The organism is Amycolatopsis sp. M39, assembly GCF_001651785.1.
In the GTDB taxonomy this organism is placed as follows: domain Bacteria; phylum Actinomycetota; class Actinomycetes; order Mycobacteriales; family Pseudonocardiaceae; genus Amycolatopsis; species Amycolatopsis rubida.
In genome coordinates this window covers 1-57671 of the sequence record NZ_LWSF01000007.1, presented here as the reverse complement: position 1 = coordinate 57671, position 57671 = coordinate 1, and the positions used below count along the sequence as shown (strand labels likewise).

General features: G+C 66.0%; 53 protein-coding genes and 3 pseudogenes (1 of these 56 running past the window's edge). 26 read left to right on the top strand and 30 right to left on the bottom strand.

What is annotated here, in order from left to right; genetic code table 11:
• From A4R44_RS19635 to A4R44_RS45905, 6 genes are all read right to left on the bottom strand, one after another.
• A protein-coding gene (locus tag A4R44_RS19635) for a type II secretion system F family protein (protein WP_067582549.1) crosses the window boundary here: on the bottom strand, positions 1 to 759 show its 5' portion. 135 nt of this gene lie to the left of the window's left edge; only the first 759 of its 894 coding nucleotides appear in the window; the start codon lies at positions 757 to 759; its stop codon lies beyond the left edge, outside the window.
• Positions 756 to 1661 carry a type II secretion system F family protein gene (locus A4R44_RS19630; protein WP_232791679.1) on the bottom strand — a complete coding sequence of 302 codons (906 nt, stop codon included), beginning with the start codon at positions 1659 to 1661 and terminating at the stop codon, positions 756 to 758. The genes A4R44_RS19635 and A4R44_RS19630 overlap by 4 nt, the downstream gene beginning before the upstream one ends.
• Complete coding sequence (locus tag A4R44_RS19625; RefSeq protein ID WP_095213463.1) at positions 1658 to 3103, bottom strand: CpaF family protein; 1446 nt, start codon at positions 3101 to 3103, stop codon at positions 1658 to 1660. Before A4R44_RS19625 ends, A4R44_RS19630 begins: the two co-directional genes overlap by 4 nt.
• Before the next feature lie 847 nt (positions 3104 to 3950).
• Positions 3951 to 4679: an SAF domain-containing protein gene (locus A4R44_RS19620; protein ID WP_067582541.1), complete on the bottom strand. Its 729-nt coding sequence runs from the start codon at positions 4677 to 4679 to the stop codon at positions 3951 to 3953.
• Between the two features lie 117 nt (positions 4680 to 4796).
• Positions 4797 to 5186 carry a hypothetical protein gene (locus tag A4R44_RS50500; protein ID WP_232791678.1) on the bottom strand — a complete coding sequence of 130 codons (390 nt, stop codon included), beginning with the start codon at positions 5184 to 5186 and terminating at the stop codon, positions 4797 to 4799.
• A 659-nt stretch (positions 5187 to 5845) separates the two neighbouring features.
• The gene (locus A4R44_RS45905; RefSeq protein WP_232791677.1) at positions 5846 to 6226 is read right to left on the bottom strand and encodes a hypothetical protein; all 381 of its coding nucleotides are present in this window, start codon (positions 6224 to 6226) and stop codon (positions 5846 to 5848) included.
• Between the two features lie 486 nt (positions 6227 to 6712).
• Between A4R44_RS45905 and A4R44_RS19610 the strand changes: the two genes are divergently transcribed.
• The 3 genes from A4R44_RS19610 (at position 6713) to A4R44_RS19605 (ending at position 7913) form a co-directional block, all read left to right on the top strand.
• Positions 6713 to 7363: a prepilin peptidase gene (locus A4R44_RS19610; RefSeq protein WP_067582534.1), complete on the top strand. Its 651-nt coding sequence runs from the start codon at positions 6713 to 6715 to the stop codon at positions 7361 to 7363.
• A 76-nt stretch (positions 7364 to 7439) separates the two neighbouring features.
• Positions 7440 to 7583: a hypothetical protein gene (locus tag A4R44_RS48100; protein ID WP_157904938.1), complete on the top strand. Its 144-nt coding sequence runs from the start codon at positions 7440 to 7442 to the stop codon at positions 7581 to 7583.
• A 66-nt stretch (positions 7584 to 7649) separates the two neighbouring features.
• Positions 7650 to 7913, top strand: coding sequence for a DUF397 domain-containing protein (locus A4R44_RS19605; RefSeq protein ID WP_067582528.1), 264 nt, complete (start codon positions 7650 to 7652; stop codon positions 7911 to 7913).
• 121 nt (positions 7914 to 8034) lie between these two features.
• Here the strand turns inward: A4R44_RS19605 and A4R44_RS19600 are convergent, their stop codons facing one another.
• Together A4R44_RS19600 and A4R44_RS48095 are read right to left on the bottom strand one after the other, a co-directional pair.
• Positions 8035 to 8268, bottom strand: a complete 234-nt coding sequence (locus A4R44_RS19600; RefSeq protein ID WP_232791676.1) for a DUF397 domain-containing protein — start codon at positions 8266 to 8268, stop codon at positions 8035 to 8037.
• The gene (locus tag A4R44_RS48095) at positions 8265 to 9122 is read right to left on the bottom strand and encodes a helix-turn-helix transcriptional regulator (RefSeq protein WP_157904937.1); all 858 of its coding nucleotides are present in this window, start codon (positions 9120 to 9122) and stop codon (positions 8265 to 8267) included. The genes A4R44_RS19600 and A4R44_RS48095 overlap by 4 nt, the downstream gene beginning before the upstream one ends.
• Positions 9123 to 9380: 258 nt before the next feature.
• On the opposite strand from A4R44_RS48095, the gene A4R44_RS48090 reads away from it, so the two are divergent.
• The 8 genes from A4R44_RS48090 to A4R44_RS19560 all read left to right on the top strand — a co-directional run bounded on the left by A4R44_RS48090 (position 9381) and on the right by A4R44_RS19560 (position 16925).
• Positions 9381 to 9788, top strand: a complete 408-nt coding sequence (locus A4R44_RS48090) for a hypothetical protein (RefSeq protein ID WP_157904936.1) — start codon at positions 9381 to 9383, stop codon at positions 9786 to 9788.
• A gap of 1281 nt (positions 9789 to 11069) precedes the next feature.
• Positions 11070 to 11399, top strand: coding sequence for a helix-turn-helix domain-containing protein (locus tag A4R44_RS48085; RefSeq protein ID WP_157904935.1), 330 nt, complete (start codon positions 11070 to 11072; stop codon positions 11397 to 11399).
• A 64-nt stretch (positions 11400 to 11463) separates the two neighbouring features.
• Entirely contained in the window at positions 11464 to 12318 is an 855-nt protein-coding gene (locus A4R44_RS19590; protein ID WP_157904934.1) for a trypsin-like serine protease, read from the top strand.
• 218 nt (positions 12319 to 12536) lie between these two features.
• Complete coding sequence (locus tag A4R44_RS19585; RefSeq protein ID WP_255366147.1) at positions 12537 to 12848, top strand: helix-turn-helix domain-containing protein; 312 nt, start codon at positions 12537 to 12539, stop codon at positions 12846 to 12848.
• On the top strand, positions 12845 to 13282 hold the full coding sequence (locus tag A4R44_RS19580) for an NUDIX domain-containing protein (RefSeq protein WP_067582524.1): 438 nt from the start codon (positions 12845 to 12847) through the stop codon (positions 13280 to 13282). The genes A4R44_RS19585 and A4R44_RS19580 overlap by 4 nt, the downstream gene beginning before the upstream one ends.
• Positions 13270 to 14277: a hypothetical protein gene (locus A4R44_RS19575; protein ID WP_161269358.1), complete on the top strand. Its 1008-nt coding sequence runs from the start codon at positions 13270 to 13272 to the stop codon at positions 14275 to 14277. The genes A4R44_RS19580 and A4R44_RS19575 overlap by 13 nt, the downstream gene beginning before the upstream one ends.
• A gap of 615 nt (positions 14278 to 14892) precedes the next feature.
• Complete coding sequence (locus A4R44_RS19565; protein ID WP_067582515.1) at positions 14893 to 15840, top strand: hypothetical protein; 948 nt, start codon at positions 14893 to 14895, stop codon at positions 15838 to 15840.
• Between the two features lie 161 nt (positions 15841 to 16001).
• On the top strand, positions 16002 to 16925 hold the full coding sequence (locus tag A4R44_RS19560; RefSeq protein WP_067582512.1) for a Scr1 family TA system antitoxin-like transcriptional regulator: 924 nt from the start codon (positions 16002 to 16004) through the stop codon (positions 16923 to 16925).
• Between the two features lie 410 nt (positions 16926 to 17335).
• Here the strand turns inward: A4R44_RS19560 and A4R44_RS19555 are convergent, their stop codons facing one another.
• The gene (locus A4R44_RS19555; RefSeq protein ID WP_232791675.1) at positions 17336 to 17701 is read right to left on the bottom strand and encodes a helix-turn-helix domain-containing protein; all 366 of its coding nucleotides are present in this window, start codon (positions 17699 to 17701) and stop codon (positions 17336 to 17338) included.
• A gap of 343 nt (positions 17702 to 18044) precedes the next feature.
• Positions 18045 to 18587 (bottom strand): GGDEF domain-containing protein, encoded by a 543-nt coding sequence (locus A4R44_RS19550; protein ID WP_067582506.1) that lies wholly within the window; start codon positions 18585 to 18587, stop codon positions 18045 to 18047.
• Positions 18588 to 18851: 264 nt separating this feature from the next.
• Between A4R44_RS19550 and A4R44_RS19545 the strand changes: the two genes are divergently transcribed.
• From A4R44_RS19545 to A4R44_RS48080, 5 genes are all read left to right on the top strand, one after another.
• Positions 18852 to 19340: a helix-turn-helix domain-containing protein gene (locus A4R44_RS19545; RefSeq protein WP_232791674.1), complete on the top strand. Its 489-nt coding sequence runs from the start codon at positions 18852 to 18854 to the stop codon at positions 19338 to 19340.
• Positions 19341 to 19419: 79 nt separating this feature from the next.
• Positions 19420 to 20043: a hypothetical protein gene (locus tag A4R44_RS19540; RefSeq protein ID WP_232791673.1), complete on the top strand. Its 624-nt coding sequence runs from the start codon at positions 19420 to 19422 to the stop codon at positions 20041 to 20043.
• Positions 19980 to 21083: an MAB_1171c family putative transporter gene (locus A4R44_RS19535; protein WP_369805912.1), complete on the top strand. Its 1104-nt coding sequence runs from the start codon at positions 19980 to 19982 to the stop codon at positions 21081 to 21083. Before A4R44_RS19540 ends, A4R44_RS19535 begins: the two co-directional genes overlap by 64 nt.
• Positions 21080 to 22303, top strand: coding sequence for an NAD(P)/FAD-dependent oxidoreductase (locus A4R44_RS19530; protein ID WP_067582502.1), 1224 nt, complete (start codon positions 21080 to 21082; stop codon positions 22301 to 22303). The genes A4R44_RS19535 and A4R44_RS19530 overlap by 4 nt, the downstream gene beginning before the upstream one ends.
• Before the next feature lie 318 nt (positions 22304 to 22621).
• On the top strand, positions 22622 to 23059 hold the full coding sequence (locus A4R44_RS48080; RefSeq protein WP_157904932.1) for a hypothetical protein: 438 nt from the start codon (positions 22622 to 22624) through the stop codon (positions 23057 to 23059).
• 313 nt (positions 23060 to 23372) lie between these two features.
• Here the strand turns inward: A4R44_RS48080 and A4R44_RS50495 are convergent.
• Positions 23373 to 24538, bottom strand: a protein-coding gene (locus A4R44_RS50495) for an IS3 family transposase (protein WP_369805911.1) whose coding sequence is annotated in 2 segments (ribosomal slippage) — positions 23373 to 24269 and positions 24272 to 24538 — 1164 coding nt in all. Because the reading frame shifts where the segments join, the coding sequence is not laid out codon by codon here.
• Positions 24539 to 24854: 316 nt separating this feature from the next.
• On the opposite strand from A4R44_RS50495, the gene A4R44_RS50485 reads away from it, so the two are divergent.
• Positions 24855 to 25094 carry a hypothetical protein gene (locus tag A4R44_RS50485; protein WP_232791671.1) on the top strand — a complete coding sequence of 80 codons (240 nt, stop codon included), beginning with the start codon at positions 24855 to 24857 and terminating at the stop codon, positions 25092 to 25094.
• 51 nt (positions 25095 to 25145) lie between these two features.
• On the opposite strand, the pseudogene A4R44_RS52445 reads toward A4R44_RS50485, so the two are convergent.
• Positions 25146 to 25634, bottom strand: a pseudogene (locus tag A4R44_RS52445) (SIR2 family protein); the annotation flags it as partial.
• 703 nt (positions 25635 to 26337) lie between these two features.
• Here A4R44_RS52445 and A4R44_RS19510 point away from each other — a divergent pair.
• Positions 26338 to 26667: a hypothetical protein gene (locus tag A4R44_RS19510; protein ID WP_067582488.1), complete on the top strand. Its 330-nt coding sequence runs from the start codon at positions 26338 to 26340 to the stop codon at positions 26665 to 26667.
• A gap of 81 nt (positions 26668 to 26748) precedes the next feature.
• Here A4R44_RS19510 and A4R44_RS19505 read toward each other — a convergent pair whose 3' ends face one another.
• Positions 26749 to 27798: a LysR family transcriptional regulator gene (locus A4R44_RS19505; protein WP_095213479.1), complete on the bottom strand. Its 1050-nt coding sequence runs from the start codon at positions 27796 to 27798 to the stop codon at positions 26749 to 26751.
• A 235-nt stretch (positions 27799 to 28033) separates the two neighbouring features.
• Here A4R44_RS19505 and A4R44_RS45890 point away from each other — a divergent pair, with 235 nt between their 5' ends.
• The 5 genes from A4R44_RS45890 (at position 28034) to A4R44_RS19480 (ending at position 32231) form a co-directional block, all read left to right on the top strand.
• The gene (locus A4R44_RS45890) at positions 28034 to 29152 is read left to right on the top strand and encodes a radical SAM protein (protein ID WP_095213457.1); all 1119 of its coding nucleotides are present in this window, start codon (positions 28034 to 28036) and stop codon (positions 29150 to 29152) included.
• Complete coding sequence (gene tmk, locus A4R44_RS19495) at positions 29149 to 29805, top strand: dTMP kinase (protein ID WP_067582484.1); 657 nt, start codon at positions 29149 to 29151, stop codon at positions 29803 to 29805. The genes A4R44_RS45890 and tmk overlap by 4 nt, the downstream gene beginning before the upstream one ends.
• Positions 29796 to 30635, top strand: a complete 840-nt coding sequence (locus A4R44_RS19490) for an endonuclease/exonuclease/phosphatase family protein (protein ID WP_067582481.1) — start codon at positions 29796 to 29798, stop codon at positions 30633 to 30635. The genes tmk and A4R44_RS19490 overlap by 10 nt, the downstream gene beginning before the upstream one ends.
• A 76-nt stretch (positions 30636 to 30711) precedes the next feature.
• Entirely contained in the window at positions 30712 to 31209 is a 498-nt protein-coding gene (locus tag A4R44_RS19485) for an NUDIX hydrolase (protein ID WP_067582478.1), read from the top strand.
• 218 nt (positions 31210 to 31427) lie between these two features.
• Entirely contained in the window at positions 31428 to 32231 is an 804-nt protein-coding gene (locus A4R44_RS19480; protein ID WP_067582475.1) for an NYN domain-containing protein, read from the top strand.
• 54 nt (positions 32232 to 32285) lie between these two features.
• On the opposite strand, the gene A4R44_RS19475 is transcribed toward A4R44_RS19480, so the two are convergent.
• The 3 genes from A4R44_RS19475 to A4R44_RS19465 all read right to left on the bottom strand — a co-directional run bounded on the left by A4R44_RS19475 (position 32286) and on the right by A4R44_RS19465 (position 35336).
• The gene (locus A4R44_RS19475; protein WP_157904931.1) at positions 32286 to 33602 is read right to left on the bottom strand and encodes a hypothetical protein; all 1317 of its coding nucleotides are present in this window, start codon (positions 33600 to 33602) and stop codon (positions 32286 to 32288) included.
• Between the two features lie 36 nt (positions 33603 to 33638).
• Positions 33639 to 34676: a 3'-5' exonuclease gene (locus A4R44_RS19470; protein ID WP_067582469.1), complete on the bottom strand. Its 1038-nt coding sequence runs from the start codon at positions 34674 to 34676 to the stop codon at positions 33639 to 33641.
• Between the two features lie 330 nt (positions 34677 to 35006).
• Positions 35007 to 35336 (bottom strand): DUF6401 family natural product biosynthesis protein, encoded by a 330-nt coding sequence (locus A4R44_RS19465; RefSeq protein ID WP_067582465.1) that lies wholly within the window; start codon positions 35334 to 35336, stop codon positions 35007 to 35009.
• An 809-nt stretch (positions 35337 to 36145) separates the two neighbouring features.
• On the opposite strand from A4R44_RS19465, the gene A4R44_RS19460 reads away from it, so the two are divergent.
• Positions 36146 to 36481, top strand: coding sequence for a helix-turn-helix domain-containing protein (locus A4R44_RS19460; RefSeq protein WP_067582462.1), 336 nt, complete (start codon positions 36146 to 36148; stop codon positions 36479 to 36481).
• A gap of 155 nt (positions 36482 to 36636) precedes the next feature.
• Here the strand turns inward: A4R44_RS19460 and A4R44_RS19455 are convergent, their stop codons facing one another.
• Positions 36637 to 37647: an acyl-CoA desaturase gene (locus tag A4R44_RS19455; RefSeq protein WP_067582459.1), complete on the bottom strand. Its 1011-nt coding sequence runs from the start codon at positions 37645 to 37647 to the stop codon at positions 36637 to 36639.
• Positions 37648 to 38246: 599 nt separating this feature from the next.
• On the opposite strand from A4R44_RS19455, the gene A4R44_RS19450 reads away from it, so the two are divergent.
• Both A4R44_RS19450 and A4R44_RS19445 read left to right on the top strand, forming a co-directional pair.
• The gene (locus A4R44_RS19450) at positions 38247 to 38450 is read left to right on the top strand and encodes a cold-shock protein (RefSeq protein WP_067576327.1); all 204 of its coding nucleotides are present in this window, start codon (positions 38247 to 38249) and stop codon (positions 38448 to 38450) included.
• Between the two features lie 109 nt (positions 38451 to 38559).
• Positions 38560 to 39237, top strand: coding sequence for a DUF6292 family protein (locus A4R44_RS19445; RefSeq protein WP_198545362.1), 678 nt, complete (start codon positions 38560 to 38562; stop codon positions 39235 to 39237).
• Here the strand turns inward: A4R44_RS19445 and A4R44_RS48075 are convergent.
• From A4R44_RS48075 to A4R44_RS48070, 13 genes and pseudogenes are all read right to left on the bottom strand, one after another.
• Positions 39214 to 39426: a hypothetical protein gene (locus A4R44_RS48075; protein ID WP_157904929.1), complete on the bottom strand. Its 213-nt coding sequence runs from the start codon at positions 39424 to 39426 to the stop codon at positions 39214 to 39216. The genes A4R44_RS19445 and A4R44_RS48075 overlap by 24 nt on opposite strands.
• A 446-nt stretch (positions 39427 to 39872) precedes the next feature.
• On the bottom strand, positions 39873 to 41069 hold the full coding sequence (locus tag A4R44_RS19440; protein WP_157904928.1) for a hypothetical protein: 1197 nt from the start codon (positions 41067 to 41069) through the stop codon (positions 39873 to 39875).
• A 33-nt stretch (positions 41070 to 41102) separates the two neighbouring features.
• The gene (locus tag A4R44_RS19435; RefSeq protein ID WP_067582453.1) at positions 41103 to 42344 is read right to left on the bottom strand and encodes a hypothetical protein; all 1242 of its coding nucleotides are present in this window, start codon (positions 42342 to 42344) and stop codon (positions 41103 to 41105) included.
• A 262-nt stretch (positions 42345 to 42606) separates the two neighbouring features.
• Positions 42607 to 43344, bottom strand: coding sequence for a hypothetical protein (locus A4R44_RS19430; RefSeq protein WP_067582449.1), 738 nt, complete (start codon positions 43342 to 43344; stop codon positions 42607 to 42609).
• Between the two features lie 1354 nt (positions 43345 to 44698).
• Positions 44699 to 45656, bottom strand: a pseudogene (locus tag A4R44_RS19425) (IS256 family transposase); the annotation flags it as partial.
• Between the two features lie 16 nt (positions 45657 to 45672).
• Positions 45673 to 47136 (bottom strand): group II intron reverse transcriptase/maturase, encoded by a 1464-nt coding sequence (gene ltrA, locus A4R44_RS19420; protein WP_067582446.1) that lies wholly within the window; start codon positions 47134 to 47136, stop codon positions 45673 to 45675.
• Positions 47137 to 47725: 589 nt separating this feature from the next.
• A pseudogene (locus A4R44_RS19415) lies at positions 47726 to 48145 on the bottom strand (transposase); the annotation flags it as partial.
• Between the two features lie 892 nt (positions 48146 to 49037).
• Positions 49038 to 49847: a phytanoyl-CoA dioxygenase family protein gene (locus tag A4R44_RS19405; RefSeq protein ID WP_095213455.1), complete on the bottom strand. Its 810-nt coding sequence runs from the start codon at positions 49845 to 49847 to the stop codon at positions 49038 to 49040.
• A gap of 50 nt (positions 49848 to 49897) precedes the next feature.
• Positions 49898 to 50113, bottom strand: a complete 216-nt coding sequence (locus tag A4R44_RS45885) for an MbtH family protein (protein ID WP_095213454.1) — start codon at positions 50111 to 50113, stop codon at positions 49898 to 49900.
• A gap of 82 nt (positions 50114 to 50195) precedes the next feature.
• Complete coding sequence (locus A4R44_RS19400; protein WP_067582441.1) at positions 50196 to 52031, bottom strand: amino acid adenylation domain-containing protein; 1836 nt, start codon at positions 52029 to 52031, stop codon at positions 50196 to 50198.
• Positions 52032 to 52036: 5 nt separating this feature from the next.
• The gene (locus A4R44_RS19395) at positions 52037 to 53710 is read right to left on the bottom strand and encodes a carbamoyltransferase N-terminal domain-containing protein (protein WP_067582438.1); all 1674 of its coding nucleotides are present in this window, start codon (positions 53708 to 53710) and stop codon (positions 52037 to 52039) included.
• An 84-nt stretch (positions 53711 to 53794) separates the two neighbouring features.
• Positions 53795 to 55042: an MFS transporter gene (locus tag A4R44_RS19390; protein ID WP_067582434.1), complete on the bottom strand. Its 1248-nt coding sequence runs from the start codon at positions 55040 to 55042 to the stop codon at positions 53795 to 53797.
• A gap of 50 nt (positions 55043 to 55092) precedes the next feature.
• Positions 55093 to 57651, bottom strand: coding sequence for an amino acid adenylation domain-containing protein (locus A4R44_RS48070; protein WP_157904927.1), 2559 nt, complete (start codon positions 57649 to 57651; stop codon positions 55093 to 55095).
• Between the last annotated feature and the right edge of the window lie 20 nt (positions 57652 to 57671).

Sequence of the window (57671 nt, the reverse complement as noted above, 5' to 3'; positions counted from 1 at the left end):
TGTCCGCAGTGCGGATGCCTTGGCTTGCAAAGACGCGCGGACGTGTGCGCCCTCAGTGCCGGCAAGGCTGACTGAGGCTGACAGTTCGGCGAGTTCGCGGACGTCAAGTTCGTCGCCGAGCGTGCGAAGGGTGGCCCACGGGGTGACGCGTGTGATTTTCGCGATCGTTAGCGCACGTCGGATCTGGTTGAACGAGCGGCCACGGCCGACGGTGGCGGCGTCGGTGAGAGCACCTTCCACTCCGGCACCCCCAGCGAGAGTGACCCGAATCAGATTGAGATAGGCGCTCAGCGCGAGGCGGAAATCAGCGCGGCGGCGCGCGGCGGCGCGCCGAACCGTGATGTCGGGCAGCAAGAAGCCGATGAACCCGGTGAGCAGGCTCGCGATCAGCGATACCTCCCAAGCCAGGGGCGTGCTCAGCAGAGCAAGCGCGACTGAGACGAGAGTCGGCAGCATGAGCCCGGCAATAGCGAGCGCCGCTTTGTCGGCCAGGTGAGCGGAGACAGGCCTGCCGGTGATGGCGAGGTCTTTGCGCACGGTGGGGCTGGGCAGCCCGACTGCGGTCAGCAGCCTGACGAACGGCTTGCCCAGCGCGGTCGCCCAGCCAGGACGTTCCAGCGGCGTGATCGGGGGTGGCGTAGGCGTGCTGTCGAGTTGCCGCAGCAGCGAGGCCAGACCTGGGCGCGGCGGCACTGCCCACACCAGGATGGCCCAAATGCCGAGCCCGAGCCCAGCTCCGATTACCAGTGCGGTGATCATGCTTGCGCCTCCTCCGCGGACGCTGTCGCACCGTCGCGGCTGCGCAGTGCGTCAAGGTCGGTCAGGAATCGGTCTGGTGTCTGGTAACGGGCCATGCGTGCGAGCCACAGAAACGACAACGTGAAGAGCGCGCCGACGACTGCGAGCATGATCTGTCCGAAGGCTGAGTCGAAGGGATCGAGGTAACCGCGGTTGAACGCGGTCAGCCCCGCAGCGAACGCCAACGTGACTCCGACGATCATCCGGACGCTGGTCCGGGTGCGAGCACGGCCGGCTTCGACTCGCAGCCGCATAGACACCTGCTCACGAGTCTCCGTCGCGAGTTCGCCGAGCAATTCGGCCAGCTGACGAGCTTGCTTCTCCGAGGCCAGCACCAGCGCGCTGATGAGCAGGTCGGCCGTCGGATCAGCGAGCTGGTCGGCCAGGTGCCGCAGGCTGGGAGCTAGCCGGTCGCCGCGTTCGAGGCGGAACGTCAACCCGTGAATCTCCGGGCGAATCGCCTCGGGCACGGTCTCCGCAGTGGCAACGATGGATTGCTCCAACCCTGCCGCCGCGGCGAGTGTGTCGCGCAGCATCTCGCTCCACGACGCGATCGCCTCGATGCGGGCCACGGTTCGGGCGTGCTGTTTGTCCGAGCCGAGCACCCGCGGCAAGCCCCAGGTCGCCATCGCTGCTAGGACACCTCCGACAAGCCATCCCGTGGCGATGGCGACCACGATGCCCACCGCCCCGGCCGCCAGCAGCCACCGAGCCCGGAGCGGATCGCGTCCGGCCTCTCCGCTGTTATGCCGGCTCCAACGAGGCCAGCGCACAGTGATGCCTCGCCAGCCGGCCACAATCAGCAGCAGGCCAAGTCCGGCACCAATTCCGAGCAATCCCATCAGCGCGGTGGTGGTGCTCACGGCTTCCACCACCCTTCCGCCCGGTCTAACAGATCCGGGTCGAAGCCTGCGTCGACAAGGTCGTCCACGGTTGCCGTGCGCAGCGGGACGCCGGGGACAGCACGGAGGTCAGCTGCTGGACGCCACACCTCGTTCGAAATCACCTGAGTGCCGTCCGCGCCGATGACTTCGCGGATCGAGGACACGACTCGCTTGTTGTCCTCGCCCCGCGGCTTCTCCAGGTGGACCACGAAATGCAGCGCGGAGGCGACCAACAGGTTCGTGGCCTCCAGCGAAAGGCGTTCAGGCCCCTGGACCGCGTAGGCGGCGAGTTTCGTGAACACACCGCTGGACAAGGACGAATGCAGCGTGCCCATCGAGCCGTCGTTGCCCATGGACATGGCGTTGGTGAGGGGGATGACGACCGGGCCGCGGACCTCGCCAACAATGACCCGGTCCGGACTCATCCGCAGGGACTGCCACACCAGCTCGGACTGTGAAATCTCGCCCTGGCCTTCGACGTTGGCTTCGCGGGCCTGCATCGCGACGACATCCGGATGGCCGGGATCGTGGTCGAGTCCCAATTCGAAGACGTCTTCGATGGTGACCAGCCGCTCGTGCGGCGGGATCGCCGAAGCCAATGCCCGCAGCAGAGTCGTCTTGCCGATCGCGACACCGCCGGTCACGAGCACATTCTTGCGTGCCCGCACCATCGCGGTGAGAAAGTTGTCCAGCGCCAGGTCGAGCGTTCCGTTCTCTCGAAGTTCCCGCAACGTCACCCGGGCGAAGCGATGGCGGCGGATCGAGAGTGACGGCCTGGCCGTCACCGCCATCACCGCCGACGCGCGCTCCCCGCCAGGCAGGGAGAAGTTGACGATCGGACTGCCGCGGTCGAAGCGCCGTTCCTCTACACCGGAGCGTGCGGCGAGATCGCGGATCAAATCCACCAATTCGGCGTCCGAGCCGATGATCGGAGGCAGGCGTTCCCGCCTGCCCGAGGCGTAGCGGACGAATACCCGGTCCCCGTTGATGTTGACGTTCTCGATATCGGGATTTGCGAGCAACGGATCGAGGCCGGCCATGCCGAACATCTCGTCCAACACAGCGGAAACGACACGTTGCTCAACGTCCTGCGGCACCACAGCCCCGCCCGTGTCGAGTTCGTGCTGCGCTTGCTTTTCTGCGGCATCAGCGAGAATCGCTTGCGCCATCCGGCGCCGTTCGCCTGGTTCCAGCGCGGGACGACCGGCATCGTCATCGGCGTGGATACGAGAGGACAACTGCTGAGACAGCTCACGGCGAAGACGAACGCGCAGCCGCTCCACAGCCGCAGCCTGGTGAGGATCGACACCAGGAACGCTCGTCGGCCCTGGAAGCGAACAGGCGGGCGGCGGCAGATCTGGCCGCACGGACGCACCATTGCGTGAAGCTCGCTGGCTGGGGTGGATGTGCGGCGAGGTCATGGGCGCGTCCCGTTCGTCGATGATTGCCGTTGAGACGGAAACAGCGGCGTGGCGGCCTGCCCACGAGACTGGTTCGCTCCGGTGTCGATGACTGGTCCTCTAACCCGAGGTGGAGCGCTCGCTGCAGAATGCGGACGTCCTGAGGAGGCAAGCCCGTGCGCTAGTCGCAACGCCGCGCGCCCCAGCGCCGAGCGGTCCGGACTCGGCCCGGTCCGGCTGTACCCGCACAGCACCGCAGCGCCCTTGGGGTCGTGGGGAAGCCTGCCCAAGACTCCGATCTGGAGTTCGTGCTCGACCTCGGCCGTGGTGTAGCCACCACCGACCAGGACAAAGCCTGGCCGCGGATTCCAGGTCGCAGCGGTCCGGATCTTGCTAGCGACATGAGATAGCTCGTCATCGCGGGCATGAGCGAAGAGCACCATCGCATCAGACGCTCGGATGATCGGCAGAGCCGGTGAATCGGGGTCTACTCGACCGCAGTCGGCCAGGACCACCACGCCAGACTGGTCACCCGCAGCGCGCAAGACTGAGGCACCCCGTGGTGCCAGAATGCCCAAGGCAGCGCGGGCTTGCTCCGCGCCAACCGGACCGGCGATCACCGTAAGGCCAGCGGGCAGGCGTTGGACGTGCTGCCACAGCACCGACGCCTCCATGCTCTTGCGTGCCGCGGCAGCCAAACTCACCAGCCCAGGTACCGAGGGCAGCCGGAACCGCGCGGCCAGGTCTCCGCCCGCGGGATCGCACTCGACCACGACCGGGGTCTGCTCGGCCGGCCATCGCGCCGCCAGCGCGAGAGCCGCAGTCGTTGCCCCCGGCGACCCCTTCAGCGAACACAGTGCAACCAACATCAGCCGCCACCCCCGCTCAACGCGACGAGGCTGATCTGCCCTGCCGGAGCAGCAGCGAGCTGGCGAGCGTTCGCCTCCGGCAGCTGCAACGACACCACCGTGCTCTGCTGATCCGGGCCTCCGCCGACATCGCTCACCGTCGCAGTCCATTGCGCGATCGGAGCTGCAACCTGTCCGGTGTTGGTACCCGGCGTCCCGGTCGCAGTTGAACCAGCAGACACCAGTACTGCGACCCGCGCACCGGGGGCGAGCGCAGGTGGGAACTGTCCGGCCTTCAATGCCACTGCGGCAACTGCCTGGCCGTCAGTCGGGATCGCGGGTGGCCCCAGCGAACCGCGGGTTAGCAGCTCGCCAGCAGGCAAGCTGAACGCCGCAGGGCGACCGACCACAGTGGACGCTTCCGCGGCCGAGACCGCGTCGAGTCCGACATCGGCGGACACGGAAACTTGCCGGAAGTCCTGCACGGACAACAGATGGCCGACAGTGACCGGGCGAGCCAACACCAGAACCGGCTGACGGTTATCGAGTTGCATGGACACGATCACCGCCGCTGCGGCGCAGGCGATCACTAACACGACACCGAGCAGCAGGTACGGAACCCGGCGTGACGGGCGAACCGTCTTCCAACGCGACGGCGGCTCCTGTTTGCCACCCCGCTGCGCCCAGGCGTCCGGTGGCGCGGTCGCCGTGTCGGCGGTGTCCGCGCGTGTTGAGACGGGGGTGCTCATAACCGGCCTCCCTTCTGGTTTCAGGCATAGCGCCACCACGCCGCGACGCCGTCTGCGGCGCGGTGGCTATTCGGACTGAGTTTTGGTTGTCAGAGCGGAACCCGTGCCCGCCGCGGATCACCGTCCGCCGGTGTTGAGCGCCTGGCTCTCCGCCACGCGGAACGCCGCGTTGCCTGTGGTCGTCATGTCGGGGAATGTTCCGGACTGCCCGGCCCCGGACCATGAGATCGCCCAGTGCACGGTGGCCGTCACCGGATACGCGTTATTCGGTTGGCCGGCCGAGGACGTCCGGTAGGTGTGCCCGCAGTCCGGCGATGCTGCCTTCGGGTCGCCATTGGCAGGGAACGGGGTCCCGCCGCTGCCGCACGTCACCATCGATCCGTCGCCCATCGACCACACGAGCGAGGTCGGCTTCGCGACCGCGGTCACCGAGACACCAGGGACGGAGGCCGTGGCCGACTGCTGATCCCAGCCGCTCGACAACCACAACCAAGTCGGCAGGGTCACCAGTTGGTCTCCGCGCGGGCTCGCCGCGATCGACGGGCTCGGCAACCGGAGCTGGCTGCGCGCCGCCCGGGCCAATTCTGAGGGCGAAGGCAACGGTGCCGGGCTAGGTGCCTGCGCGTCCGGAATCCAAATCGGCGTCCTGTACAGCGCATCCGAGAAGCCCGGGCCGGAGCACTTGTACAGGTACCACGCGCCGGGTCCCTGGCCAGGCCGTGTTTGCGCCTGCATAAGCCGCGCAGCGGTGCGCACCAACGGTGCCGTCCGCGTGCTCGCCAGGCGGAACACCGCAGGGCGAACTTCAGTGCCTTGATCCTGGGCGGATGGCCTATAGGCGGCCGTGATCGTTCCACCCTCCGGGGGCCGGTAATCCGAGCGCTGGTATCCGCAGTTGGCGCTCTTGTCGTTCGGTCCGACTACTCGATCACCGGTGTTCGGCTGGTCGTCGCCTTGGCTTCCGCCCTGATGGCTCGGATTCTTGCCGGGGCCGGACGGGACTCGCCCAGGGCTACCGTCGGTGCCGCCTTGGCCCGCGCCGAGCTGGCACGCTGGGGATGGAGTCTGCTGGCAGTCCGCCGATCCCCAAGGACCGCCCGCCAACGCCGGGGCTGCTCCTGCGAGCACCAGCGATCCGGTCGTTCCTGCGATCAGCGCGACTCTCCTCAGCATGATCCGACCTGGTGGATTCCGAAGTCGGTAACACGCCACGCGCCGTCTCCCTGCCGTTCGACAACGGCATTGATCTGCCGACGTCCGCTCGGCCCGTCGTTAGCTGGCTGTCCGTTGTCCGCTCGATAGTGCTGCCAATTGCTGTCGTCGCCGCAATCAGCGACGATCACCTTCATCGGCGCGGAGGGTGGCTCGACGGACGACACCGTAGGTGTGTTTTTGGGCCGCCCCTTGGTTACCAGGCCATTTGCCTTGTCCGCGTAGAGGCCGCGGGTGATGTTGGTCAGTGCTGTGGCAGTAGCGTGCTGTCCTAAGCGCGGGTCTTGCCAGTTTGATGTCTGCGCTGCGGCGGCCATATCTTCCCACATCCCCATGTATGCCGAGATTGCCCTCTGGCGCGCGGCGTCAGCCGGTGATGTCGATGCTGGCGGTGCGCTCGCAGACGGAGGCACTCCAGGAGAAGCCGTGGAGCCAGCGGGAGCAGGGTCGGACGGCGAGCCCGAGCTGCATCCAGCCGCCAGGGCAGCGACGATGACGCTCGAAAGCATCGCTGCTGGCCGACATGCCTTTTGGGATACCACGGACTCCACCCCTCACTCCTCACACCCGAGCTGTTACTGAGTGCTCTAGATCACGTCTACCTTGCGTACCCATACTGACTGCAAGGTGTGGAAGTACCGACTTGAAAGTCGGAATGGCACTACACCTCCGATGTTCACCCATATGAACTAATATTCTGCATGTTTCCTAACTGGTGAGTAGTAAATCTGGTAGTGCTGGTGACGGGCCGCAGAGCGCTGATAGGGGCATGTCGTGAACCAGTTGCGCCTGATCACTACGAATATTTGCGGGCCGTAACCATGCAGACCGTCGCGGTCGTGGGTTGTGCGCTCGTTGGCGCAGCGCTCGCGTTGGCGCTGCGCCCGGTCGTCATCCGATACGCCGTCGCGAACGAGCCGGCCGCAGCACCGCCGCCTCTCGGCGTGCTCGAAGTCGCGACAGCCATCGTGCTCGCCGCGCTCGCATACCGCTTCGGCTGGTCCCTGGAACTGCTCGCGTACAGCGGCATTGGCGGATTCGGCGTGTCGCTGGCAGTGATCGACCTGGTCGCACGCAAACTGCCGAATATCCTTCTAATCGCAGCATCCGCGGTTCTCGGAATCGCATTGGGGGTAGACGCCACCCTGAACAGCCATGGCGGAAACCTGGCGCGGGCGGCCATGGCTATGGCCGTCGCCTTGGCAGTCCACGGAGTCCTCTACGCCCTGGGCGCTATTGCGGGTGGCGATCTGAAGCTGGCAGGGATACTCGGAGCTGGACTCGGTTGGACCAGTTGGGAGGCTGCCTGGCTCGGCCTCGCGGCGGGCTGGCTCCTCGGCGGTGTCGTTGTTGGGGCTGCGCGAATCGGCAGGAAGCGAAGTGTAAGCCGGGATATCCCGCTGGGTCCGTTCCTGCTGGCTGGGGCACTGCTGCTCCTCCTATATTTCGGGCCCTCGACGGCTGCACGCTGACATGTCCCGGTTTTCGGCAGACTGCCTGGGGCACCCAGCGGCTTGGGCGGCTTGCGCTCGTGGAAGAAGCGACCCGTTGGCCGCACACTGCCAGGCGCTTCCAGATCTGCGGCGCCGGATCGAAGAGCGTCGATCCTCCATCGCTGATGCCGCCGATATTCACGTGGACGTCGATACGATCTTGATCAAGGACTGCGGACAGCAGGCCTGGCACGACTGAGCCTCCAGCCCGCTGCCAACTGGCCGGTGGCGCACACTTCGATGCGTGATGGCTACGGTGAAGTGCATGGGCAAGCACCGGATGGACGACAAGGCGCATATCCGGCACGACCTAAACCTCGATAAAGCCAAGTGGAACCGGATCGAGCCGAGCAACGCAGACTCGGACGACGGTGCGGAGTACGCGACGGTGCCGCACGCCGACGGCGATACATATGTCGCGCTGAGGAAAGCCAACGACTCGAACGGCGTCGTGCTGGTGTTCACGCCGAGCGAGTGGAGCGCGTTTCAGCAGGGCGTACGTGATGGCGAGTTCGACCTGCCGCAGTAGCCGCCGACGCTATTTCGACGGGGACAGCCATTCCCGCCCGCCAGCACCAGTACGCTCACGCGGCAAGGGTCGGGTTCCTGGCGCGGTGTCTGCGTCAGGAACCCGATCCCTGTCTGTCGCGCTAGCCAGCCGGGGGAACCTCGATCTTCGAGGCGGCGGTCAAGAAAGCCCGCCAGCCCTCACGGCTCAGGCGGAACATGCCGCCTTCGGGATCTTTACTGTCACGGACGAAGGCACCGTCTCCGCTGGGTGCGAAGGCGACCTCAACACAGTCGGTCTTGTCGGAGTCACCGCCCGAGTAGCTGCTTTTCTGCCAGTTCAGCGGCACTGAAGGCTCGGGCATCTTGTCAGTCATAGGTTCTCGAGTACCTCAATCTGTTGGCGGATGAATTTGATCGACTCGTCGGGTGTCGAGGCGATCCGTGCAGCGCGATCGAACATCTCGGCAAACCGCTGCACGCCTTCGGAGTCTTCCATGAGCTGCGCACCCATGATCGACTCGCTGTAAGCCCAGGTCGGCTCACCGTTGTCATAGTCGACAAGGGTCATGCCGCCCGAGCCGAACCCGTAGTCTCCGGCTTCCTTCTTGACGACCTGAACGGTCACGTTGTCCCAGTTCTCCGCCACGTCCGCGATATGGCGCAGCTGCTCAAGCAACACCGACGGACCGCCGACCTGCCGGGTCATTGCGATCTCGTCCAGAATGGCGTGATACTCGAGCGGCTTGGGATCGGCCGGCTCGATCCGCTTCTGGCGCTTCGCGCGCACGCCGAACTGCTTCACCTGCGATGCCTCCGGGCCATGGAGCGTCTCCCGCAGCGCTTGCGTGTACGACTCGATCTGAAGCAGCCCGTGCACATAGAGCCCGCCGACCTGCCGCATCCGCCACGCGACGGTGGTCTCGTACACCAGTCGTCGGAACGCCGAGGGAGCGCCGGACGGCAGTCGCACTGGCTTCGGCTCGCTCTTCGCGGCGTCGTACAGCTCGCGAATCCGTTTACCTTGCTCGTCCGTCGCGCCGTAGTGGTTGGTCATCATCACGACAGTGGGCCACTTCGGCTTAAGTCGTCCGTTCTCGTAGCGACTGACCGTTCCTGGGTTTTGGTCGAGGTGACCTGCCACCTCTTCGATCCTCAGGCCAGCCAGCTCCCGCAGCTCCTTGAGGGCAGCACCAAGTCGACGTGAGCCTTGCGTCACGAGTTCGGGCATGTTCGGCAGCATATCGCCTCCTCCATTCAACGCAGTTGCGTTGTTTGGTCTTGCCATCAGTGGCATGCGCAGTCTACTGTTGCGCGTGTTGGTTTGATGACAATGAGTAGGCGGGCGACCGGCAGACCCCGCCACCCTCGTTGGCTCCCAACCGAAGGCAGGCAGGGGTTGCTTTGCATTGAGGCACCCCTGCTCTGCCTGGCAAACAAGGACATGCCGACGACGCGACGACGCGTCCGGAACCGAGGGGTGGATCGCATGGAACCAGCAGTGACCCTCTGCGAGGCGGTTCGAGCAGGCCATCCGGCCGTGATCATCGTGTGCTGCCTGCTCGTCCTCATGGTTCTGGGTTGGATCTGGCTGCTGCGAGCACGCCGACCAATCCCTGCTCCGCGCGGTCGGCCAACCGTGGAGGACATCTATGCGCGCGTAGAACGCGAGGAAAAGGACGCAAAGGCACGTCGAGACCACGAATTGCAGGCCACGATCCAGGCGAAGCACTTGGCAGATTTCTGTAAAGACGCCGAGCGGACAGCGGCGATGCGTGCAGACGAGGTCACGGCGGAGATCCCGACAGTCGCCGACGAGATCTCGGCTCCGGGACATCGCGCATGTCGCACCCGCCCGTGCACGCGTGTGCATCCGCGGGAAAGGGCAGTGCGATGAGCCTGACGCACCCCACACTGACCTCGGTTCGGCTAGAGCGTCGCTCGCCGCGCCGTCATGCCTGCCCCAGTTCGGCGCGGTACCCCAATCCCCCGGGGCTGGGGCAGGCCCCCGCGTCTTTTCGGCACCCGAAACCACCGCCTGCCCATCAGCCACCCCGAAGGCGTTGCCTCACGGCTCGAACGTCACTTTGGGGCGGTCAGCGGCAGACGGGCGAGGTCGAGTCCGACTGCGTATGTGTTCCCGCTAGGAACGCGCGCCCCGACACCCTCGCCCGTCTGTCGCCCAATCCGCGCGATGGAGGTGTCCGACCCCCGACCGGGCACCTCCGTCGCGTTCCACTTCGAAGACCCGCCGACTTTCCCGACCTCGTCTTCTTGTCGTTCCGCAAGGGCGAGAAGTCAGTCGCCTACCGATGCCAGGCCGCTCTGGACCAGGCTTCATGGTCGACGCCACTAACAAGGTGCTGAGTCGGCCTCACGACAGCGCCGCTGCTCAGGACTCCGTTGAACCGTCACGTTGCTCAGTAACTGCTGGACAGAAATCACTGCGCCGCAGCGAGATCTCGCACCAAGGAGCCGACTTTGATTCAGGTCACGGACGAAGCCTCCCAAAAATTCGCTGAGCTTCTCGGACGATTCCCGCATGCCGGGCACAAGAGCGGGAGGCAGACCCGGAAACACGCGCTACGCGAGATTGACGCCAATCCGGTGGCTCATACTTTCGCCACCCCTGAACTTGCCGCCCGTCAGGCGACGGTCACCTAATGTCTCCCGCACCTCCAATCAAAGTGTGCCTCGCATTTCTTCCGGCTGTTCTTCGGCGCGAAGCAGTCATGCACAAGGTTCCCCTGCGATATTTGAGGCTCTTGCGCAGAGAGCGCATGTGGCTCGGGATAAGCGAATGCGGCGTCATGTGCATAGCCGATCAAGAGCCACCTGACGATCTCGAACCGATGTGGTGCATCACGTGTTTTCCGGCGGGGACTGTGCCTATCTCACGAACGAGAGGAGCCATCAGTCGTGATCGACCAGCCCCACCCCGCCCAGGGCGCGGCACGAATCCCCACAGGACGCAGGGAATCGCCAGCCGTCCAGACAGACGAGATGCACCGGCTGTCCATGCCCTGTCACCGGCCGCTGCACGACTGGATCTCTACGCGGATCGCGTGGCCGGTCGAGGATGTCGATCTCCTGTCGGCCAACCGTTAGTTTCGAGAGTTCCGGGTGGTGCAGCGTGTCAACGGCGAAGGTGACTCGGCAGTTCCCGACAGTCGGAAGCGTGATCGCCGAGGAATGCCGGCTGGCGCGTGGGCGGGCCGACCCCGCCTGGACGATGACGATGCCCGTGTCGCGCCGATTCGGTCCGTCATTCATCCGGCATCCGCACCCGTTCGCGGTGTGGGAGGTGATCGAGTGGTACGCGCACGGGCTTACGGCGACAGAGTGCGGGGAGAGGCTCGGCATATCCGAGACCACAGTGCTGCGCTGGATGAAACATGTCGGCGCGCATCGCCGCTGGCGCACCCTGAAACGGCGCGTGCGCACTAGCCGAAGAACCGTTGGCCCCGCCGAAACCCGGGCGGTCCGGCCGATTCTGCCTCGTTCCTGATCTCCGCTCCGGCACTCCGGCCGGGCGCGGTTTGTGTGCAACCACGAAGGGAATACAGCAACCAGTGCGATCCAGAACGCTGTTAGCAGCAACAAGCGCTGCCCTCGCCGCAGGCGCAGTGCTCGCCGCGCCTCCTGCCGCAGCCGATCCCGTCGGCGACGGCACTCCGGGGGCGTCGGCCAGGCTCATCGGCGGTCAACCCGCGCCGGCGTCGGTCACGTGGACGGCGGCGTTGATGTACGACGCTCCCAGCCACGGCGTGTACGACCAGACGACCTGCGCGTCCGCCGTGGTGACCGGCCGCTGGGTCATCACCGCCGCCCAGTGCGTCGCGGACCTGGGCATTCCGGGCGAGATCCCGGCCAGGGACAAGACGTTCCACGTCCGCGCCGGGCTCGACCGCACCGCGGGCGGAGCCACCGCGAACGTCACGGGAACCTACATCAATCCCCACTGGACCGGCGAAGTCCACCCGCCAGACGAAACCGGCGACATCGTCTTGCTTCGGCTCGACAAACGGCTGGACGTGCAGACCGTCCCGATCGCGCACGCGTCCCCGCAGCCGGGACAGACGGTGACGACCTACAGCTGGGGGTCGGACGAGCCCGGCCCGCGCACGAACCCCGACGACCTGCCGCGGATGCTGCAACAGCTGGACCTGACTGTCCTGCCGAAGCAGCAGTGCGCTGACGCGGGCATCTCGCGGGGCGAGTTCTGCACCAGCCACGCGCACTACACCGGCCCGGCCTACGGCGACGCGGGCGGCCCCGCCATCGCCTACGACCGCCAAGGCCGCCCCCGGCTGGTCGGGATCGACTCGCGCGGCGGCAGCTCAGTGCCGGGCGAGTCGAACTCCGCGTTCACCGACGTCCGCTACTACGAGACCTGGATTCACGAAACGATGGTCAAGAATCCCTGATCTGGGACGCGGCTCGGGGCCGCCCTAGCGCGGCCCCGAGTGCCCGCCCTTCACAGCACGACAACGCGGCAGGCCGCGGCCGGGCAAGACTTCGCCCGTCGGACCGCTGCGGTCGCTATGAGCCGAGACCGATTGCGGCTGCAGATTTCTCAGCAGGAACTCGACCCCGCATGTCCACAGTGGACGTCGATTGGCCGTTCGGCGTAGTCAGCACCTGAATCCCACCGGATCAGGCAACAAGACAGCAAGGAAGGGCGGACACCGTGAAACCGCCAGCAGTCAGCATCAAGGGGCGTCGGATCACCGGGCCCGCCCGGGACAAGGTACGCGAAATACTGAAGACGAAGTACGAGAAAGGCGCGACTGTTCGCGCGCTGGCCGCGGAATGCGGGCGCTCGTACGGCTTCGTGCACCGGGTTCTGTCCGAGTCCGGCGTCCAGATGCGCAGCCGAAGCGGCCGGGTCCGCAAGGCACGCCCGGCCGCGCCGCTCGGCTCCAGCCCGCAGCACTCGATGGGACATCCGCTGTGAACAACAACGCCCGCTACACGCCAGGGCCGCGAGTGGGGGCGTACGCCCTTGTCGGCCGCGACGAGGACATCCTGTTCATCACCGACGACACCGGCGCGTTTGTTTTGCCGGGTGGGCCGGTCCGCGACGGCGAGCCCGTCGAGCAAGCCCTCCGCCGCACCGTGCGCGATCAGATCGAGGCAACGATCACCGGGCTGTACTTCTGCTCGGTCGTCGAGCACGAAACAGGCGGAGGCCGGCGCGGGTCGTCCGAGCTGGCGTTCCTGTTCGACGTGACGCTCGCCGACACCGACCGCATCGCGGCTCGCCGGCCTCGTGCGCTCCGGTGGGCGGGCGAGACAGAGGTCACGTTGCTGCGCCCCGCGGCGATCGCGGACGCGCTCGCGGCCGGAGACCTGTCCGTCGACGTTCCGTGGCGGGCGTGGACACCATGACCTGGCCACGCTTCACCGCGATCGACGGCCGAGACCAGCCCCCGGGCAGCGACGGCGAGTTGCCGCATGCGTCACCGTCTCCTGCCTTGACTCACGACTCCAGGCAGGGCACCGGGTTGCCCGCAGCCGAGCACCCGCGGGAAGCCCGGGTGTCGTCGCCTCCGGGGGCGCAGAGCAGTCGCCGCGCTGCCGCGACCGACGTCGTTCCGGACTTCTCCGAGCTGATCGGGTGCAGTGACGAGCAGCTGGAAGAGCTGGTGCTTGCCAATCTCGACCCGGAGGCGGCCGGACTGTGGGAGGCCTTGCTCGTCCCGCCGCTGCTCGGCCGTGTCCGGACAATCTTGATCGCGACACAGCGCAGGGTCGACACCGACCTCCGCGTGCGGCGGTCGAGGCGCAACGAACGAGGCAGCAAACTGGGCTTCGACCCTGCGTCGCCCTACGAACAGCGATACGGCCAGTGGCGTGCCCGCGTCACCGTGTTCAAACGCCTCGTCGAGACCCGGCTGGCCCAGACGCGAGCCGCCGAGACCGACGACAACCGCCAAGCATCCGCCCTGAACAAGAGACACCGCAACGCTGTGCGGAGGCTCGCCCACGCCATCGACTGCCACCGCCGCGCCCTCGGCACGGCGCTCGACCCCGAGCCGGCCGATCGAGCGCTGTGGCAGATCCTCGACGACGTCACCGTTCCCCTGGGACCGCACGGGATTCCGGTCCCCGTCCGCGACATGCTCGACACGTACTGGTCGCCCGAGCAGAACCGCCCGAACCCGACCCCCAACCCGTTCTCCGCCGCGGACAGCGACCGCATTGTCCTGCAGCACAACCCGCCCGCGGAACACAGGCAGAAGGGCACAGCCATGGACACCGCCGCCACCGGGGACGACAGCCGGAACACGACGGAGCCCCCAGCGCCCTGGCCGGAAGACCTGGAGACGTTCGCCGAGGCCGTCCAGCCGACCACGAAACCGGCACAGAACACGGAGAACTAACACCCCCGCCGTCCGGATGCCGCCAGCACACGGGAGTGCCCTTCAGGAGGAAAGCAGGAGGCGAGAAACCGTTGCACACACTGGAAGAGACCGCCGGGACCCCCGTCCCGCGCGCCGAACACGATGCCCTGCCACAGGCATTACGTGCGCACCGAACGTCAACAGCTATCACCGGGATTCGCCTAGGCTCGCCGAGCGCCTGCCACTGCGGACGGCGCTCCTTGTCTCAGGAAACCAAGACGGCGACAGCGGCCGGCCGCGCTGAAACCAGGGCGGTCCAGCTCGCTTACCTCGAGGTCACGAGCGGGCACAGCTCGACCGGCTGGACGTTCAATAGTCACCACCAAGACTTCTGCACCAACAACTTCGAGGAGCCCGTGCCTTCGCTCGAGTGCGAATGCGGACTCTACGGCCTTTGCGACGCGGCACAGACGGTCACCGCCGTGTGGTCGCTCACGACCGAGACGGCGACCGGATGGAACACCACGGAACTCATCACCAGAAGGCACGGACTCCTGAACTGCCCGACCAGCACACGCCGGAGCTGCCGCTGATGCCGGACCGTGCAAGTGGCAGTCCGCCGTTGACGCAGCGCGACGACCACAGGACCCAGCAGTGAGAGACCGCACAGAACCGCCGGTATGGCGACGGCTCTACGACGCTCCCGGATTCGTCCACGAAACAGTCGACCACCGCGGACGCGCCTGGCGGATGTGGTTCGCCGACACCGACGCGCCCGGCGACCCGCATCCCCGCGGATGGCGGCTGGCACCGCTCGCCACGCTCGACCAAACCGCGTTCGTCTCGCACACCGGAGACGGCCGGGAGTTCGACGCGGCCGCCGAGCTGATCGCCGCAGACGAGGCCGCGCGCGACCTCCGCGACCACACCAGGACGCGGCGGCCTGACGGAGAACATCCCCCGGCGCAAGCACGAATCCAGCTGCTGGACGAAACCGCGCCGACCAGCCTGCACCGGCACCTCCCGGGCCAACAGCACGCCGAAGCCGTCGCAATAACGTTGAACCAGGACACGGGCGTGCTGGCCGCGCGCATCTTCGACGACACGCTGCCGGACCGGACCGTCTCGTGGGCGATCCCGTGCGTGACCACCGCCGCCGCGAACCGCGTACTCCAGGACGTCGCCAGGCTGGTACCCCCGCTGCTCGCCTCCACTCCTGCCGTGCCGTACGAGGTCCACAGCCCCGCCGAGCGCGCGCACCGCCGGATCCGCGCACACCTCGCCTCCGCGTTCTCCGACCACGACCTGGTGCTCGGCATGTACGCCGGCGAATGGTTCGAGAAAGACCCCGCATCCTCCGGGATCACCGCCCGAACCCGAGACCGCGAACTGGCCGCATGGGCGTCAACCTACGAGAACAACGTCGCATCCGGACGCTGGCGGCAGTTCTTCCCACGAGGCTTGGACATCGGGTTGTGCCGGCACGTCGTACTCCGCGGCGCCCTCCTGTGGGCCCGCACGTACCGGGACCTGCTGCGCGAGCAGCCCCATCCACCCCGACGTCCTCGCCCGCACGACCGCGCCGAGCACCGGCTGCCGTGATGCCAGCCGACATATCCCTGCTGCGCGAAACCCCGATCCAGTGAATTCCCGCGACGGACGGCCACCTGTGCGGACAATCCCGCGCCTGCCGCCGCCTCGGCCAGCAGCAAAGACCCTGACCGCAGTCCGCGCCAGCCAGACGTCGACGACAGCGCAAGAACATGGACATTTTCGTGACGAAGAACCACGACGCCCCTCAGCCCTCGCCCCGGCACCTGCTGCTCGGTGCCGTTCTGCACGCGCAACGCAGAAAAGCCGACAAGACGCTGCGCGAGGTCGCGGACCAGATCCACAAATACCACTCGCAGGTCGCGCAATGGGAACTCGGCCTGCGCAAACCCGACGCCGAACACGTAGGAGGAATCCTCTGCGCCCTGGCCGTTGCGCGGGACGACCACGCCTACATCTCCGGCCTGGCGAGGGCAACCGATCCCAGCGTGGTGATCCTCCAGCCATCCCACCACCGCCACCACGCCGAGGCACGCAACCACTTCACCCGACTCTCGAAGTCCTTTGTGGACTACCACCCGACACTGATTCCCTCCTCCGTGTGGACATCCGATTACGCGCGCGCCGTTCTCAAGGACCACGGCGCGGCACCCGGAGACGTCGGGGAATTCGTCAAGGCCCAGGCGGCACAGCGACGGCTTTTGCGGACCCCGACCGAGCAATCGCGCAAGAAACAAATCGAGATCTTCGTCACCGCCCCCGCCCTGTCCGCCCCCACCCCGGCGCCAGGCGTCACCCGCGGCCAACTCCGATTCCTGCGCGCACTGGAAAAGGCCAACCCCATGGTCCGCGTGCGCATCATTCCGTCGGAGAGCCGCGCCCGCCCCGCGCTGCCGGACCCGTTCACCTGCTACGAGACATCCACCGGCCCGGTCGCCTACTTCGCGCACCACAGCGCAGGCATCTTCGCTCCCGACCACGGAGCCTACGGGCAGCTGGCCGCGAATCTGCGCGTGCTCGCACTGTCCACGACAGAGTCCCGGCAGGTCATCGACGACCGCATCCAGGAATCCGAAGCACACTCACCAGCGGCAGAACGTCGTCAGACGCCAACGGCAAGCGAGGCACACTCGTGACACCCGAACCGGCACCCGCGTCCGCCGCCGACACCCGACCAGCGGACGCCGCCGAACCGTCCGAGACAGCAGGAGCTTTCATGCGCAGGCACCGCCAGGCGTTGCACGTGAGCATCCACGACCTGGTGGGGTGCTCCGGCATCAGCGCCTCCGCCATCGGAAACCTCTAACGGGGCCGCAGACCGCTGCGATCACTGTGGACCGCGGCCTGGACAAAGAGTGTTCCGGACTCCTTCGCGAAGCTGGCCAGCCGTGAGCGCTGTGACAAGCGTTGCTTCCCAACCTGCCCAGAACCGGATGAGAACAGCTCAGCGAGTGTCGCTGTACCGCAGCGGCGGGTTGCCTACTCATCAAGCCTACGAGCAGTCAACCGCCCTCAGCCGTGGTGCCGACTCTGCGTATCGACTCAACTATTCTGAGCCGACCGCCTGGGCGTTGCATCGTCGGTCGCGGGACCGCTGGATGAGTTCGGCATGTTTCGTTGCCCAAGTGACCATCGGCATCATCGCGTCGAGCGCTTCGGCTGTCGCCGGGCTCAGCGAATACTGCACGGAGGGCGGAAAAGCCGTGGACTGCTGGCAGCGAATGATTAATCCGTCGGCAGTCATGGTTTTGAGTGTGCGTGCCAGGACGCTTTCGTGCAGAGTGCGACGGTGCCCACGATCCTGCTCACACAGTGTCCTGATCGTGTCGAGAAGCTCTTTATAGTGTTTTGGCCCGTCGGCGAGTGCGACGATGACCGCGTGCATCCAGTCGCCGCTGAAGAGCCGCTTCACGTCCGACAATTTGCACAGCTGCTCGGCATCCCAGCCCCCGCGCCACGCACTATCGGGCCGCGAGCGAGCGGGAGCCGCCACATCACCATGAGCGGTAGGCCGACAGCGCTTGACAGACCTCACGGTTCGCTCGGGCATCAACTGGACTTGTCCAGTTCGGTTTGACAACTCGGCCATCGCATCCTCCCGGCGGCTAGGTCGCAGATTCGAAGACGTGCATGCCCGTTCGTGCAGCCGGCCGGGGAGGAGATCAAGCCGCAGAACGCGCAACGTCCATAAGCTGAGCGTAGGCCTCCTCGACTCGATCTTCAACTGTCAAAAGAGGAACAGGCCAGATGGGCTCTCATCTGAGTTTAGGTCGACACGAGGTTCGAGGCGGGCTGCCGTCGTCCTCTATCAGCACGCGATCCTTGCCGAACCGTTTCGCATTCAGCAGGTTCGCGTCGGCTCTCCGGACAAGTTCCGCGATACCGGTGCCGCCGCTGGCGCTCAGGGCGACACCGCCGACGGAAGCAGTCAGCTCAGTGATGACGACAGGGCATCCGTCGGCGGGCCGAGCCTCGACGACCGCGTTGCGTATGCGCTTGCGTATCCGTTCCGCGATCGCCTGTGCGCACGCCCGGTTCGCACCGGGAAGGAGTGCCATGAATTCGTCTCCGCCGTACCGGCCGACGATGTCCTCGCGGCGCACCGCTGCTGCGAGGGTCGCAGCGACAACGCGAAGAACGGCGTCGCCCACGGGATGGCCGTAGCGGTCGTTGACAGCCTTGAAATGATCAAGGTCGAGGACGAGCAGGGCGATCGCATGCCCCATGGACCCGTCCAGGGCCGAGGCGACTCGGGCATCCCATCCTTCCCGGTTGAGCAGTCCGGTGTACTTGTCCATGCCCCACGAGCCGAGCGGCTGCCCGCATGCAGCGCAGCATTGCCCGTCCCCGGACGGGGATGGCCAGGTAGATACCATTGTTGATCTTCCTCCGAACGAGTGGCTTTGACTGACGTGAAGGCGTCGAGTTCGCTACCGTTGGTTCAGAGTTGAAATCACGGTGGTCGCGAGTTTAGATTGGTCGCGCGCACGAGTTCAACCAGCATCAACATCATCACTCGTACGGGTGTTTACGTGAGTGGAAGCAGTCGGGGTGGAGATCGCATGGCGACACCGGCGTATCCGGAGGGGCACCTTCCGGCGAGCCTGCCGGACGGCTTCGCGGAGATCCTGGCCGCGAGGTTGAACAAGCTGTTCGCGACCGTGAAGCCGCGCAACGGCCAGGAGTACACGAACGACTTCGTCGCAGAGGCGATCACGGCCACGGGCGTGAAGATTTCCGGAAGCTACATATGGCATCTGCGCAAGGCGAGGAAGGACAACCCGACGCTGCGCCACCTGTATGCGCTGGCCGCGTTCTTCGGTGTGCCGCCGTCGTACTTCTTCGATGACGCGGTGACCGACCGGGTCGACGAACAGCTGCAGAAGCTGCAGGCTGCGCAGGAAAGTCTGACCACGAACACGAGCGACGCCCAGCTGATCGCGATGCGCGCGGATGCTCTCTCGCCCGAGCGACGACGTTTGGTGATGGACCTGCTCGACGTGGTCTATCGCGACGAACAGGCTGAGCGAGGTCCATCGCCAACGGAGTGAGCGCTGTGGCAGGCAAGGGAAAAATCCGGCACGGTGGCGTATGTGCCTGCCCGGTCCTGAGCCTGGAGGGAGGGGGCAGATGACATCCGAACGGCAGTTGCGCCGTCGCTGCCGGCAGCTTTTGACTGACCTCGACATCCACCCGCCGTTGGATGTCACCGAACTGTGCCGTCGCGTCGGGATCCAGCGTGGCAAGCCGATCAGGCTGCGTGCGCATCCCATCCCGGTCCCCGGACCCTTCGGAGCCTGGATCACGGCGGACTCGGCCGACTACATCTTCTACCAGCAGGAAACGAGCAAGCCGCACCAGGACCACATCATCCTGCACGAACTCGGCCACATGCTGGCCGGGCACGACAGCGACGCACTCGACGACACTCTGCTCGGCGAGCTGTGTCCGGAGTCCTCAACCGAGTCGCTGCGCGCCGAGTACCCCGACCTGGCACCAGACGCGGTCCGCCGCGCGCTCCGCCGCACCTCCTACGACACCGCGCAGGAATACGAAGCGGAAACCGTCGCCACCATCATTCTGGAGTGGGCCTCGGTTCTCGACCGCGTCTGGGCGCCCACCGCAGGCAGCGACGCAGCTCATCGAATGGAGACCGCGCTCAGCGACCGGCTGGGGNCGCCGCCATCGCGGTGCTGGCGTGGCTGGGCGTACGCCTTAGCAGGACACCCCAGAACCTGCCGTTGCGCGCCCTGACCGGGCTCGCGGCATGCCTGTCCCTAGCCTTCCCGTTCGGCCTCGCCGCCGACCGCGAGGCAACGGTACTCGGCCTCTCGCCGATGATGTCCCGCCTGATCCAGCACGGCATGCTGCTGATCGGGGTGACGTGCCTGGTCTTCTTCTTCCTGTTCTCAGCTCTGGAACCACGGAAGGCATGGCCGCGAGCGCGCCGATTCGCCGTGCCGCTCGCTGCGGCCGAAGCCGTCTTGATCGTCACCGCGGCGCTCGCCCCGCCCGATGTCCACAGCAGTTCCTCGCCCGCAGGTGCGGTATTCACTATCACCGCGGATCTCTATCTGGCATTCGGCTTCGCCACTGCGTTCCTCTGGGCGCGCCGCTACGCCTGCGAAGCCAACCCGCGCCTCGCGCGCGGCCTCCGGATCGCCTCCATCGGCCTCGCGGCCATCGTCCTGGCGAACTGCGTGTTCGTCCCGGAGATCATCCTGCGCTGGGCGGGTGCCTTGTCACCTTCAGCGCTCGCCGAGACCAACGGGGCCGCGGCCACCGTTCTCGGCGCGGCAGCCGCAGCCGTCTTCCTGCTTCCGGGCGTCGTTATTTTCCTCGCCGGCGTCATTTATCCCGCCGCCGCGATGCGTGTCACCGCGTTGAGGGTCTGGGCGGGCCACCGCCGCGTGTACCGCCAGCTCGATCCTTTGTGGACAGTCCTCCACGCGCATTTTCCCGACGACGAACTGCAGCGGGTCACCCCCAGCCCCTGGCACGACCTATTCCGACTCCGCGGCATGCACCGGCGCTACTACCGCCGCGTCGTGGAATGCCGCGACGGTCTCGTCCGCATCAGCCCCTACCTGCCGCCCCAAACCTCCGAGGAAAACCGCCGCTACGACGACCTCGCACGCTCGCTGAAACACGCGCTCGCCGCCAGGGCCGCAGGACAGCAGGCCCAGTCGGTCCACGCAACACGGGTCGTCGTAGCGGCCACCGACAGCCTCGACGCGGACGTCCGCGAACTCGTATCCCTCTCCCGCGCCATGAATTCGACAGGAGACGCATGACCACGGCCATGATCATCGGCGGGGGAATCGCCGGCCCCGTCACCGCGATGGCACTGCAGAAAGCCGGGATCGACTCAGCCGTCTACGAGGCCTACCCCACCAGCGCGGACGGCGTCGGCGCGTTCCTCAGCATCATGCACAACGGACTCGACGCCCTCACCGCCATCGACGCCGCCGACCTCGTACGCGAACATTCTTTCCCCGCCAGCACAGTCGAATTCTTCAACCACCGCGGCACCCGGCTCGGCCAGGCCCCCATCGGCGGCGCCACCGGAGACCGCGGCCCGCGGATGATCAAACGGTCCACGCTCTACCGCGCACTCCGCGACGAAGCCAGCCGCCGCGGCATCCCCGTCCACCACGGCAAACACCTCACCAACGCAACCACCACGCCCGAAGGCACCGTCACCGCGGAATTCGCCGACGGCACCGACGCCGCAGGCACCCTGCTGATCGGAGCGGACGGCATCCACTCCGCCACCCGCGGGCTCATCGACCCGGCCGCACCGACCCCGCGCTACACCGGTGCCATCACCGTCTGCGGCTACACCGCCCAATCACCCGTCACCACCGAACCCGGCACCTTCCGGATGATCTACGGCCGCAAGGCGTTCTTCGCCTTCCTCACCGCACCCAACGGCCAATCCTGGTGGTTCGCGAACCTCCCCAGCCCGCACGCCGAATTCACCAAAGAGCAACTCGCCAGCACCACCTCCGACGAATGGAAGCAGCGAGTCGTCGAACTCCTCGCGCGCGACCGGACACCGGCCGCCGACATCGTCCGCGCCAGCGACGACACCGTCACCGGAGCCAACGGCTACGACATCGCCACCACACCCACCTGGCACACCGACACGACCATCATCATCGGCGACGCCGCCCACGTCTCCGCACCCAACGCCGGTCATGGTGCCTCCATGGCCATCGAAGACAGCATCGTCCTCGCCCAATGCCTCCGCGATCTGCCCGCGCCCCAAGCGTTCCGCGCCTACGAAGCCATCCGGCGTCCCCGAGTCGAACGCGTCGTCGCCACCAGCGCACGCATGGGCGGCAACGCCACCCCCGGCCCCGTCAAACGAATGATCCGCGACGCCATCCTCCCCCGAAAACTGAAGAAAGGACCGCGCAACACCGCGTCTTGGCTCACCGACCACCACATCGACTGGAACCAGACCATCACACGAGCCGACGGGATCGCCTCAGCCTCCGAACTGTCCTGAAACTGGCCAGCCGACGAGACCGCGCTGTAGCGCGGCGAACTCAGCGGTCCGCGCGCGTGATCGATGAGGCGTCGGACTGCGAGCTGAACGCGCCCCAGTTCGGCCGCGTCGAGCATTCCAGCTTCCGCAGCAATGAACTCCGCGTGCCACAGCCCGACCCGGACGGTATGCAAGTCGGCGTAGTGCTGAATGTATCCCGACGAAGCAAGCAAGCGATCGCAAGCGAAAAGTCGATTCCATCTGTCATACGCTTGCAAACCGTATTGCCGTCGGCCAGACCCACTCTTCGACCGTGTCTACGGGTGGCGGACCCGGCGGATGATCGCCTACGGCCCCGCCACGCAACGGCTCGTCATGCTTAGCTTCATGCTGAGCGAGGACGCGCTGACCCGCGGGGTGACCGATGCCGAACAGTTGACGGACGACTGGCGGCCTGATGCGGGGACGCAGGGCGGGCTACCAGTGGTTCCGGTGTCGTTGAAGCGTCTCTCGGTAGGCGAGGACGCTGCTGTCGAAGTTCTCTTCACCGCCGAGGAGCGACCACCACGGCCAATCCCGCCCGGCTGTCGCCGCATGCTTGCGGAACACGACTTCGGCGTGCGGAATGCCGTCGCTGGTCCACTGTTCGAGGCAAGCGAACTCGCCTCCGGCCGCTGGGCGGCCGCCAGGTGTGTGGCGCGTGCGTTCCTGGACGAGGCCGACCCTGTACTCGTAGCTGTGCACGTTCGCTGTGTAGTCGCCGTCGTGCGGGACTAGATCCTGAAAGATCGGCCGAAGATCTTCTTTGAGCATGTGGCTCGCAGGGAAAATCCATCGCTGCCCGTTCCACCGAGGGAGGGCGTCGACTCCGACCAGGACCCGGTTGGGGCGGAGAAGGTGCGCAGCCGATATGAACTCTCCTCGCCCGCTGTACGGATCGTGCCATTCGACCTCGGTCAACAGGCGCAGCAAGAGAGTGTCGTGTACGCGACTTGCCGCCGCTGTCCCCATGCCTTGCAGGGCAAGCAGCGCTGGATAGTGCTGCGCGGCGTACAACCTGAGGTTTCCCCCGGGGGTCGGTCACCGGGTTTCATGCCGCGTGGGCGTGGTGGTGACGGTAGTTCAGGCGGGTTTCGTGGGGTGTGCGGTAGCCGAGTGTGGAGTGCAGGCGGTGGTGGTTGTAGTAGGCGAGGTAAGCGAAGACCGCGTGTCTGGCTTGGTCGCGGGTGGGCCAGGAGCGGGTGCCGATCTCGGTTTTGAGGGTGGCGAAGAAGGATTCGGCGGCGGCGTTGTCGTAGCAGGACCCGGTCCTGCCCATCGACGGGCGAATTCCGTGCGCGGTGAGGGTGGCGCGGAATTCCGCCGATTGGTATTGGGTGCCGCGGTCGGAGTGGAACACCGCGCCCGGGCCGGTCAGGCCGCGGTCCGCGGCGAGCGTGATCGCGTCGCAGACCAGGTCGGCGCGCATGTGCGGCGCTATCGCGTGGCCGACGATTTCGCGGGTGTGCAGGTCCAGCACGGCCGCCAGGTAGAGCCAGCCTTCCTGCGTGGGCAGGTAGGTGATGTCCCCGGCCAGCCGCCTGCCGGGAGCGTCGGCGGTGAAGTCGCGGCCGATCAGATCCGGTGCGGCCGCGGCCTTGTCCGGCCGGGTCAGCGAGTGCCGCCGTCGCCGGGTGGTCCCGGCGATCCGCCGTTCGCGCATGACCCGCTCGACCCGCTTGTGGTTCACCGCTTCGCCGCGGCGGCGCAGCTCCGCGGTGACCCTCGGGCTGCCGTAAGCACCGTGGTGGACGGCGTGGATCCCGGCGATCTCCCCGGCCAGCCGGTCCTCCGCCGCGGCCCGCTGTTCGCGGGCCGGGCCGGCGGCGAGCCATTCGTAGAACCCCGGGCGGCGCACGTCCAGGACACGGCACAGCCGGGCGACGCCGTAGGCGCCGCGGTGGTCGGAGATGAACCGGTAGCTGCGGGTCAACGATCCATCTCCTGCGCGAAATAGGCGGCCGCTTTGCGCAGGATCTCCTTCTCTTTCTCCAGCTCCGCGACCCTCTTGCGCAACGCGCGCAGTTCGCGTTCCGCGACGTCCCCGCCGGTCGCGGCGGCCTGGTCGGCGCGGTCGGCGGCCCGCACCCATGTCCGCAGGGTCTCGTGATTCACCCCCAGCTCGCGAGCCACCTGCGCCAACGGACGAGACACCGACCGCGCCAACGCGACCGCGTCCCGCCGGAACTCCTCCGGATATTTCGACGAACCAGACACAACAACATCCTTCCCCAGGCCAAAGCCAAGGATCAGAGTGTCCGACCCGCCGGGGGAACCTCAACCTCTCGTCGAAGGCGCCGGTGGGCAATCTGCTTGCTCCGACAAGACGATCGAGTACATCTCGCCACAACTGCCCGTGCTCGTCGTTGTGGTCGTGCCACACGCCGACTGAGACCAGCCGCAGCAGAGGTGTCGCGGCCTCCAGATAGCGCTCGTAGACAGCCTGTGCTTCGGCCCAGTCCAGGTTGGACATGTAGAGCGGCTGGTTTTGGGTATAGCGAACGACTCGGTCGGCCGCATCGAGCACGAGGTCGTGCAGGTCGATCCGGTGAACCGGATCCGGCAGGTAGCGCTTCAGCCGGGCGACGGCCATCGACGTAGTCAACGGTGGTTCGGCCAATCGGTCGAGCGCCTCAACGCTGGCAAGCAGTTCCCGGAACAGGTCGTCCGCACTGGCGGCGTCGAGGACATGCCCGGCCCTGCCCTTCAGCACTCGCTGTGCCGTTTCTCCTTTGCTGCTGCGGCGATCCCAGTACAGCGGGTACCTCCGTGACGGGGCGCGCTCCAGCGCCGCGACCAAGGCTGTGTCCCAGTCCGCCGACCAGCCCGAAATCAGCAGTCCGTACTCGTCAAACACCTGGTCGAGCAACCGGTTCCACTCCTGCGGGTAGTCCTCAAGCTCCTGGGGCGTGTTCCGGCTTCCGAGGTCGAGGTAGTCGCCGTGCAGTTTGATCACGGTGACCTGTGCGTGTGCGAGCGGCGCCATGCCCTTGACCGCGTCCGGCTGTGCGATCACCTGCGGAGACACTCCCGCTGCTTCGAGCGCTTGTTCGGTGAGGCGGTCGAAGTTCGTCGTCACGATGACTCGCACCGCCCCGCGTTTCACGAGTTGCGCCAATGCCCTGTGCGCTTCGCTGGGACTCTTGAGGCCTTCGTCCCGCTCGTCGTCCGTGGGTTCGAAGTAACCGGCGAGAACACCCTGCCGTGTCGCTGCCGTAGGAGCCACCGACTCCAACAGGGTTGCATACCCGAGTTCGCCGGCACCGTGTTCGTTCCACCAGACTTCCGGGTCCCTCTCGGCCTGTTCGAGCATGTCGGCGCTCTCCGGTGCGGCGGCGACTGCAACCCGCCGGACCACGTCTTTCACCACGCCCCAGCCGGTGGGGATGCCCGCACCGGTCGACACACCTGACCCCAGCACAACTGCGTACACCCCGGGTTGAGCGTGCACAGCCATCGCGAGCATCACCTGCGGGGTCAGCGCGTTCGAAGGGGACAAGGACGTCATCGACTGGCCTCGACTTTCGCGTTGATCGCGTTGCGTGACCAGCTAGACGTCCGTTGAACCCTCTTCGTTACAGGCTGCAGCGTCCGGAGCGATCACCTGGGAAGCCAGCCGAGACACGTTCGGCGGAATGACACCCTGACCTGCGCAAACGCAGCCGCTGATCCCAAGACCCACTCGCAGGGGCTGTTTGGGCAGGTCAAGGGCTTTCGGCCAAAAATTCAGCAAGCCCTCGCTGACCAAGGGGATCCGGGAATCTGCGGACAACCGGGGGTCCCTGTCCACCAGCCCGGCATGTCCAAGTAGCCGCCGAGGCGAGCCGCAGCACACGCGGAACCGGAGGCCGGCACCGTCAGCTATGAAGTGCCGAACACGCCTCGCGCAGTTCCGGGCTGGCGTCCTGGCGTTGGCCAGCCCAATTTGACTTCGAGAACGAACACATGTTCGACTCCGGTAGAGGGTCGCTGAGAGCCGCAGACGACCCGCAGCGGATGCGAGCAGGTGACCTGAGGTGAACGAGTGGCCGTCGGCGGTGCGAAGGGTGGATCCGCCGATTCCTGTCTGGGTGAGCGTACGCAAGCTGCTCCCGCTCGGCACGGAGATTCTCGCGCCCCGCAACCGCGCTGGCCTGCGCATCGAGACCGAGAACCCGGGTCTGCTGTTCGAGTGGGCGCGTCGCGAGGATGGCGGGCTGCTCGGCTGGGTCACGTACCAGCTCCTCACCGGAGACGACCAGTGGTCACGCCCGGTCAGCCACTATGTGCCGGCTCACCTGCTCCGACGGCGAGGGCCTGCTCGCCGTCAGCAATTTGACAACTACCAGCCTCGAACCCACGGCTAGCAGAATCGGCACAGCCATCCACCAGTCCGCCTCTGCGTCGATCCCGCAACACCGCATGGAAACCGTGCGCGCAACGACCCGTCAACCAGGCAGGACTGCACGGGCGGGTGTCGCGTCAGCGAAGGCATTCCACAGCAGGTTGAGCGGATGGTCGGCAGCGTAGCGGTTGCGTTCGCCCTTACGGGCGAAGATCCCGGTGACGATCTCCAGGCGGGGGTGGTAGTCGTCGGCGAGGTCGATCTTGCGCAGGCCCTGGCCGGGCAGGCGTCCATCGAGTGCGGCATCGGCGACGCGTTCGGTGGTGAGCAGACAGCCGTGCAGGAGCTGACTGGTGAGCAGGTTGAGGCCGTAATTGAGGGAGTCGATGTCTGCAATGACGTCGAGCACGCCGCGGTAGTCGGGGCCGTACCAGCGGCTCAGGAACTGAGCAAGCAGCCCGGCGGTCGGGGTGAGCAGCGGCAGGCCGGGCAGTCGCTCGGCACCGACCGGGGTGTCGGGCAGCTCGCGGGCTCCGAGATTGGTGAGCAGGGCGACGCGTTCGCGGTGCCATTCCAGGAAGTCGTAGTCCAATGTGGGCGGCACTCCGGGTTCGGCGGCGAAGCTGCCGCACACCAGGTCGACCTTCTTGCCGTCGAGTTTGCGCCACAGGTCGCGGGTGCGGACATGCTCGATGTTGAGCTGCACGCCACGGCGCTCGAAGTCCTCGCGCAGCGCGGGCCACACGGCGCCGAGGAACTGCACGGTGAACTCGGTGGTGCCGAAGGTGACGGTGGATCCGACCCGACGCCGGCTGCGGTGGAGGCTGTCCGTCCACGACAGCAGGGTCTGCCGTGCCAGGGCAACGACTTCCTCCCCGGACGGCGTGAACAGGAAATCCTTGCCCCTGCCCTGTTTGACCACGAGCGCCTCGCCCACCAAACGGGTCGCGGCCTTGTTGAGATTGTCGAGCTGCTTCTGCACGCTGGACTGCTCGCGCCCCAGCGTGCGAGCGGCGCGTTGCGCAGTGCCCGTGGCATGCACGACGGCCAAGGTCCGCAATTGGTCCAGACTGACGTCGAGCAGCTCCGGCGGGCTGCTCAGCAGCGCAGTTAAGGCCTCTGTTGCGTCGCCGTCGTCCGCGGTCTCCGGCACGGTGCGCTCCTCGTCGTCCTGCCACCCGTCGATGGCACAGCCTGACACAGCAATTGTCCGCTCGGACAGTTGAGCTGTCGCTGATCGCACTTCCCGTCGAACTGTCCCGTAAATGTTCGGCCGAACATCTAAAGTAGCGATACTGTTCGACCGAACATTTTATGCAGGTTGCCAGACGGGGCCACCTGCGGCGGCGCCCGACGAAGAGCGCCATGGAGAAGCGGAGGTTGCACCGGTGATCGCACGCAACATCGCCACCGACGAGGTGGCCTCGTCCTGCTACTTCCGCACCACCGTCGAGCAGCCGTTCCGCAAAGCGCTGGTCCAGATCAACGAGGACTGCAATCTGCGCTGCGCTCACTGTTTCGTGTCCGCGACACGGGTCGGCAAGCAGATGCCGCTGGCCGAGGTGAAGAACAAGGTGATCCCGCGCCTGGCGGACAGCCGCGTCCGCAGGGTGACCCTCACCGGCGGGGAACCCACGATCCACCCCGAGTTCCTGGACATCGTGCGCGCGTTCCGCACCGTCGGAATGGACGTCGGGATCTGCACCAATGCCACCACCCTGACCACGGCCCAGATCGCAGCGCTGGCCGAACTAGACGTGCACTGCAATGTGTCCCTCGACGGGTTCGCCGCTGACTCGCACGGCAAATTCCGCGGTGACCGGGCCAGCTTCGCGGTCACCGTGGCCACAGTGGAGAAACTCGGCCGGGCAGGCATTCTGCAAGGACTGCTGTGCACGCCGAACACGTTGGCGCAGAACGAGGAGTACGGCCGGCTGTGCGCGTTCGCCAGCGCCAACGGAGCACGCTACGTGCTGCTCAACCCTTTGGGCAGCATGGGACGCGGCGTCAAGTCGAAGGCCAAGCTGGCCAAAACCACCCTGCACATGCGGGAAATCTTCGAGCTGACCGCGCCGTTCGACAGCCCAGAACTCGATATCGCGCACATCCGCTTCCCCAACACCGAAGCACGCCCGCTGGCCGGATGCGAAGCCGGAACGATCATCTACGTGTTCACCCCCGGCGAGGTCACGGTGTGCCCGTACTTGGTGTTCGCCGCCCGCACTCCGGCCTCGCAGCACGCCGACACCGAGTTCATCGTCGGCAACATCTTCACCGACCCAGATCTCGCGCAACGGCTGGACGACTACCGCTTCCACGACCGCTACCAGGTCGGCGCGAACTCCGCCTGCACGGCGTGCTCGATGAACTCCGGCTGTGGCAAGGGCTGTCCGGCCGCCGTGGTCGCGGCCGGCGGGAGGATCGGCGACGTCGACGCCGAGCAATGCCCGGTCGTCGGCGACGACCGCGCCGAGGGGCGTCGGCTTCTGCCGCTGATGCCCGCATGACCGGCCTGTTTCCGGACGAGCCGCATCGTTTGCCCGGCACGCTGATCACCTTGGACGGCCCCGGCGGGGTCGGGAAGTCCACCGCCGCCCGACTGGTCACCAGTGCGCTGACTGCAGCCGGGGTACCGGTTCACACGACCACGCAGCCGTCCCGCGCGCCACTGGGCGAGCTGGCGCGGCACGGCACCGACACCTACCGGGGCATGGCCCTGGCCTGCCTGTGCGCAGCCGACCGGCATCACCAGCTCGCTGCCGAGATCCTGCCCGCGCTGTGCAAGAGCCAAGTGGTGGTGTCCGACCGCTACGTGGCATCCTCCCTGGTGCTGCAAGGGCTGGACGATGTGCCCGCACAGACCGTGTGGCAACTCAACCACGGCATCTACCAGCCGGACCTGTCGATCATCCTCAATGGCGACCCTCAGGTGATCGACGCCCGGCTGCGAGCGCGCGGAGGGCACAGCCGCTTCGAGCGCGCCAAAGACAACAGCGAGAGGGAGACCGCCCTCTATGCCGACGCTTTGGCCGACCTGGAACACCGGGGCTGGCCAGTCGCAGGCCTGAACGCCACCATTGGCCCGCCCGAGGCGATCGCCGCGACGATCGCGTCCCTCGTCCAGCACGTCCTGACCGAGAAGAGCCCGGCATGTCTTTGAGCCTGATCACCGTCAACGTCGGCGCCCCGTCGCTGGACCGCGCCCGGCGCCAGCTGCGCTGGCTCGCCGAACGCACCGAGGACGTGCTGGTGCTGACCGAAACCAAAGCCACCGCAGGCAGCCAGTTCCTCTCCGAGGCATTCACCACCGCCGGCTACGCGGTGACTTTTCCCGACCACGCGCCCGGCGAACTCGGCGTGATGATCGTCAGCAAGCTCGCCGCAACTGCGGACCCGCTCGGCGCGACGCTGGACTACCTGCCCGCCCGCGCGGCCGGGATCGTGCTCGACACCGCCGACGGACCCCTGCGCGTCATCGGTGCCTACGTGCCTTCTCGCGACGCCACCGCCGCGAAGACCGAGCGGAAGAAGACCTGGATCCAGCGCTTCAGCCGTGCCCTCGAGGCCACCGCGAGCGAGGCACCACTGCTGCTGCTCGGCGACCTCAATGTGCTCGAACCCGCCCACCAGCCGCCGCATCGCGGCCAGTTCGTCCCGTTCGAGTTCGACTTCTACACCGGGCTGACCGAGCAGCACGGCCTGGTGGACCTGTTCCGGCGCCTGCACCCCGACGCCGTCGTGCACAGCTGGGCGCGACGCGCGGACCTGGGCTACCGCTACGACCACGCCCACGGCTCAGCCGCCCTCGCTGAGCGGCTCATCTCCTGCGAGTACATACATGAGACCAGGGAACCGGGGCCTGACGGCACCCGGCTCACTGACCATTCGGGACTCGCCGTGCGGGTGTCGATGACCGCGACCATCTCGCTGCTAACGTCGGACCCCGCCACGGCGGCCACACGCGCCGAGCCGGAGCCGACGCTGTTCTAACTCGCTCGGCCTCCATAGCTCGTCGTCGGCTGCTGGGCCGCATGCCCGTCCGCCGACCGCGAGGATCTGCCGCAGGATGCCTGCCTTCACCAGCACTGTCGCACCACGAATCGGTGCCCGCGTCCTTCTGCTCGACCGCGCCGACCGCGTGCTGCTCATCCACGCTCTCGACCCCACTGACCCCGAACACCACTGGTGGGAACTGCCCGGCGGCGGCCTGGACGAAGGCGAAGACCTCCGTGCCGCAGCATGCCGCGAACTCGCCGAGGAATCCGGGATCACGCTCACCGCACTCGACCGCGAACTGTGGATCCGCGAATCCCGCTTCCGCTACAAGAACCGCGACCACCACCGCATCGAACACGTCTTCCTCGGCCGCGCACAGACCACCGCCCCGCAAGTCGCACTCAAACCCACCGAGAACGAGAAGGCCGGACTGATCGAGCGCCGCTGGTGGACGGCAGACGAGCTACGGCAGTGCCGCGACAAGCTTCTGCCCGCCACGTTGCCTGTCCTGCTCGACGACCTGCTCGCGGACCGGTTCAGCCCCACACCCCTCGCACTCGCGGATTGAACGCCTCGGCTGATCGCCTGGTAATCCCTCCATGTCGGCGAAAGTCAACTTGCGGGGCTTGCGTCACCTGCACCACCGTATGTTCGGGAACGTCGGCAACAACGCGACGAGCCCTTCGCCGCTGAAACATGCGACGGAACCTTAATTGCGCACTGGGCCGGCGATCGTGGGACCGGTTGCATGCAAGACCGTCCGCCTTGTCGGACGAAGGAGGCAGCGTGGCGACGACCAGCGACAGCACCGCGAAGCTCGCGGTGCTCATCGACGCCGACAACGCGCAGCCCTCGATCACCGAAGCCCTGCTCGCCGAGGTCGCCAAATACGGCACCGCGCACGTCAAACGCGCCTACGGCGACTGGACCGGCACCAACCTCAAAGGCTGGAAGGACCACCTGCTGGCCCAATCGATCCAGCCCATCCAGCAATTCGCCTACACCACCGGCAAAAACGCCACCGACGCCGCGATGGTCATCGACGCGATGGACCTCCTCTACTCCGAGCGCTTCGACGGATTCTGCATCGTCTCCAGCGATTCCGACTTCACCCGGCTGGCGGCGCGGCTGCGCGAGTCCGGGCTCACCGTGTACGGCTTCGGCGAGCGCAAGACGTCCAAGCCGTTTGTCGCCGCCTGCGACAAATTCATCTACGTCGAAAACCTCGCCTACGCCGAACACTCCGCCACGACGGCCGAGACGACGCTCGCACCGAAATCGGTTACCTCCAGCGCCCAACTGAAGGGCGACACGCCCCTGGTCACTCTGCTGCGCAACGCCGTCGAAGCCGCCTCCGACGACGACGGCTGGGCAGCACTGTCCGCGGTCGGCAGCATCATCACCAAACAACGCCCGGAATTCGACTCCCGCACCTACGGCTACTCCAAGCTCAGCGACCTGATCACCGCAACCACGCTGTTCGACCTCGACCGGCGCATCCCCGGCCAGGGAAAACCGGCAACGGTCTACGTGCGCGACCGGCGCCGGAAGCCGGATCGAGTCTCGACATCGACACCGGAAACTCCCTGACCTGCAGCGACGTCTATCCATCAGGCTCGCACCGAGAGCCGGTGGGAGCATCACTTATGGGGTGCGACGCCACAGCTGCCACCAGCGCCGCCGACGAGGCTGGACGCTGACCGCGTGCGCAGGTGCGGGACGTGGCGTTGGCGCGTTGATCTTCGCGAAGGGGACAGTGTCGGGTTCGGCCACTGGCACCTGCGGAGGTTCCTCGACGTCGTCGCGTTCGACCGCGGGCGCGCCTGCCAGCGGAACTGGTCCTTCTGCTTCGGCTGGCGGCGCTGGAGGTTCCGGGCGAGCATCCCGGGCTTGTTGCTCGCGGTGGAGTTGGTCGAGGTGGTCTTGCTGGCGCGCACGGAAGTCGCGGTAAGCCGTGACATCGGTGTCCAGTGCCCACAGGCCGGTTTTGTTGCCGATGGTTTCGGCCGGGTACCAACGGCGTCTTCCCGACAGCACTTCCTTGAGGAATCGGTAGCCGTCCAACGAGTCCGTGCGGAACCACGCGGAACCGGGGCGTACGACGGAGGGATCGGGCTCCTGTCCGCGGCGTGGCGGGTGTGCGACTGTGCCCCAGACTTCGATGATCGCGCGACGGGCGAGGTCGCGATCGTCCGGACTTTCCCAGGGAGCGATCGGCCGATGGCTCTGGCGGTCGACAACGCGGAACCGCACACCCCGTCCGTGAAACAGAGCGGCTCTCGCCTTGCGGCTGTCCAGGTGACCGGGGAGGAACCAGCACACCTCGGCGCCTTTGCGCTGACGGCTGGCCGTGCGGTCGGTGAACTGAGTCGATTGCAGTTGCACCTCAAGGCAAAACGCCGGTTTGTGGACGAACACGTCAGCACGGGTATGCCAGTGTTCCGGCGTCGCCTGGTGCCCCAGATGCCGGACGATGCCGGCTAGTCGCGCTTTCACCCAATCGTGCTGCGGGGTCTCCGGGCCGCCGCGATTGCGCGCCGGCCAGTGACCGCACTGTTTGGACTTCGACTTGAACCTGAAGAACCGCGGGTTGTACCGGTAGCTGCGGTTCTCAACAGCGACCAGCTCGATGTCGCAGTCAGGTTCCGGGCACACCAGGGCCTGGCTCTGCTCGTGTGCAGTCTTCCAATCCTCGTCGTCACCGACCCACAGCAACGGTGCCCGCGGGTTATGCCGCACACGTGCGTGCCTCTTGGTTCCCCGGTGAGCTGGCCGATCATCCACACCACCAGTTATCCCACACATTCCAGCCAATCCGGGCTGCTCCGGGCCATCCCCATACAGCGATCGGTCCCGGTCCGTTGCGCCCAAACCGAAGCTGGCAAGCCAGTCGCACAGTTCAATTGCAGACACGGCGATCGATTCGCGGACCTGGCTGCCGGATACGGAACCCTGGCGCACCGGCGAGCCGCCAGTCCTCGGCCTTGGCCGGTCGAGCTATCGGCGTGTCGCGGCAGCGGGGGTCCACTGCGCGCGCAGCTGGTAACCGAGGCGGGCAGCTTCGCTTTCGGTGACAGTGGCGCCCGGGATCTCGGGGTGGCAGAGGAGTTTCAGCAGCCGGGACCGGAGCGCGTTCTCGCTGCGGCCGAACTGGGCGATGAGGGTACCCATCAGGTCAGCCGGGTTATGTCCGCTGGCATCGATCCATGCAGCGCGCAGCGCGTCTTCGTCGGCTGGGGTCCAAGGGCCGCCGGCGTTGGCCGGACCGCGGCGTGGCGGAGCACTCGTGTCTGCCAGGGATGTTGCGAGGGTCGGCCACGGCGGCAGGGGGAGCGGGCCGAGCCTGGTGAGGTCGACTAACGTCCAGGCGTCGAGCTGGCCGTCGCTTCCGGTGATCCCTGGAAGCAGCCGAGGCCGCGCAGCCTCGGCCGGCGCTGGTGGCCGAGGCGGGTTGTGCAGGGCGGCCTGGCTGAGTTCGTGGTCGGCGTCAGGCTGCAGTCGGCGCAGGAGGCCCGCGCAGGCGAGGGCGTCGGCCAGCGCGGTGTGCGCGAACTGGTCGAGCATCCGCACACCCAGATCCGTGGCGCAGCGTGCGAGTTTCGTCCTGGACTGTCGGCGCAGCCCTGCCTGCGCCGCGCGCAGCGTGCACACGCTGGCGTAGCCCCAGCGGAAGCGTGGGTCTGGGTGGGGCAGCTCCGCGTCGAGAAACTGGGTGTCGAACTCGGCTTTGTGGGCGACCGGCGCGCGACCGGCGAGCAGGTGAAGCAGTGTGCTCTCGACTTGTTGGATCGTCGGTGCGTCTCGTACATCGTGGTCGGCGATGCCATGCACGGCCGTGGCCTCGGCCGGGATCGGCCGCTGTGGGTTGATCAGGCTGTGCCAGGCGCGTATCGGTTCCCGATATAGGTCTGCGGTGATGACCGCGATCTCCACGATCCGGTCATCGCCGGGGCGGAAACCCGTCGTCTCGACGTCAACGACGGCATAGCCGACGCGTGGCATGCAGTTCGAGGAAGCGGCGCGCATCCAGGTCATGACTGGCAGTGTGCAGGCAAGCACCGACAGAAACCGCGGGTGGCGCTGTCTCCCCAGGTTGCAGCACGGCTGCGCACAACGGGCAGAGCCGACTGGACTGCCCGGCACAACGCCGTTTCCTCACGAACCGATCCCGCTCTTCGACGCGATCATCCGCAGCCGCGGACGGGAGATCCCGCCATCCGCCGATCGTCAACCTGCCGCTTCGGCAAGCAACGTGTCATCGCACTGACCGCGTACGCGACATCTGCCGGCGGGCTCAACACGTATCGAGCGCGGAATCGATGAACGGCACCGAGGTCGTCGTCGGCCCCGTGCGGGAACCGCCGTTCAGGCGGCGAGCCCTTCGCTGATGGCGAGTTGGCACGCAGCAGCGATGCGGATGGTGAACCAGTCCATTCCGGTGTCGTGGACACGGGCGAGAGGCAGGGCATCGCCGGGGACGTTGGTGCCGACGTAGTCCATGGCGCGGCCGAGCAGGTGCAGATACAGGGTGAGGGTGGGGCGATCCGGCGCGGCGCCTGCCGCGGCGAGTTCGGCGCGGATCTCGTCCTGGTGGTGGTCGAGCACGGCTGATCGCCAGGGATCGGCCGTCATTGTCGCGATGGTGGCGCGGACCGGTCCGCTCACCCAAGTGTCGAGCGGTATCGGCGCGCCCATGCTCACGCGTTCCTCTCCTCGTCCGGATGTCGGCCAGCCTCGGAGTCCGGCCGACATCTGCTCAACGCGGTCGCCAGGCGAGGCATGGACCGCTGACCTGCGGTGCGCTGGTTCAGACATTCCCTCACCTGCCGTCCAGTAAATCTATGTCGGCGGGGGTAGACATTCAACGGCCGGGGCGTGTAGTGTTCTTCTTGTTCGGAGAGAGACAAACGTCAGATGGCGCGGGAGATGACGTAACTGCCCGCGAAAAGACAAGCGAGACCGCCACGCGGGACGGAGCCGATCACGGAAGGGGTTCCGGCTGGTGGCGGACCCGGGGCCGGGCAGTGAAGACGAAGCAGTAGCGGCCCTGGTGCAGGAGACGCGGATGAGCACGAGTGTCCGCGTGCAGTGATGTCAGTTCGCAGTATGCAGTGAAGAAGACGGGCGGATGCGGGGCCGGGCAGCACCAGTGCCCCGCATTCCCCCAGCGACATCAGGCGTGCTGGGACCGATCTCGGTAAGGGGTTCCGGCCGGTGATGAGCGCAGCAGTACAGAGTACGAGAGAAACACAGGAAAGAAGGGATAGGGCACATCATTGGATCGCCCGCTGCGGCTGTGCAGTAGCGCCGCGCGGGTACCGCAGTCCCATCGGATTGGAAGGTGGTTCTCGGTTACGACTCAGCGATCCCCGCACAGTCCGCTTTTTGACTGGATGCGGGTACAACAGTCCGGCGTGCATGCCGGTCGGCAATGATGAAACCCAAACCCCTGGGACCCCGGGTGCCGGTACGGCACCCGGGGTCCCTTGTGATGTGGAGGTGGAATGATCCCTGACCAACACGACCCGGCCGTGCCGGGTGGCGGGGCGGACAAATTCGACGACGAGGACTACCCCGCCTACACCATGGGCCGCGCCGCGGACATGCTCGGCGCGACTCAGAACTTCTTGCGCAGCCTGGACGAAGCCGGCCTGATCCAGCCGCAGCGCTCCGCAGGCGGGCACCGGCGTTACTCCCGCCGCCAGTTGCGCGTCGCCGCGCGAGTGCGGGAACTGGTCGACCAGGGCACCGCCGTCGATGCGGCGTGCCGCATCGTGTCCCTCGAAGACCAGCTGCACGAAGCCCAGCAGCAGAATTCCAGTCCCCAGCGCGCAGACTGACACCGTGGGTGTGCCGCCCTCACCGGCGGTACACCCATCACGGCTTGAGGGAAAGTTTTGCCTGACCTCGCCGGAGTGAACTCACCAGTTCCGGGACCGCGGGCCGGACGTCTGCCGACTCTGGATTCCGCGTGTTGAACGTTTCCGGTTTCCGGTCAGAGACTGCGGGCGTGGTCTGCGGCACGCAGCGGTGCGCCGAGCTGGTGCAGGTGGCCGAGGACTTGGCGGTAGGAGTGCAGCAGACCGGTCTGGGCGTAAGGGATGCCGTGGCTGCGGCAGAATCGTTCGACGATCGGCTGGGCGCGGCGCAGGTGCGGGCGGGGCATGTTCGGGAAGAGGTGGTGCTCGATCTGGTAGTTCAGCCCGCCGAGGACGAAGTCGACGACCTTGCCGCCGCGGATGTTGCGCGAGGTCAGCACTTGCCGCCGCAGGAAGTCGACCGGCTGCCCGGTCATCGTGGGCATTCCCTTGTGGTTCGGCGCGAACGAACAGCCCATGTAGACGCCCCAGAGGGCTTGGTGCACCACGACGAACGTGACCGCGAGACCGGGCGAGAGCACGAGGAACACCGCGGTGAGGTACCCCGCGATGTGCGCGGTCAGCAAAACCCCTTCCACACGGCGCATCTTCGTCTCACCGCGCCGCACCGCCCGGATTCCGGACACGTGCAGGTTGAGCCCTTCGAGGGTGAGCAAGGGGAAGAACAGGAACGCCTGATTTTTGGCCATCCAGCGGAGAAAGCCCTGTTTCACGCGGGCTTGCCGGCTGGTGAAGGCCAGCGCCGGGATGTCGAGGTCGGGATCGTGTTCCTCGTGGTTGGGGTTGGCGTGGTGGCGGTTGTGCCCGTCGATCCACCACTGGTAGCTCATCCCGACCAGGCCGCCGTGCACGACTCCGACCGCGTCGTTGGGGCGCCGGGTCCGGAAAATCTGCTTGTGCCCGGCGTCGTGGCCGACGAACGCCAGTTGCGCGAACACGGCCGCGAGCAAGGCGGCGATCAGCAGTTGCCACCACGTGTCGCCCAGGAACGCGAAGGCGACCCACGCTCCGGCGAACACCGCCAGGTTCGCGGTGATCACCCCCGCGTAGTAGCCGTGGCGGCGGCGCAGCAGCCCGGCTTCGCGGACTTCGGCGAGCAGGCTGCCGTATGCCGCCGGAGCGTTCATCGGCGCGGCGTCGCGGGGGATCCGGAGGAGAACCGGACGCCGCGGCTGCGGCGCTGATCGGCGTTGGAGAGCGTGCGTCCGGCGGTGTGCGAGACGGGGTGGCTGAACAGCACCGGCGAGACCGGGGCACGGGCACTGCGGGAACGTACGGGTGTGCGCAACATAAAGAAACTCCTGGGAAAGGGCCGGGCGAGTGAACACGGCCAGCGGTGACGCATGAGCACCGAACGGAAGCGTCGAGAAGATCGGCGCGGCGTCGTCGGGCAGAGGCTTGGTCGCAGGCCGGACCAGCGTCGTCAAGGCACCTCGTGACCCAGGGTCGAAAAGCGTGGCGCGAGCCTGCTGACACCCACGGTACGCGCATCGGCGGGTGACTGCAGCGCGGGGGTGAGGCGCAGCCCCTGGGTTGACGGCCCGCCCGCCGATGTGCTCCACTGCTTGCGGTTGAAGATTTTTGTGCTCGTTGTTCCCGACGCCGCAGAGGTTTTTAGCGAGCGTCGTCTCGGTGCCTTTTCCGGCTTTCCTTGCTTTCGCGCTCGCAGCCCGGCCGCCTCGCACGAGGCTGTGCCGTATTTCCGACGCGACAAGGAAGTACTTGTATGTCTCAAGGCACTGTGAAGTGGTTCAATTCCGAAAAGGGCTTCGGATTCATCGCCCCCGACGACGGCGGCAGCGACGTGTTCGTCCACTACTCGGAAATCACCGGCGGCGGTTTCCGCAGCCTCGACGAAAACGCCCGAGTGCAGTTCGACGTCGGCCAGGGCAACCGCGGCCCGCAGGCCACGGCGGTGTCGGTCCTCTGACCACCGTCACGCCGGCCGGGCGTCCGCGTCGCCGCGGACGCCCGGCGGCGCCCACACGCCCGCCCGCATCGTCGCCGCATTCGAGGTTCCGGGTTTCGAGGTGCCGACCGTGACCCCGACCCCCGCCCCGCCAAGCGAAGGACCGGCGGCGCAGTTCGCCTCCTCCCGTGCTCGCCAGCTGCACGAGGATCGGCAACGGCGCGCCCGCGCGGCACGCACGGTCGCCCGGATGGCACGCGACCCGCACGACGAAAGCCTCCTTCTGTCCATTTTGGACATACAGCCCGCTGTCGGCGCCGCGCCGAGCTTGGATTCCGCGCTGGCGGGCTACGTCCGCCGGGTGGCCGAGCAGATCGGCATCCCCCTCGACGCGGTGACACACGAAGTCACCGACACCGCCACCGCCTATCTCGGCCTCGCCTCCGGCACCGCTGAGCACCCGCGGCGCGACTTGATGCTCGTCTGGGACGAACGACTCGGCTGGTCCGTCGCGATCGAACCGCGCGGCAACGACCACCCGCCCGTGATCCGCCGCCTCCGCGGCCACATCGCACCCCCGCCCGCCGCTGTCGCACAGTTCGTCGCCGACGTCCTCGACGGACACCACAACGGCCAGCTCAGCCCCGTGCCGCCTCAGCTCGACCGGACAACGCTGGCGGTGCACCTGAGCGAACTCCCGCGCAGCGGCCCGGGCGCCGGCTCAAGGGCAACCGGGGTTTGGCAGTTGCCTCCAAGCACTCAGTCGCCGGTCCTCGCCGAGCCACTATCGCCGCGATTTCCCGGGTAACGAACGGCTTCGCCGCCAGTCGACGAGTTTCGTCACCCAGGCGGCGAGCGGCACGCCACAGCCTTCGACGACGCACCAGCGACCGTCACAGGGCATCTCGAGGATTGCGGGGCTGCTGTCCCAGTAGCCGCCGTGGTACTCGTACTCGTACTCGTCGGCGTCGAGGCACGCCCGATACTCCTCGGGCACCCATCAGGCGCACACCTGGCGGAAACTCCACGCAACTCGGCCTCGACCAACATGGCTTCCACGCACGGGCCCGGGTCCCAATACAGGTGTCCATATGCCAACATTCTTCGCCGATCGGTACTTATTGTGCTCAAACGTACGTGAAGAAGGTTCCCGGGAAGCCGGAAGCTATCCAAACGAACAAGGTGTGCGACTCAACGGAGAAGGAGGTGCGGGCAACGCTGCCCGTTACGGCGTCGTCCACACTGCTTGCGCAACTGTTCGAAACCCCATTGGCCAGGCCGGTCTGCGAACCGACATCTACGCAGATTCGTTCTGCGATCCTGCCGGATGGGGGTTCTCCGACCTTCGGGCCGCGAACGATGCCGTCCGGGGGGCGACCCACATCAAGACCTTCAATTCATGCAACGGCGGGGAGCAGTCTGCGGGCGAAATCCCTTGACCAGCTACGGGATCGGTGGCGCGTAGGTTCCGACTCTGGAGTTGTTCCAGCCATTGAGGGCTTGTGTGAGCTGGTCGTAGATGTGCTGGTTGAACCTGACGCGGTCGTTCGGTGTGTGGGCGTAGTGGCCGTAGGCGGCGAGTTCGTCGTCGGTGGTGTGGCTGACGCAGTGCACGAACTTGTCGTAGAGCGGCGGATTGTTGAACAGGAACCAAAAATATCCGTACCTGGTCGGCACGTCGGCGGTGAGACGCCGCAGATCCTCGGTTCCTGGTTCGGCGATGAATTTCTGTGGGGCGTTCTCGTGCAGATGGGCGATCTCGTCCAGGAGGCCCGCAACGAGATGGCATGCGTACAGTGCTGCGAGCAGGTGCGCCGCCGGGGTGTAGGGGGTGTCCATGCCGATGGCGGGTTTGCCGTGGTGGTAGTTGCTGGATTCGTGCAGGCTGCGGGCAGCATCATTGGTGGGGTGCAGGAACTGGCCCAGGAACGTGTAGTGCGCTTCGATACGGGCGACGACGGCGTGGTCTGCCAGTTCGTTGAGTTCCAAGCAGGTCAGCAGCGCGTCGTAAGACAGGTAGTGCTTGTAGACGACGGTGGCGTCCCGTCGGTGCTCCCGCAGTACCTGTTGGGTGTCGGGCTCGTCGGCGACGTACTCGAAATAGTTGCCCTGCCACAGCCGCATCACCTCGGGACGGAAGTTGCTGAAGTGGAAGTAGTGCACCGGGATCACAAACTCGGCGTCATCTTCGTCTTTGAGCCCCTCGAAGATGTGCATGAGGTGCCGCTTCGCGCGTGGATACTTGTCGACGGCGAGACGCGCCGCGGTGCCGGCCTGGTACTCGGAGGCCAGTTGTTCCTTCTGCTCCGCGACGTAGGCCTTGAACTGGCCCTCGGTGAGATCAGTGCGGTCCTGTAGCCGGAAATACTTGCGACCCCGGCACATGAGCATCAACAGCAGATAGTTCTCCAGCAGCGACCTGCACAGCCCCAGCGCGTCGGCGACCCTGCCCCGGTCGACCAACTGCAGGCAGGTGTCGGCGGTCTCTATCCGGAAGTTGACGAAATCGATCAGCTCGTTGTACATCCACTGCTGCACCTGGCCAACCCGAATCTTGTCGGCCCACGCGAGGTATGCAGCGAGCATCGCCCGCGTGTGCTCGTTGACCCGCTGAACTTCGGCCATGATGCGGTCACTCATCGACACCGGTCTCTCACCGTCATTCCGTGTGCGTCAGTCGTGGATAGCGACGGTGACAAGCGCAAGAGTGATCTCGCGGTCGGGGTCGCCGTCTTTGTGCAGCACGAACACCGGCGTGCCATTGAGCGCCGCGGCGTCACGCAGGTAGCGGGGATGGCCGCGGACAATGTTTTCGGCGTCGGCGATGACGGCGGTGGCGTTCTTGTTGCGGATGAACACCACCATCGCGGCGTGCGTGTCACGCCAGGTGACGTAGCGATCCAACAACTGCGGCAGGTCGTGCTCAGCAAAGTTCTTCGGCCCCGACCACCACTTGCACTCGGCGAGGAACACCGCCCCGCCGTCCCAGGGCAGGTAAATGTCGGTCTTGCCGCGTTTGCTGAACGTCTCCCCGGTCGCGGTGCCGTAGATGCTGTGCAACGCCGTCAGGATCTGGTCCCGGAGACGCTCTTCTCGCTGGTCGGAGTAGGTGAGCGCGAGCCTCTCGAACATGCGCGTGGTGGTGACGATGTCGCCGATGATGTGCGCGAAGTCGTCTGCGGTGATGGCCGGCTCGGGAGCGAACGGCTGATGCGGGCGAGCCTGCCGCGTCGGCTTTACCTGCCGCCGGGAGACGGGCTGGACCCGGTAGGTCTTCACCGCCTCCTGGTCGCGGTGCAGCGGGACCCCGAGGATGGCTTCGGCGTCCCGGTCGGCCAGCACCTTCGCGCGCCGGGCTTGCGCGGCCCTGGCCACGCTGGCGCGCAGTTGCTCGTTCGCTGCGGCGATGTCGCTGCGGCTGTAATCGAGGTGCGTGTCGATTTTCGTGATCTCGGCCTTCAGCGCGGCGACGATGCTGTCGCGATCGCGCTCCAGGACGTCGGCCGGGACGTCACGGGACACGCTGACGTATCCGTCGGTGACACTGGCGTGCGGCGGGGCGAACGAGTGCGTGCTGGCCTGCATATACAGCACGTCCGTCAGGCCGATGTAGGGCACCCAGAACACGATCCGGCTGCCGGGAACGTGGAACGACCGGGACCGGTTAGACACGACCCGCGTCGGGTCGCCGGAGATGTCGATCTGCTGGTCGCGGACCTCACCAGTCATCGCGTCCCGATCCAGGTGGGGTTCGGGCACCAGGTAGCGGTCGATGATCTCCTCAGCGACCTGCTCGTGCGGCCGCGCCAAGATCTCATCGGCGCTGACCCGCTGCACCTCGGCCAGCGCGTCGCGCTGCCGCTTTTCCAGCCACGTCCGCAGGTAATGACGCGAGAACAACTCCTGATCTGTCACCCATTCACATCCCTCCGACCGGTTGTCGTAAACACGCAACGACGTGCACGTTCACGGCCGGCCAGCACCCACGGTAACGGCCGCCACCGACAGTCCGCGGCGACGACACCCGGAGCGGCGGCCCCGGCGGTAGACCACCCAGGGAGGCTACGCGTTGCGAGACGCAGCCACTCCCAATGGCAGGCAGGGCGCGTAGGCGGCCAGATCTGAGGCTACCGTCAGTCACAAGCCTGTTGTCTCCAGCCGCGCAGTGTCGCGCCGGTCACCGGCGCGCCACGGCCTGGCCCCGTGTACCTGCAGGAACGTTCGCTGGACGAACAAGAGCTACTAGAGCCCTCGATGTCCGTGAACCGACCCGAAGCTGCTTCCGGAGCGTCTCTGCGGAAATTGGACGGCGAAAACGTTGCCAGTGGTCGGCATCTGCTTGCCGAGCCCTCTGCACGAGCTTCTCGTCGAGATCATCAACCCAGCGACGAGATGGCACCTCTACATACTGCTCGCACTGCAGCGTCACGGCACCCGGCGTCTCTTTCGCACGGCCGTTCGCCGGGTCTACTGACGAGGGCGTGGGCAGCGGGTCGTACCCGAGATCGGTGTTCGTGACGCTCAGCGCTCGAAGAAGGCCAGGCCCCGCCTCGCACACCCCGATAAGCAGGAGCGGGCCGACCGAGTCGAACGCGGCCTTACCCCACTGACCAGCAAACACCGGATCGGCGACGTTCAGTAGCAGGGTCACCACGCTCGCCGCCAACAGCAGACGTCGCGCCGGCCGCAGCACCTCCTCGCTGGCCCCGGACAGCGCCAGCTGTCGCGTACCGACGAGCAACCCCAGCACCGTCAGGTCAACAGCAGGCGCCACCAGCGGTGCCACGAACGCTGGGACTTGAAGCTTCAACGCCAGGTTGAGGACGTTCCCAAACCCAAACAGGAACGTGAGCCCGATAACCAACCCCATCGTGACCGTGACAAACCGAGCAACCGTCCGCGAGCTGGCGCTCATGCCCGGCCCCCGCCAGAGCCCGGAAGCTCGAAACTCGCCTCGACCACTAACGTGCCGACGAAAAGTCCCTGGTCAGCCCCGTTCCCATCCTTTGGTAATCCTGCCCGAGGCCCGGCCCTGCGCACAACGATCCCGCGCAGGTTGGTGCCCTCCCCGAGGCCCGGCCCTGCGCACAACGATCCCGCGCAGGTTGGTGCCCTCCCCGAGGCCCGGCCAGGGCGGCGGCACACACCGAGATCACCAACCGACAGGAGTCAATGCCGCCGCCACTGGCCTCCGAACAAGGCCCCGTCCTCCGACGAGTGACGCGGCTCCCGCATCTGACGATGCTGCGCTTTTCGCCCGGCGGGGTCGAAACCGGCGGCGATTCGGGCCGGGGCAAGCTGACAGGGAACTGCTGGAACAGGCAGAAACGATAGTCGAGGTGGCGACCCGGATCTCCATTCCGACGGAGCAGCGAGAAAGATACTCCAGGAGCTTTCTGCCTGGCGACCTACGCAGGCGACCACGTTGACGAAGGCACCGTGGTCGCTGGCTTGGTGGGTGGCGGCGAGAGTTCAGCGATCGGTGCGCTGGTCGTCGGCAAGGCGTCGAACTGCGCCTTGAGCACGCGAGCACGGCGGCGTCGTCGAACAATCCGGCTTCAGCCGCAGCGAACTCCGCATTCTTCAGTCGGCCCCGGACGGTCTCCAGGCCGATGTCGTGCCGGACGTACGCCGCCGAAGCGCCCAGCCGAACTGTCCAGGTTGGCCAGTTCGAACACGTTTCAGGGCGTCCGGTCGTTTTCGGTGCAGTGCCAACTGCCGGGTACGTCATCCATTCGGCACGGCGCGGTTCACGCACAGTTGCTTGTGGAGCGCCGTCGACCACCACGCCGAAGCCTTGCGTCTCTACGAAACCGTCGGAAGCCGCTCCTGCCAAGGCATCTCCCTCAACTACCTCGGACGCGCCTCCCCGGGCACCACAAGCGAGCAACAACCTGCCTCAGCCGCGCACTCGACATCTACCGACGCCTCAAAGCACCACAAGCCACCGAGATCCAACGACTACTGGCACGCACACAACCCACACCGCTCAGCACAAGTAAATGAAAACCCGCCATCCATCGGATAAGCTCCTGGGTCAAGAAGCTTTCTCCCCGCGCGAACGGGGGCTGCGAGTGCCGAAAATTACGTCCAAGCAGGTCAAGCCGCATGTTGGTACTCGTGGATGAGTCCGCCGAGTCGGGCTTCTCGGCGTATGGCGGGGGTCTGTCAAACGAGCGGTGTAACTCGGGTTGAAGGGGAACTACTTGTGTCCGGCGGCCAGGCNCGGGGTCTGTCAAACGAGCGGTGTAACTCGGGTTGAAGGGGAACTACTTGCGTCCGGCGGCCAGGCGGCCGTCGAAGGCGATCTCGAACGCGTTCAGCGCGGGTTTCCACCGCATCGTCCAGCGTTTCCGGCCGGAGCCGGTGGGGTCCAGGCTCATGATCGCCATGTAGACGCACTTGAGCGCGGCCTGCTCGTTCGGGAAGTGACCGCGGGCCTTCACAGCGCGGCGGATGCGGGCGTTGACGCTCGATCGCGTTGGTCGAGCAGATCACCCGCCGGATCTCGGTGTCGAACGCCAGGAACGGCACGAACTCCGCCCACGTTTTGTCCCACAACCGGACGATCGCCGGATACCGACTGCCCCACGTCTCGGCGAACTCGGCGAACCGTTCGCGCGCGGCGGCCTCGGTCGGCGCGGTGTAGACCGGCTTGAGCGCTCTGGCGATCGCGTCCCAGTGCTGACGGCCGGCGTAGCGGAAGCTGTTGCGCAGCAAGTGCACCACGCAAGTCTGGGTGATCGCGGCCGGCCAAACCGCGGTGATCGACTCGGGCAACCCGGTCAGCCCGTCGCAGACGACCATGCGCACGTCGGCGACGCCGCGGTTCTTGAGTTCGGTGAGCACGTGCAGCCAGTACTTCGCCCCCTCGCCGCCCTCGCCCGCCCACAAGCCGAGGATGTCGCGGCGGCCCTCGCAGGTCACCGCCAAGGCGACGTAGATCGGCCGGTTGGCGACCTTGCCGTCCCGGATCTTCACGTGGATCGCGTCGATGAAGATCACCGGATAGACCGGGTCCAGGGGCCGGTTCTGCCATTCGACCATGCCCTCGACGACCTTGTCGGTGATCGTGGAGATCGTCTGCCGGGACACCTCGGCCCCGTAGACCTCGGCCAGATGCGCAGAGAGTCGAGTCGGCCTGGGGCGCAGTTCCGGCGTTGCCGCCGTCCTGTTTCCCCAGGCCGCTCGCCGAACCCGCCGTGCGCCTTTCAACGCAACGGGCTCTCCACGGTTTCTGTCGTTACGCGTGGTTCGCGCGGGGCCAAGGGCTGGGGATGCTGCGCCGACGGTACCGGGTCACCGGTGTCGCCGCGATGTTGCGCAGTTCGATCCCGTCCGCCGCGATTGGCCGCCACCCCGTGGGGGTGCGCAGCCAGCGGTGGACGTCCTTCCATCTCCAACGCCGCTTGGTCTTGACCCATCGGACGATTCGCCACCAAATGAAGTAAGCGAGCCGGTCGAAGGTGTGCTTGGCCACAGCGTGTCGGAAATATTCAGCCCAGCCGCGCGTGATCCGATTGATCCGGATCAACACGGCGCGTAGGTCCTGCTGTGATGTCCTGCGCGTCAGAGCGCGGATTCTCGCTTTCAGCGAACGGAGTGGCCGATCGCCGATGAAAGTGTAGAGCCGCCACTGATCGCGGGCCCCTTTCTTGACTCTCCACAGGATGCGGAAACCCAGGAAATCGAACCCGTCGCGGATGTGCGCGATCCGAGTCTTGGCCCGCGACAAACGCAGACCCATCGGAGCGAGCACCTGCGCGACCTCCTCGCGCAACGCCACCACGTGGTCCCTGGTGCCGAATACCATCACGACGAAATCATCCGCATACCGGACGAGTCGCCAGGTCGGCAGACCCAGGCGCCGATGGCGGTGACGCCGGTTATCCGTCGACATCCAACCCCCTGGCTGCCAGTCGCGATGCAGGTACTCGTCCAGTACCGACAACGCGATATTGGCCAACAGCGGGGAAAGAATGCCCCCTTGCGGCGTCCCGGTCGGCGTGTCCCGTTCCTCGCCGAGTTCGGTCAGGATCCCGGCCTTGAGGAACGATTTCACCAACGTCAGCACACGCTTGTCGGTCACCCGAGCCCGCACGCGATCCATCAGGGCCACGTGGTCGATGGTGTCGAAACAAGCCTCGATGTCGGCATCCAGAACCCATTCGTAGCCGCGGCTGCCGAAGTGGTGGATATCGGCGATCGCATCATGTGCCCGCCGTTTGGGACGGAATCCAAACGAGACCGGATTAAAATCGGCCTCAAAAATGGGTTCCAGGACGAGTTTCAAGGCAGCCTGGACAACGCGGTCGGTTACAGTGGGAATGCCCAGCCTGCGGACTTTCCCCGAGCCGACCGGCTTGGGAATCAACCGTTCCCGCACCGGCTGAGGCCGAAACGAACCGTCTTTAACCACGATGCGAATGCCGCCCAGAAACTCCAGGGCACCGATCTCCCGCTCGATCTGGGCGACGGTGACGCCGTCCGAACCAGCGGTACGTGCCCCGGTATTCGATGCGACCCGTTCCCATGCCACACGCAGGGTTGCCGGGTCGTGCACGAGGTTGAACAGGTCATCGAACCGTCGGCCAGGATCAGCCGACGCCCAACGATGAAGCTTGGCCTGCATTTCCGATACCCGACGGAACGACCCTATTTCGGGTTGTTCCGGGGCGCCGCTGTTCAGCGGCGCATCTTTCGGCATTGCAGCATCCCCTCTTCTCGTAACCGCTGCCGTCCTTCCCCCTGTGGCCGGCTTTCCCGGCCTCCGAGTACTACGACGGCTCCGCCCTGCCCGGCGTGTTCGGCAGACGGTGTGCCTATCCCGACGCGCAAGCCGGATGCCCGCGAGCCGGGAACCATCACCAGGCAGTTCCCGTGTTCACATGCTGATCGCTTGCCGGAGGAGGCATCTGACTTTGTTCCCGCGATATCGCCGCGACTACGCCGCAGACCTTCACCACGGCCTCCCTGCGAAGGTGAGAATCCCCGCCCAGGAGTTCCCCGTCTCCTCAAGAAACGGGTGCGCATCGCAACCGGCCATCCGCCAGGTTTCAGCCGGTGACTACTTAGGAAACGTAACACGCCAGTTCCTCGCGTATACCTCTCCGACTCGTTTGCCGGACCCGCACCATCTGGCAGTGCTGGCACGTCCCGGTTTTGTCGGGGCCGCTTGCCACCCTCACCGGCACCTCCCGGTTCGGGCTGCCCCCAACTTCAACAGGCCGCTGCGACGGCCCGCAGGAGAAGGTCTTCCACCTCCTCGCGATTCAGCCGTGCTTGCACGGCGCACTCTCCCCGGTCGTCAGGCCCTTCGCGGCCAGCGAGATCACCATCTCGTCCACGCCGCCCAGGCGTTTCTGCCGTTTGGCCACGATCTTCGGCTCGAAGCTGGCATCCCGGTCCCGCGGCACGTCGATCTGCACCGGGCCCACGTCGGTGAGCACGGTCTTGGCGCGGGTGCCGTTGCGCGAGTTGCCGGTCCCGCGCCCGGCCGGGTCGTGCTTGTCATAGCCGAGATGGTCGGTGATCTCGCCCTCGAGCGCGGACTCCAGCAGGCGTTTGGTCAGCTGCGCCAGCACCCCGCCCTCGCCGGTCAGCGCCAGCCCACCAGCCTTCGCGCGATCCACCAGCTGCGCGACGAGCTGCTCGTCCAGCCCGTCCAGCCCCGTGTCGGGCTTCGAGTCCTCAGCGTTCTCCACGCCGGACATCATGTCGGTCATCAGGTGCACTTCCATGATCGGGAGTTACACCGCTCGTTTTACAGTCCCTATGGCGTGTTCGATGCGGTTGAGTTGAAGGGGTTGAGGCCGGGCTCGCAGCGGTGCCGCGGCAGCCAGTGATCGGCGGGTTCGGTGCCGGTTGTTCGACAGTAGTCGCAATTCGGCGAAAGCATCGGTGACGGCGAGATAGGCGAAGTGAGCGACCACGAGTCGCGATCATGCCCGATGGCGATCAGTCACACGCCGATGACCGCTGAACTGCATGGACGGAATATTCGGCACGCACAACGGCGACCGAGCCGGGACTCAGTTGCTGATCGAGGTTCTGCTGCTGTACCGGCGGACGAGGTACGCGCACGTGATCGCCGGGATCGCAGCTAGTTTTCGCCGCGGCCTGGTCAACCGGTACGCCGACCTCGAGGAGACGCTCGACCGCCAGACGTCGCCTCGGTCAACTCGACCGCGACCCGCGCTCAGCATTTGGCGAACATCCGCCAGATCTACTTGCTCGAACGCGAAAGCGCTCAGAATTGTCGCCATCGGTTTCGAACTCGCCGACCCGCCAACACGGCCGGTTCGCGAATTCTCGGACGGCAGTGGCGGCGAACCCGACCGGAAGTCGGCGGACTAGAGCCGAGTCGCCGTCAGGGCCAGCAGCCTTGTCGAGGACAGGTCGCGAGGCGTGTTCGCTTGACTGATCCATGACTGCAGCGTTGTCGCTACCACCGGGCCACTCTCACCTGTCAACTGCAGGTTCTCCGCCCGCGCCCGATCTGTCAGTCTCCGCAGCAACGGGTCATGCGCCGCATTCGCCTTGTGGTCGCTGCTCGCCACCTCAGTCGCAAGAATCCTCCCTCGTCCTGGGAGCTACCCATGCAGAGTTTTAGGCCCTCCCATCCTCCAGGCCGACGACCGGAGCGGTGTCCCGCCCTACCAGAAATTCCGGCCTGTTAGGGTGAGCAGGAACGTTGTTCACCGAGTTGTAGGTGATCAACAGCAGCGCCCTCCTATTCCCAGACAGGTTGTCCGATGACGAGTGGACAATGCTGGGATGGAACGCGCACAACGTGCCAGACGCGCCAACCAAGAGGAACTTCCCCCGTTCTTCGATCAGCCGTTCGGCATACTCGAGCGGAACCGTGTGCTCCAAGTCGGCGGAAACATGTTTTCGCCAGTCGCCGGTCGCTCGGATCATACGCTCGTCGCCAGGTTCAATGATGCCTAACCGGTGCGTGCCGGGGATTACCTGCAGCGGTCCGTTGCCTTCGTACGTGTCGTCCAGAAAGATCGCCAGGTTCACCACCCTGTCGGATGGCATCCCGTCCTCCCTGTTCCAGAACGCGTAGTCCTGATGCCACGGCCACGCCGCGCCTGCGTAGGGTTGTTTGAGGTTCACCTTGAACTGGTAGACGTAAACCGGTTCGCCGATCAACGCATGAGCCAGGTCTAACAGCGCCGGCAGGCGCACCAATCGCGCGCAGGCCTCGTCGAATGCATGGCAACCGTGTATTGCCCGGACAATACGTGAACCCTTTTCGTAAACAACCTCGGGGCGAGTCTGCAAGCTGATCCGTTCGACACTTTCCCGCAATTCTCCGATCAGGCTTTTCGCAAGCAACTCCGGCGACTGGAACCATCCGTCGCGATCATATTTGTCCTTTGCTTCAAGCAGAACGTCAACCGCCCTGGACACAAGCTGTCACTCCCCTCCGGCCATCCAGGAAACTCGGAGCGCGGACGCGATCACGATCCGCCAGACATTTTTTCGACAAGACTTCGTGGCCTCATATCAGTCCAATGACTCTCGATGTAGTCAAGACAGGACTGCCGATCGGTCTCCGCGAGCTCCACCGACCAACCAGCCGGAACCTCGCTGAAGCTTGGCCATAACGAGTACTGTCGCTCGTCATTCACCAGCACGAGAAATCGACCGTCGGGGTCATCAAAAGGATTGGGCATAATCAACCTGCTTTCTCGATGCTCTCGGTGGACGCAGGGACATTTCTCTTGTTCGACCTCGCCGGGCCAATCAGGCTCATCCCTACGACTGTTCAGCAAGATCATGCGAAAGAACCTGCTCTGTGCTCGCTAGATACTCTGCCATATCCGCCGGCGTCGGATTGTCGAATAATGCGCGCAACCCCACCTCTGTCTCGAACGTGTCACCGATCCGAGCGACCAGGCGGGTGACCAGCAACGAATGCCCGCCCAGAGCGAAGAAGTCATCGTTCACGCCCACGCTGGGAATACCTAGAACCTCGGCATAGAGCTTGCAAAGGGCCCTCTCCTGAGGGCTGCGAGGCGCTTGGCCGTCGTGGGAAGCCACGCCTTCCCACGCCGACAGAGCAGCCCGGTCCACCTTCCCGCTCGGCGTCAACGGCAACGCGTCGACGACTGCAATCCGCGGGATCATGAAGTCCGGCAGCGATTCGCCCACGAACGCACGCAGGTTCGCTGGGTCGACCACCGTCGAATTCCCCGGCACGACATAGCCGATCAGCCGCTTGTCGCCGGGCCGCTCCTCGCGCGCGACCACTGCGGCCTGGGCGACGCTGGGATGACGCAGCAGAACCGCTTCTACTTCTCCCGGTTCGATCCGATACCCGCGCACCTTCACCTGAGCATCGGCCCGGCCGAGGAATTCCAGTCTCTCGCCCTCGTCCCATCGCACCAGATCCCCGGTGCGGTACATCCGGGAGCCGGCCGGGCCGAACGGGCAGGCGACGAACCGCTCCGCGGTCAGCGCGGGGCGGTTGAAGTACCCCCGAGCCAGGACCCCGCCGGAGACGTACAGCTCGCCGGCAGTGCCAGCCTCTACCGGATCGAGGCTATCGTCGAGCACGAACAACCTCGTGTCCGGCAGGGGCCGCCCAATCGGCGCCGTCGCTTTCCATCCGCCCGGCTCCGGCTCTAGCGACCAGGCCGTCACAACGTGCGTCTCGGTCGGTCCGTAATGGTTGTGCAGGCGGCGTCCGGGCACCGCCCGCTGAAAGGCGGCGATCCGATCGGACAGCACGAACGCCTCGCCGGCCTGCGCGATCTCGACGAGGGCCGGCAATGTCAGCCCTTTCTCGGCAGCGGCCTCACACATCGCGTCGACCATCGCATTGGGGGCGTGCAGCTCGCTGACCCGGTTGTTCTCGAGCCAGCGCACGAACCGGTCTGGGCTGCGCCGCGTCTGTTCGTCGGGTATGACCAGGCACCCTCCCCGGTGCAGCGTCGACAGGATCTCCGTGGCCGAGGCGTCGAAACTGATCGCGGAGAATTGCGCGGTCCGGACCTGCTGACCCGCCGGCGAGACGGAGCCGTGCCACAACACCAGGTTCACCAGGACACCGCAAGGCAGCACGACCCCCTTCGGCCTCCCGGTAGAGCCCGACGTGTACATCACGTACGCCGGGTGGTCGTGGTGCAAAGGAGTGACGCGGTCCTGGTCGGTGGGATCGGTGGACGGCCACTCCCCGTCGGCCACCGAGTCCAGGAGCAGCTGGGGGCATGCCGTCTCCGGCAGCACCCCGACGGTCTCGGAGGTGACCAGCGCGACCCGGCACGGGGTGTCGGCAAGCATGAACGAGATCCGATCGGCCGGATAGGACGGATCGATCGGAAGGTAGGCCGCCCCGGTCTTGAGCACCGCCAGCAGCGCCGCCACGAGATCCGCCGACCGGGTCACGGCCAGCGCCACGACTTGTTCCGGTCCGGCGCCGCGGGCGATCAACCCGTGGGCCAACTGGTTGGCGCGCGCGTTCAGCTCCGTGTAACTCAACGAGACGCCTTCTGACACCACGGCCGTCGCTTCCGGAGACCGCTCGGCTTGGGCCTGGAACAGTTCGGGCAGCGTCGTGTCGGACACGCTGACGGATGTTGCGAAATCCATGCTGTTCACCCCATGCCCGGATTGGTGTACAGGAGGCCGTCCGACCAGATGTAGCGCGTCTTTCCCCATCGCGCGGCCGACGCGACGTCGGGGAAGAATCCGCGCCCTTCGAAATTAGCGCTCGTGTTGCACAGGACGGGAACGCCGCTGATCTCAGCGTATGCGGCCAGAACGCGGGCCGCGGCGAGTCCGCTGCGCGCGTCGAGGGTCTGCAGTCGCGCCGTGCCGTCGAGGTGAACAACGGCAGGGACGCGTTCGGACCACCCGGGGCGCATCCGGTGTTCGAACAACATGAAAGGGTCAGGCGTACCGGGAACGAAAACCTCTTTCGCGCGGTCCACCAGGCAGATCGGTGCGACCGGCCGATAGTCGGCACGATTCTTGATCGCGTTGAGCCGGACCTTCATCGCGGGATCGGTGGCGGGGGCCAGAATGCTCCGGTTGCCCAGTGCGCGCGGACCCAGTTCGGCACGACCGGACAGAACGACCACCGGTTCGTTCTCGGTGTGCATCAAGAGTGCCAGCTGCCGTTCGTCACAGGGCCGGATTTGCCACCCCTCCGGTGTACTGTCGGCAGTCAAGGGAGGTCCGCTGTAGACATCCCACTCCAGTGCCAGCGTGTCGCGCTGGAACATCTCGCAGACCGCCGTGCCGATGGCGGCTCCGGCGTCGCTCGGGAACGGCGGAACGAACACCTCCCTGAACAGCCCGCTGGCGCGGATCAGGGTGTTCCACTTGATGTTGAGCGCGCAACCGCCGCCGAGGACGAGATTGGGGTGCTGCCCCGGAAACCTGCGCTCCACCAATCTGGTGAGCCGTTGCAACAGCCTTTGCCCAAGATAGTCCTGGAACGTGGCGATAATGTCCGCGTTGGACAAGCCCGGCATGATCTCTTCCCTGTTGGACGCGACCTTCGCGCCCAACAGGAGGCCGTTGTCGTTGTCCACTCGGGAGAAATCGGCGATGAGGTCGTCCAGCAATGGAAACGCCGCCGCCTCCGCCGCGCCGAGCGCCGCGTACGCCATCGCTTTTCCTGCGATCGACAGGTGGTGGCGTTCCGCCTGAGCTGGCGAGAGGGCGCTGGTGTCGGCAGCGAACGGCTCGAACGCCGCGGAGAAGTCCGCGAAGGTGTTGCCCATGACCGGCAGCAGGGCGGACACCAGCGTCACTTCGCGGGTCGCGGCTTGCACGTCGTACAACCGCGGCACGATCCCGCCGTCCCAAACCAGGACCAGCGCGTTCTCCCGGCGCACGGCGAACGGGCTCGCGCAGTACGCGCCGAGCAGATGGTTGGCCACGTGGGTGAAGCCAACGTAGCCACCGCTTCTGCCTCGGAACTCCTGCCCCGCGAAGCTGTGCCTCTGCAGTGGTCCCGCGTCGCCGGGACCTTCCACGTAGGGCGCGACAGCGAGCTCCAACGATCGCTCGCCCTCGCCGATCGAGACGGCGGGTGCGCCGCTCGCGTCCCGCGTGTACCAGCCGTCGACGACGAACTGGTCGATGTCGCTCGGCGACAACCCTTCACCGGCGAGGATGTCCGTCACCTGCTCGACGCCGCCGAGGGAACTGTAGCGTTCTCCGTTGCCGAGCTTTTCGGTTTCAACACTGAATCGGAGGCGGCCGTCCTCGATGACTGCGACCGCACCGTCGTGCGATGCCTTGATTCCACAGATGATCACGACAAATCGCCTCCCTTGTATTGTATGACGACATATCGCAAGCCGGAGTCCTGCGCGCAGCCTCGGATTTCTCGCTTACCCGGCTTATTCGTCCGTAGCGCGTGCCAAGGCGCGGTTGTTCAGCGCGGGGTAGAAGGCCAACGCCACCAGTACTAGAAAGACGCCGCAGGCGACATACGAGACTTGGACAGCGAACAAGCTGGAGAGAACACCGCCGAGTGCGGCACCGACCGGACCCCCAGCCATTACCACCAGTCTACTCGACGAGAGCACTCTCCCCAAGAGTTCATCAGGCACGATCTGCTGGCGAAATGTACTCACCGCGACTTTCTCGGCAGTCATCAGCGCACCGGTCACCATCATCATCGCGCCCGCAACCCACTCATTGGCGACAAGTCCCATAACCAGAATGGCCGCGCCCACGCCTGCTTTCCCCGCGAGCATCACCGTGCCGGGGCCGAATCGCTCACTCACGGCCGCAGCGGCCAGTCCCCCGATCGTCGCACCGATCGCGGTGGCCGTCAGCAACAGACCGAACCCGAAGTCGGGAAGTTCGAGGACCTCCTTGGCCAGCAGCGCGAGCATCGCGAACTGGGCGGTTGCAGCGACGTTCCCGAGACAGGAAACTGCGGCCAGCGCCCGCAGGCTCCGGTTGCCGAACAACCAGCGAATGCCCTCGACGATTTCGTTTCGCACGCTCTTGCGCGGACCTTCGGGCTTCTCCTTCGGTTTGGCGTCCGGCCGGATCGAGAAGATCAGCAGGCCGCTGGCGGCGAACGAGAGGGCGTTGCCGGCGAATGGCAGGACGTTCCACACGCCGAACAGCGCGGAGCCGAGCGGAGGCCCCACGAAGTCCTCGCCGTTGCTCTCCGCCGCGACGATCCGCCCGTTCGCCGTTGCCAGATTCCGCGGATCCCGCGACACGAGGTCGGGAATGGCTGACTGGGCGGCGATGTCGAAGAAGACCTGGCCGGAGCCCAGCAGGAACGCCACGAGCACCAGCCACACCAGGTTCACCTGTGAGGTCAGGATCAGCCCCGCGAGAGCGATCAGGGCCACGAACCGGCCCAAGTCGGCCCACACCATCACCCGCCGGCGGTCCAGCCGGTCCACCACGACGCCGGCGTGCAGCGAGAGCAGCACCCAGGGAATCTCGGCGGCCATGACCACGAAGCTCAACGCCATCGGGTCGCTGGTGCTCTGCAGGGCAAGCAGGGGCAACGCGGCGGCATGCATGCCGGTGCCGATGGCCGACACGAGCGTGGCACCGAAGAGTCTATGGAAGCGACTCCCCAGTCTCACCTTGGTGTCGTCAGATTCCTTCGTGGGCACTTCGAGAATTCCTCCGGCTAGACTTGCATAACAGAATGCTCCAGCGCTGATTACCGCGCCGAACCGTACCGCGAGAACACGTCCGAGACGATTTTTCCGATGCTCAAAACAGGTTCCGCGTTCATCATCTCCTCGTGCATACAGTCGATCAAATAGGTCTCCACTCCCCCTTGGGCAAGACCAGCCGGCCACAGTCGCGATCGGTTTGCAGCATCCTGAGATCCCGCCGCCTCAATGCTGACTACTTTTCCACCGAATTTCCGCGACTCATGGGAGCAAAGAAGCCGAACGCAGTGACCGGCCATCGCCGACAGTTTGGCCACGGTGTCCTCGGACATATCGTCCGGCATCCCTCCCGCATCACCACGAATCGATTGCTCGATCAGCGAAAGAACATCCTCCGGAAGGTCGTTCGCGGTTTCCACGTTCCCGCGCTCGGCGGGAGGAGCGTCGAAAAGGATGACAACCGGGACCTCCTCGCCCAGGCTTTCCAGCACAACCGCCATCTCCTGGGCGACGACGCCGCCGAGAGACCAGCCAGCCAGCAGGTAAGGGCCGTTCGGCTGCATCTCCCGGACCTGCGCGAGGTAGTCTTGCGCGATCTCGCCGAGCGACTCCGGACGGCTCCTGCCGTCGAAGTACCTGCACGACTGCAATCCGTAGACCGGGTGCCCCTTGGGAATATGCGGGAGTAGGCGCGAGTAGCACCAGCTCAGTCCGCCGGCCGGGTGGACGAGGAACAACGGCGTGCGCTCACCCACCGTCCTCAGCGGAAGCATCGCGGCGAGCGAATCAGGCTGGACGGAATCGAGCCGCGACGCCAGTTCCCCGACGGCGGGTGCCCCGAAAAGCGTTGCGACGGTCACCTCGGCACCCAGCACCGAGCGAATCCGGCTCACCAGGCGGATGGCCAGCAGCGAATGCCCGCCCAACTCGAAGAAATCGTCGTCGATCCCGACGGTGCCCACATCCAAAACCTCGGCGAACAGCTCGCAGAGGATCTGTTCCCGAGCGTCCCGAGGGGCCCGCGACAGCTTCGAACCGCCGAACTCCGGGGCCGGCAACGCCCGCCTGTCCACCTTCCCGTTCGCGGTCAGCGGCAACGTGTCCAGCGCGATCACCGCAGCGGGCACCATGTAATCCGGTAGAACTTCGCCCGCGAAGCGACGCACCTCCGCCGGATCGACGTCGCCCACCGTATAGGCGACGAGGCGCTTGTCGCCGGGCCGATCCTCACGGGCAATCACCGCGACCTGGCTCACGCCCGGACATCGCGCCACCGCCGCCTCGACCTCCCCCTGCTCGATGCGGAAACCTCGGATCTTCACCTGGTTGTCGGCCCGCCCAACGTACCGCAATCGACCATCAGCGCCCCATCGGACCAAGTCTCCGGTCCGGTACAGGACGTCGCCAGATGAACTGAACCGATTCGCCACGAACCTCTCAGCCGTCAGACCCGGTTGATTGACATAACCTCGCGCAACCCCGACTCCAGCAATGTACAGTTCGCCGACAACACCCACCGGAACCGGGCTCAGCCGATCGTCCAACACGAACACGCTCACGTTTTCGAGGGGACCGCCGATCGGCACGACGCTGGAAATCTCGCTAGCCGAGCGGATGGTGTCGCTCGTGGCGAATACAGTCGCTTCAGTCGGCCCGTAAGCATTGACGACCGCGGCTTCAGGGCAAACGTCAAGCACGCGCCGAACCGCGGCCGGCGGTGCCACATCGCCGATCGTGACAACCGTCCGCACACCGGCAAACATCTCCGGACGTTCTTCTCCGGCCACCCCGAACAGACCGGAAGCCAACATGATGTCCGTGACCTCGCGGTCTACGACTTGTTCCATCAACACACCGAGAGAAAGATCGCCTGGTGGTGCCACCACGACGTGCCCACCATTGAGCAGAGGAACCCAAATTTCATATATGGACACATCGAAGACTTGGGGCGAATGAAACAGGACCCGACTGTCGTCTCCAATATCAATCGAGCTTTCGCGGGCAAACGCCGCTACGTTTGCATCCGTGATGGCTACACCTTTTGGAATCCCCGTAGATCCTGACGTGTACATGACATAAGCCAATTGCTGAACGTCTCGAGCGACAGCCGGATCAGCACCGTTGCCAGCAACCTCGTCAGCCCTGATCACCGCCACGCTACTGGCAAGCTTATCGCGAACGAACTCGTGCAAACTCAGCAATTCGTCCACCAGAATTATTCGAGCCTCAGTCTCCGCCAAGATCGTCGCCATCCGCGATACCGGATATTCAGTGGACAACGGTACATAGTACCCACCGGATTTTAGAATAGCCAAGAGTGCGACCACAAAATCAACGGAACGCTCCATCAAGACTACAATTGCCGACTCACACCCGACACCATTCTGAATTAGCTCGCGGGCTAGACGATTCGCCCTCGCGTCCAGTTCGGCGTAGGTCAACGCCACGTCGCCACATGACAAAGCCAGTGCGCTCGGAGCCCGCCGGACCTGAGCAGCGAACAATTCCGGCAAAGTCATATCCGGTATCGGAGTCTCGGGACCGTTCCATTCCACCAGCAATCGTTGGCGTTCCGCGGCATCGACGACGTCGATGTCGCCCACGCGAACATCGGGATCGGCCA

Excerpts from the sequence above, each read along its gene's own strand:
- A4R44_RS19625 (WP_095213463.1), bottom strand. The coding sequence starts at position 3,103 with ATGACCTCGCCGCACATCCACCCCAGCCAGCGAGCTTCACGCAATGGT.
- A4R44_RS19620 (WP_067582541.1), bottom strand. The coding sequence starts at position 4,679 with ATGAGCACCCCCGTCTCAACACGCGCGGACACCGCCGACACGGCGACC.
- A4R44_RS45905 (WP_232791677.1), bottom strand. The coding sequence starts at position 6,226 with ATGGGGATGTGGGAAGATATGGCCGCCGCAGCGCAGACATCAAACTGG.
- A4R44_RS19610 (WP_067582534.1), top strand. The coding sequence starts at position 6,713 with ATGCAGACCGTCGCGGTCGTGGGTTGTGCGCTCGTTGGCGCAGCGCTC.
- A4R44_RS19605 (WP_067582528.1), top strand. The coding sequence starts at position 7,650 with ATGGGCAAGCACCGGATGGACGACAAGGCGCATATCCGGCACGACCTA.
- A4R44_RS19600 (WP_232791676.1), bottom strand. The coding sequence starts at position 8,268 with ATGACTGACAAGATGCCCGAGCCTTCAGTGCCGCTGAACTGGCAGAAA.
- A4R44_RS48095 (WP_157904937.1), bottom strand. The coding sequence starts at position 9,122 with ATGCCCGAACTCGTGACGCAAGGCTCACGTCGACTTGGTGCTGCCCTC.
- A4R44_RS48090 (WP_157904936.1), top strand. The coding sequence starts at position 9,381 with ATGGAACCAGCAGTGACCCTCTGCGAGGCGGTTCGAGCAGGCCATCCG.
- A4R44_RS19560 (WP_067582512.1), top strand. The coding sequence starts at position 16,002 with ATGGACATTTTCGTGACGAAGAACCACGACGCCCCTCAGCCCTCGCCC.
- A4R44_RS19550 (WP_067582506.1), bottom strand. The coding sequence starts at position 18,587 with ATGGACAAGTACACCGGACTGCTCAACCGGGAAGGATGGGATGCCCGA.
- A4R44_RS19545 (WP_232791674.1), top strand. The coding sequence starts at position 18,852 with ATGGCGACACCGGCGTATCCGGAGGGGCACCTTCCGGCGAGCCTGCCG.
- A4R44_RS19530 (WP_067582502.1), top strand. The coding sequence starts at position 21,080 with ATGACCACGGCCATGATCATCGGCGGGGGAATCGCCGGCCCCGTCACC.
- A4R44_RS48080 (WP_157904932.1), top strand. The coding sequence starts at position 22,622 with ATGATCGCCTACGGCCCCGCCACGCAACGGCTCGTCATGCTTAGCTTC.
- tmk (WP_067582484.1), top strand. The coding sequence starts at position 29,149 with ATGACCGGCCTGTTTCCGGACGAGCCGCATCGTTTGCCCGGCACGCTG.
- A4R44_RS19490 (WP_067582481.1), top strand. The coding sequence starts at position 29,796 with ATGTCTTTGAGCCTGATCACCGTCAACGTCGGCGCCCCGTCGCTGGAC.
- A4R44_RS19485 (WP_067582478.1), top strand. The coding sequence starts at position 30,712 with ATGCCTGCCTTCACCAGCACTGTCGCACCACGAATCGGTGCCCGCGTC.
- A4R44_RS19470 (WP_067582469.1), bottom strand. The coding sequence starts at position 34,676 with ATGACCTGGATGCGCGCCGCTTCCTCGAACTGCATGCCACGCGTCGGC.
- A4R44_RS19465 (WP_067582465.1), bottom strand. The coding sequence starts at position 35,336 with ATGGGCGCGCCGATACCGCTCGACACTTGGGTGAGCGGACCGGTCCGC.
- A4R44_RS19460 (WP_067582462.1), top strand. The coding sequence starts at position 36,146 with ATGATCCCTGACCAACACGACCCGGCCGTGCCGGGTGGCGGGGCGGAC.
- A4R44_RS19455 (WP_067582459.1), bottom strand. The coding sequence starts at position 37,647 with ATGAACGCTCCGGCGGCATACGGCAGCCTGCTCGCCGAAGTCCGCGAA.
- A4R44_RS19450 (WP_067576327.1), top strand. The coding sequence starts at position 38,247 with ATGTCTCAAGGCACTGTGAAGTGGTTCAATTCCGAAAAGGGCTTCGGA.
- A4R44_RS19440 (WP_157904928.1), bottom strand. The coding sequence starts at position 41,069 with ATGAGTGACCGCATCATGGCCGAAGTTCAGCGGGTCAACGAGCACACG.
- A4R44_RS19430 (WP_067582449.1), bottom strand. The coding sequence starts at position 43,344 with ATGAGCGCCAGCTCGCGGACGGTTGCTCGGTTTGTCACGGTCACGATG.
- ltrA (WP_067582446.1), bottom strand. The coding sequence starts at position 47,136 with ATGCCGAAAGATGCGCCGCTGAACAGCGGCGCCCCGGAACAACCCGAA.
- A4R44_RS45885 (WP_095213454.1), bottom strand. The coding sequence starts at position 50,113 with ATGCCCAATCCTTTTGATGACCCCGACGGTCGATTTCTCGTGCTGGTG.
- A4R44_RS19400 (WP_067582441.1), bottom strand. The coding sequence starts at position 52,031 with ATGGATTTCGCAACATCCGTCAGCGTGTCCGACACGACGCTGCCCGAA.